Source organism: Polycladidibacter hongkongensis (assembly GCF_001561995.1).
Taxonomy (GTDB): domain Bacteria; phylum Pseudomonadota; class Alphaproteobacteria; order Rhizobiales; family Stappiaceae; genus Pseudovibrio; species Pseudovibrio hongkongensis.
This window is the reverse complement of record NZ_LLWC01000010.1, coordinates 115,344-173,014: the sequence shown is the minus strand read 5'-3', so window position 1 is coordinate 173,014 and position 57,671 is coordinate 115,344. Positions and strand designations below refer to the sequence as shown.

Here is a 57,671-nt window from a genome sequence, read left to right as displayed (position 1 = left end):
ATGCCCCTAAAAAACCTCTCTCCTGCGTCGTGCCCCAATTTATTTGCCCTAAACTGGAGATACGCCGCCAGCGCATGACTATCGGGTGGATAAGCAATCTCCGAATCATCGTCATGAGCTTCTGCGAGATTAGGGGGCACAGGCGGCTTCGTCAAAGCCCACTATGAGACAGATGCCATTGAAATCTTGGCAAAAAACCACTAAATCCGTTGGGTAAGAACTATCTTTGCAGGAAATTAACCTCTTACTGCGCTAACGATAGATTGTAAAAAGACACGCGCGGAACTGAAAGCTTATGGTCGATTGGGTCGGCAACCACCAAATGAACTTGTTTGAGGAAGAGCTCACAGCTGATTCTCAAAACTACTTGTGCCTACGTTTAATCGGCGTCGGTCGGCGGCTGGAGCGACGCGTCTCGGAGTATTTGCAAGAAGCCTATGACCTCACGTTGCCTGATTGGATGGTGCTCAGCGCCCTGTTGGAACACGCTCAGGTCTCTGTACGGGAAATCGGCCCGCTCACGGGCTACGACTCTGTGGCGGTTTCCCGTGCTGTGAAGCGCTTGTCAAATGCACAGCTAGTCGAGAAGAAAGAAAACTATCGCGATCGACGCCTGGTTGTCCTCACTCCAACTCAAGCCGGGCGCGAATTGGCTGGCCGTGTGATAGAAGACCTTGAACAACTTGAGGTATTGTTGCTACGCAAACTCGATGTGAACGAGCGCATCCGCTTTGGTCAAATGCTAGGACAAGTGGATCTTCCCGCATAATTCAACGGCCAAGGCACGTTTTATTCAGTGCATTTTTTTTCGCCTTGTGAAGCAGACTGCAATAGCTTTGTGACAAGCCGCGAGTTGCCCGCAAAACCTGCGAGGAACTCACTTTTTTTACCAAAAACACCAGTTGCCATCTTCAAAATTTCTCAGTCTGCATGTAGTGGTACGCCATGACAGACCGCATCCTCATAATCGACTTTGGTTCTCAGGTAACCCAGCTCATAGCACGGCGCGTGCGCGAATCTGGTGTCTACTCAGAGATCGTGCCGTTCCAGTCTGCAGAGGCAGCCTTCAAGGAGATGAATCCGAAGGCGGTTATTCTCTCAGGTGGTCCGGCTTCCACTACAGATATGGGGAGCCCCCGTGCCCCCCAGATCGTGTTTGAATCAGGCATTCCTGTACTCGGCATCTGCTACGGTCAGCAAACCATGTGCGCCCAGCTCGGCGGCAAAGTTGCCAGTTCCGATCATCGCGAGTTTGGCCGAGCTTTCGTGGAAGCGAAAAAGCCATCTCTTCTGTTTGACGGTATTTGGCAAACTGGCAGCAATCATCAAGTATGGATGAGCCACGGCGATCGTGTCGAGGCCTTGCCTGAAGGCTTTCAAGTCATAGCCACTTCCGATGGCGCGCCGTTTGCAGCGATCGCGGATGAAACACGCAGGTTCTATGGCGTACAGTTCCACCCAGAAGTTGTACACACCCCCGATGGTGCGCAGCTTATTTCCAATTTCACCCACAAGATTGCCGGGTGTGCGGGTGACTGGACAATGGCGGAATACCGCCAACAGGCAATCGAAGCGATCCGGAAGCAGGTCGGTTCAGGTCGTGTAATCTGTGGCCTCTCAGGAGGCGTCGACAGTTCTGTTGCTGCCGTGTTGATTCATGAGGCAATCGGTGACCAGCTCACCTGTATCTATGTTGATCACGGGTTGATGCGTTTGGGCGAAACCGAGCAAGTGGTTTCAATGTTCCAGGATCACTATAATATTCCTTTGGTGCATGTGGATGCATCGGATCTGTTTATAGGTCAGTTGGAAGGTGAGGCTGATCCAGAGAAAAAGCGCAAAACCATCGGGAAGCTGTTCATCGAGGTTTTCGAGGCCGAGGCGAGAAAACTGGGTGGTGCAGACTTCCTTGCACAAGGCACACTGTATCCAGATGTTATCGAAAGCGTCTCCTTCACAGGTGGTCCATCTGTAACGATCAAATCGCATCACAATGTAGGCGGCCTGCCAGAACGCATGAACATGCAACTGGTTGAGCCGCTACGCGAGCTCTTTAAGGACGAAGTGCGCGCCCTTGGTAAGGAACTTGGCCTCCCTGATAGTTTTATCGGGCGTCATCCGTTCCCCGGTCCTGGATTAGCAATCCGCTGTCCAGGTGGTATCACGCGCGGAAAACTGGATATCTTGCGCCAAGCGGACGCTATTTATCTAGATGAGATCCGCAAGGCGGGGCTTTACGATGCAATTTGGCAGGCATTCGCTGTTCTGCTCCCAGTACAAACTGTTGGCGTTATGGGCGATGGCCGTACTTACGAATTCGTCTGCGCCCTTCGTGCTGTCACATCGGTTGACGGCATGACAGCCGATTTTTACCACTATGACATGGAGTTTCTCTCCAAAGCGGCAACTCGAATAATAAACGAAGTACGTGGCATTAACCGCGTTGTCTACGATGTGACGTCAAAACCACCTGGCACCATCGAGTGGGAATAATAAAACAAGAAAGCCGGCCAAGTGTCGGCTTTTTTATTGCCCTGTTTGCGAAGCGAGGCAATTCCGAAATTGTAGGGGCGAAAGATCAAGGATTTACCTAGGCGCGGCATACTGCTTTTCTCACTAAAAGTGTAGTGCAATTAGTTTAGTAGAGCGTGGGTTTTGCTTATGTCACCAATAGAGACATCCTTAGAAACTACTAGAATTGAATTGCCACCAGAACGACATTTCGGTCTTCTCTTCTTTGCAATTTCGGCAGGTTTGGCCGTATATTTCTATTTGCAAAGCTTGAGTAATTACGCTCTGGCATTTTTGTTTCTGGCAGTTTTCTTTCTCGCATCTGCTTGTTGGCGGCCATCTGCCCTAAAGCCACTGAACAAAGCCTGGTACCATCTGGGAGTGGTGATCGGCATGGTTATCTCCCCAATTGTATTAGGCCTTCTGTTTTACGCCTTGATATCCCCGGTTGCCCTGATCCTACGTATGTTTGGGCGTGATGAGTTGCAGCTAAACAAAGGGGTATCCTCCAAAAGCTCTTACTGGCGTGAACCGATCAATAAAATTTATTCGGAAAACTTTTTCAAACGGCAATTTTGAGGTGCTTGATGTCCTTTATCTCAGAGTTCTATTCCTTTTTAAAAGAACGGCGGAAACTATGGTTGGCCCCGATAGTGTTCCTTCTTCTTCTGTTCGGAGGCGCGCTCGTGCTGGCGCAAGGATCTGTTGTAGCGCCTTTCGTTTATACGCTCTTCTGAGGTGTAACTATGAATATTCTTGGAATTTCAGCGTTTTACCACGATAGCGCCGCGTGTCTCTTGCAAGATGGGAGGATATGTGCGGCCGCTCAAGAAGAGCGCTTTACCCGTAAGAAGCATGACGCCACTTTTCCTAGCAATGCGGCTCGCTGGTGTTTAAGTCATGCCAATCTGGAACCAGAGCAAATTGATGCTGTTGTGTTCTATGATAAGCCATTTTTAAAGTTCGAGCGGTTGTTAGAAACTTATTTTGCTTTCGCACCTAAGGGGTTCTTGAGCTTTCGAAAGTCCCTTCCGGTGTGGGTAAAAGATAAACTGTTCCAAAAAAGGATGATCACTGCCAACCTGGAAAAAGCGTTTGCTTGTAAACACGATTGGAATGCAAAGCTACTCTTTTCTGAACACCATCTCAGCCATGCTGCGAGTGCTTTTTATCCCTCTCCCTTTGAAGATGCGTTGGTATTGACCGCCGATGGGGTCGGCGAATGGACAACCACCTCTGTTTACTCCGGTAGCAACACACAGTTACAGCCAATAAAAGAATTGCGATTTCCTCATTCGCTCGGCTTGTTGTATTCCGCTTTTACCTACTATGCGGGCTTCAAAGTTAACTCAGGAGAATACAAGCTCATGGGGCTTGCCCCGTATGGTCGCCCAGTCTACGTCGATCTCATCAAGGATAATTTGATAAGTATCGCTGACGACGGAAGTTTTCATCTTGATCTAAGCTACTTTGATTATTGTACAGGGCTAACCATGACAAACGAGCGTTTCCATCGCTTGTTTGGAGCTCCCCCACGAAGTGGCGAGGCAAAAATTCATCAACGAGACATGGATATCGCGGCATCGATACAAGCTGTCTGCGAAGAGGTATTGCTAAAACTTGCGTCCTCGCTTCAGGCCGAAACCGGAGCAAGAAACCTATGTCTAGCGGGTGGGGTTGCCCTTAACTGTGTTGCAAATGGACGCCTGATTAAGGAAACTTCATTTGAAAATGTCTGGATTCAGCCTGCCTCCGGCGATGCAGGCGGTGCTCTGGGTGCAGCATATGCAGCGTTTCACCTGTACTTTGGTCGATCAAGACATGTAGCTACAGAGAACAAGCCGCCCAATGATGCGATGAGAGGCAGCTATCTAGGCCCGGCGTACACACTGCAAGACACGAAAGCATCGCTCGATGCGCTTGGGGCATCCTATCACGAATGTAGCGATGACGAGTTACGCGATAAGGTTAGTGATGCACTTGTGTCAGGTTACGCGGTTGGCTGGATGCAAGGGGCAATGGAGTTTGGGCCGCGGGCACTGGGCGCACGTAGCATCATCGCAGATCCGCGTTCCGGCGCTATGCAAAAGCAGCTGAACCTAAAAGTAAAGTATCGTGAGTCCTTTAGGCCATTTGCTCCGGCTGTATTAAGTGACTATGCAGAAGAATGGTTCGACGTCTCTGGTGACAGCCCCTATATGCTTGTGGTCGCAAACGTATCTGATAAGCATAGAAGAGACATTAGTTTTGCTGAGAAGCAGCTCTTGGGCCTAGAAAAATTGCAAGTAGTTCGCTCAAGTATTCCAGCGGTAACTCACGTTAATTACAGCGCGCGCATTCAAACTGTACACAAAGAGACAAATCCCTTGTTTCACGATCTTCTGAGTGCCTTCCATGAAAAGACAGGTTGTCCTGTCCTTGTGAACACCTCTTTTAATGTCAGAGGCGAACCGATCGTTTGTAGTCCTGTTGACGCCTATAGATGTTTTATGGGGACCGAACTTGATTGTTTGGTGATCGGAAACTGTCTCCTCTTTAAAACTGAGCAAGATCAACAAAAGGCTACGCGCTATGAAAGAGACTTTGAGCTTGATTAACAAGCTGATGCGTTTGGCCGCATCCATGATCATTCTGGTTTGTATACTTGAGGCTGGGTCACTTATAATTCTGCAAGTGATTGGAGTAAATCTCCCATTTAAAGAGATTGTCGCGAAGAGAACTAATGTACATCTCAGCGTCACAGGCAAATGTGCGTTGCCTGAAAGCAACTTCAAGTTACACCCTTATCTTGCATTTACTTCCGGTCGGTGCTTTGAGGTAAATGAACTCGGGCTTACAGGGCGTCGTTTAGAGCGCGATAAACCTGGCATATTTCGTATAGGTATTGTTGGCGGATCCGTTGCAAAGCAGTTTGGCGGTTTGCAACTGCGAGAACCGGCTGCATTTGAGCAGCACTTGAATGAATGCTATCAGGCAAAAGGCTACGACGAAATAAGAATAATAAATTTTGCTGATGGAGCGTGGAAGCACCCTCAACAAAGCATAGCTCTTTTGCTTTGGGGGCAGGAGATTGATGCCGTGTTAGTATTGGAAGGTTTTAACGAACACTATAACCTTACAAACCTTATCGATTTTTCAGTTCCGGCAAGCACCTTTTTTTCTTTGGCAAATCGCGGTCCCCTTACCGCGATGTACATAGATGTTGTCGAAAGTGTTGCAAAAAGCAAAATTAGCTACAGCCACACTGTGAAACTAACAGCTTGGCTATTTGGAGAAACACTGAAACAGTTGCCCTCAGCCAGTGACTTACACAGCGCAAAAGACTTTGTTTATCGTGAACGTGCAGCCGTAAATAAGTCAGATGATCAACTTGCAAATGTCAAGGCATACAAACAGGCATTGGCAAACCTAAAGCAGTTATCAATAGCGCATCAGCTTCCGGTTGCTTTCGTTTTACAGCCATTTCCAAATGGTAAACATCTAACTCCCTATGAAAAACGTGTGGTCACATATATGGCCTCTGATAAGCACCTGCAACTCACAAGAGAGGTTTTCTCAAAAATAGAACCAGCTTTAGATGCGTCTGCTCTTTTCGAACACGAAGAACAAACAATATTTGGTGATCCGATTCACTTTAATAATCGGGACCAAGCATCTGGGAAAGAGGTAATGTTGGGTCATACGTACGGCGACCGGGTTTTGGCACGGCACATCGCGTCCTTCCTTGCTGAGCAACCAGATTGGCCGCTCAACGCGAAAGAGGCTTCATGTGGGGATGAGGCGGCCATATTTGCACATCATAAAAACCAAGGGAGCAAGAGCCAATAACACTTTCGAAGCCTTTAAATGGTTTTCGCGGTCGGACCGGCTCTTGGTATCATGGAGAATGCTTCGCGTCCGCCGCTGCCAAGTGCTTACCCTTTTGAGTGGCTTCGCTGGCGTGTCATAGTATGCGGGAATTTCCAGTATGTTCCAAGGGTTTGACCGCCAGCCAGCTAACCGTAGAGCAGGCTCAACAAGATTTGGTCTCGGGGGGGGGAGCTTTCAGTCGTGGCGATAGTGCCAATTGTGCTGTCTGTGGTTTGTTAAAGGCGAACAAGTCCCGAAAGCTGCTCCGGCTCGCCTATAAACTCCACACCTAGCTCATTGGCTGTGCGCCATCTGGTTTCAACTTTAACTTTTTGCCGAGTGTGAACCAAAAAAAGTTGAAACTCCTCCGGAATACCCTGAGTGCTTTCCATTTTGAGTTTAGCGCCAATAGCAGACAAGTCGCGGACAATGCAGTCATAGACAACGCTGTTATCTCCAAAAACAATGCGTCCTTCTTTCAAAGTACGTTTTCGTTGCGATTGGCGACGCTCACTATCTTCCATATCGACCTCAATCAATTTCAAACACTATGATAACGACCCTCCAAATCTTCTCCCCAAGAATCCTAGGTAAGTCGCTTTTATGTTTATTACATTCAGTGAAACGTGCTTTCAAGTTGTAGAACTCGTGTATTTGTCTTTGCTTGCGATTCTTTCATCAAGTAGATATGGTGTATTTATTATATGTAAGGGAGTGAAGTCTTGTATTTGCTGGCTTTGGGAATCCTATTATGTTTAGGTGTTCATAGCGTACCTATGTTTTCAAAACCCTACGCAGATTTGAAGGCGGCAAAAGGCGAAAAATCTATTGAGGGTGTCTTCGGCCTTTGTGCGATTGCAGGTCTCGGCCTGATTATCTACGGTTTTGGAGTGGCACGGGAGCAAGGGGGCAATGAGCTCTATTATACGCCGTTGTGGGGGCGCCATCTGGCATGGCTGTTAATGCTCGTTTCATTCGTTTTACTTGCGTCCGTCTATCTCCCAGGCAACATCAAGCGTATCGCAGTACATCCCATGATATCGGCTGTCATTTTGTGGGCGCTCGCGCATCTATTGGCAAATGCGGAAAGCTATGCGGTCCTTCTTTTCGCGTCATTCCTTGTCTGGGGCGGTGTCGACAGAGTGTCTGCCCAAATACGGCAACCGCAGGCATCGGGCATCCCCAGTGGGAAAAAAGCGCTTAGAAATGATTTCCTAGCCGTGATCACTGGCAGCCTGTTGTATCTTGCTTTTACGATGAAATTGCATGAATGGCTTTTTGGGGTGAGCCCGCTTTAGCTGATAAAAAGCGCCATATGGAGGCTTAGGCGACAACAAAATTGCAAATGCCCATGAAATGCGCCATAGCACGCCCTCAGCTTATGAGGGGGATTCGATGACTTATGTTGTGATTGGCATGCTGGCGCTCATCGCCGTACACTGCGGCCTCGCTGCGATAAAGCGCAACAACACGCTGGCTAAAAAACAAAGGGGCATGTTTACTGGCATCGCTCATTTATTGTCGACACTGGCATTTATCCTCGTGATCTACGGGGTTCACATTGCCCGTGAAGAAGATGTGATGCCACTATACACACCGATTTTCCAGCTCCGGCATCTGGCGTTTCTAATTCTGATGCTGGCGGCCATTTGCTTCTTTGCCACCTTTTTCAAAGGGAGGATATACCACTTGTTGCAACGCCCTCTCCTTGTTTCTCTTGGGCTTTGGGCTGGGGCGCACCTTTTGGTAAATGGCGAACCCTACGCAGTGGCGATCTTTGGCGGCACGCTCGTCTGGCTGATTGTTTCGCTGCTAACATATGCGCGCAGCGCTAAACAAACCTCTGTTGCAGAGAAAAGCAAGGCGGCGTTATGGCGCGCTGATGCGCTCGCGGTGGTGTGTGGCCTTGCCTTTTACGGGATAATGTTTAAGCACCTGCATCAACTGCTGATCGGTGTTCCTGTCATTTAGGCCCATTTTGGCTACCATTGTGATCAGGCAGCATAAAAAACGGCACCCAAGACAACTTGGGGGCATAAAGTGAGCAGAGCCTGATGCAAGGCTGGGGATTAGTCGTCTCTGGGTTGCATTTGTGTTGCCCTTGCCCAATTTGCGCCATTAAACCATTGGAAGGGTGGGCAGAAGCTGTTTGCCATGCTGCCACAGAGGCAGTATTGTGGCGCGCAAACCGGCTTTTGTTTACAATTAGCCATAATTTTGTACGACGCGTGCAACAGGAAGTAACATGTCCGATATTTTCCGCGAGGTCGATGAAGACGTCAGAAACGAACAATTTTCTCGTTTGTGGAAACGTCTCTCCCCGATCATTTATACAACTGCTGCACTGATCGTTGTCGGCACCGCTGGCTATAAAGGCTACTCCTCCTATGCAAAGTCACAGGCCGCCTCGTCAGGGCAGGTCTTCCTTGAAGCGGTAAAAGCATCCGATGCGGGCCAGCATGACGAGGCAATTGCCAAGCTGGAAACACTAGAGGATGCTGCAGGCGGCTATCCTATGCTGTCGAAATTCCGCATAGCAGGTGAATTGGCCGCAAAAGGCGATAAAGCCAAAGCCGTCGAGCTGCTAGACGCATTGGCAGGCGAGAGCGGCAACGCACCATTCTACCGCGCTCTGGCCTCCGTGCGCGCCGCGTATATCCTGCTGGACAGCGAAACACCGATCCAGCTTCAGGACCGCCTTAGCGCACAGCTGCAACCTGGCGCGACGATGTATTTTCCAGCTTTGGAAGTGATGGCAGTGGCCCACTACAAAGCAGGCGACTTCACCAGTGCTGCCAAATACCTCACTGACATTGAAGAGGATGCGACCGCGCCAAGCGATGTGGCTAGCCGCGCGCGCATCTATCTTGATTTGATTGGCTCGTCCAAAGAGCCTGCAACCTAAGGGAAATATGGCGTGACACGTTCCAAAGGTCTTTCCTGGCAAAAATTGCTTTGCATGACTGTGGTAGCCTCTGCATTGGCGGGCTGTTCTTCGCTTTCCGGCCTCAACCCGTTTGGGGAGAAAGAGGAATATCTGGAAGGCGAGCGAAAGCCTGTTTATCAGACATCCATAAACACCGCGGCAAATGCGGCCAAAACCGCCAAGATTGGCAAGCCATCAGGGGGCAACAGCTGGGTGCAGGCCGCCGGTCCACACTCTAACAACCCCGGCAACGTGTCCATGAATGTCACCGGTGCTGTCGTTTGGCGCAAGGCCATGGGCGGGGGCAAGCTGAATGTCTCCGGATTCGGTTCCGCGCCGCCACGGGCTGCAGCCCGGCCCGTTTCCGATGGCAACCGCATCTATGTCTACAAGCAAAACGGTGATCTGCTGGCTCTGAACACCGGTGGCGGCCGTGTCTTCTCGCGGTCACTCCGCCCCGCTGATGAAAGCGATGTGGCCGCAGGTGGCGGTGCAGCGCTTGATGGCGGCAAGGTGTTTGTTGCCACGGCTTATCGCCAGCTTTTTGCGCTGGATAGCTCCGGCAATCAGCTCTGGGCGGTCGATCTGGATGTGCCCGTTCGTGGCGCACCTGCCGCATCCAAAGGCGTTGTGATTCTGGTGAATCAGGACAATGAGGTTCAGGCCTATTCGCAGGTGGATGGTGCCTTGCAGTGGAGCTTCGCCGGCATTAGCGAATCTGCGGCGCTGCTTTCCTCGTCCAATCCCGCCATCGTCGGCAATACGGCTATTATCCCGTTCTCTTCAGGGGAGATTGCTGCCATTGATATCAAATCCGGGGAGCCAAAGTGGATTGAGACCGTGGCACGGTCCTTCCGTGTGCGCGCGCTTTCTGGCCTCTCCGATGTTTCCGGTTCTCCCGTTGTCGCGGGCAACACGGTGGTTGCCACCTCCGTTTCTGGTCGCACCATCGCTATTAACATGAAATCCGGCGAGCGCATTTGGGAGGCGGATTTGGGTTCAGTCCATACCCCGGTTGTCTCAGGCTCCAGCGTCTTCCTTGTTGGTCTTGATGACACCATGCGTGCGCTGGACCTGAAGACAGGCGCGCTGCTGTGGACGGCCGCGCTGCCAAAAGGGCAAAAGGACAAAGCCTCCACCAACTGGGCCGGTCCGGTTCTTGCCAATGGCAAATTGGTGGCTATTTCAAACAAGGGCGTTTTCGCCTCCGTCGATGCAAAAACTGGTACACTTGAGACCACCCGCAACATTAGTACAAAAGTATTTGTAACTCCTATTGTTGCAGGAGGCCGCCTAATTGTGCTAACCGGCGACGGACAAGTTGCAGCGCTGCAATAGCGCTGCAAGAATTCCCAAGGAGAATACGCGTGACTGCGACTGTCGCCATTATTGGCAGACCAAATGTTGGCAAGTCGACGCTCTTTAACCGCCTTGTAGGCAAGCGCCTTGCGCTTGTTGACGATTCCCCGGGTGTAACCCGCGACCGCAGGTCCGGCGATGCACGTCTGGGGGATCTGCGTTTCAAGATCGTTGATACGGCTGGACTAGAAGAGGCCGATGCTTCCTCTCTGGAAGGGCGCATGCGCTCGCAAACCGAAGAGGCGATCAAAGAGGCCGACGCGATCCTGTTTCTGATCGATGCACGCGCAGGCTTGATGCCACTGGACAAAACCTTCGCCAATTTGCTGCGCCGCACGGATACTCCGGTGATCCTGTGCGCCAACAAAGCTGAGGGCAAGGCCGGTGAGGGCGGGCTCTACGAAGCGTTTCAGCTTGGCCTCGGCGAGCCACTGGCTGTTTCTGCCGAGCACGGCGAAGGCATGGCCGACCTCTACCACATCCTCAAGCCGATCGTTGAGGAATTGGAAGAGGAAAGCTACAGCGAAGACGTTGCTCTAAGCGATGTGGATGTGGATGATGACGACCCGGAGGAGGACGACGAGCAGGTGGGCACCACCGAGCGTCCTTTGCGTGTTGCCATCGTCGGCCGCCCCAATGCGGGCAAATCCACGTTGATCAACACCATGCTCGGCGAAGAGCGCTTGCTGACAGGTCCGGAAGCGGGGATCACCCGCGATTCCATTTCCGTTGAGTGGACGTGGAACGATCATCATCTCAAGGTGTTTGATACCGCTGGAATCCGCAAACGCGCTCGCGTGCAGGAAAAGCTTGAAAAGCTCTCTGTCGCAGATGCTCTGCGGGCGATCAAATTTGCCGAAGTGGTCATTCTGACTTTGGATGCCACTTGCGCCTTTGAAAAACAGGACCTGCAAATCCTCGAGCTATGCGCTCGCGAAGGCCGTTCCATCGTCATCGCGGTGAACAAGTGGGATCTGGTCGAAGATCGTGATGCGGCGTGGGAGCACCTGCGCGATTGTCAGGAACGGTACCTCAACCAGTTACGCGGCGTGGAAATCGTCACGCTCTCCGGCATACACGGGCAGGGCGTTGATCGGTTGATGCAGGCCGCATTCCGGGCCTATGGCATGTGGAACCGCCGTGTGGGCACCTCGCAGCTTAACCGCTGGCTCGATGGTGTTCTGGTGCACCATCCGCCGCCTGCTGTCTCGGGCCGCCGTGTGCGCCTGCGTTACATGACGCAGGTAAAAACCCGGCCACCGCATTTTGTGGTGTTCTGTTCACGCCCCGAGCAGCTGCCGGAAAGCTACACCCGCTATCTTGTGAACGGCATCCGCGAACGCTTTGACATCAAAGGCACGCCGGTACGCCTGTCGTACCGCAAAGGGGACAACCCCTACGCTGGCAAGAAAAAGCGTTAGTTTTGTACAGTTAAAAAGGCTCCTGATCGTATATTGGTCAGGAGCCTTATTCATAGCCCGTCACACGCACGACGTATGGCCGCGCTACGTAATTTCCCGCTTGTAAAGCTTGGGGCGCTGTGCCAACCGTTTTTAGCACCACCGAAGTACATTTTACGCCGCAACCGCTGCCTATCCTCCCGATCTTATTGCAGCCGCGACGTTACTTTGGTGGTTCGCGCAAAAGAATAGGAAAAACCATGACCGATGCACGCTTTGAATTTGCCTGCGCTACCGTTAAGCAGGCCGGCGCCTACGCGCTTGAATACTTCCACAATTTCGACTGCCTGAATGTGGAAGCAAAGGGTCAACAAGACATGGTGAGTGAGGCAGATCGCAACACCGAAACCCTTATCCGTGATGCCATTGCCAAAGCGTTTCCACAGGACGGTATCGTTGGCGAAGAGCATGGCCGCGTAACAGGCACAACCGGCTATACTTGGATCATTGACCCCATTGACGGCACGCAGAATTTTATCACCGGTATTCCCCAGTGGTGCGTTATCATTGCTTGCGTCAAAGAGGACGAAATTGTCATCGGCACCATTTTTGATCCCTGCAATAACGAGTTGTTCAGCGCGCAAAAGGGCAAAGGCGCTCACTTGAATGGCAAACCGATTTCAGCCTCCAAAAGCACGAGCTTGGCCTCTGGTAGCCTTGGCACAGGCTTTTCCTCCAAGGGTATTATCGATGAATCACTGGCCGCAATGAAAAAGCTCCTTAACGCAGGCGGTATCTATTTTCGCAACGCATCAGGTGGCCTCATGCTCTCCTATGCAGCTGCCGGCCGTCTGATTGGCTACATTGAGGACCGCATGAATTGCTGGGACGCATATGCAGGCCTGCTGATTGCGACCGAGGCAGGCAATATTCTGGACAGCTTCGATATTGAAAAAGGCATGCAGCGGCCTCCGCGCATCGTTTTGGGCGCCCCCGGCGTCTATGAGGAAATCAAGAAGTTGGCCGACGCCACCCTGTCACTGCCTGAGGCATAACGAACTGGCCTCTAATGGAAAAGCACAGCCGCTAGCGGCTGTGCAAACGGCAAAAGCCCCCGCCAAGCGCTGCTTGACAGGGGCTTTTTCATTTTTCTTAGCAGCTTGCCCAAGGGCTAGCTGGAGAGTTGGGCAAAGCTGCGGATCTCGCCTGATGGATGGTCGTAGAGCTGCCCGTTGGCCTGAGAACCGGGCAAGCACAGCTTGGCAATCGCCGCTGCGATAGTGCTTGGGTGCGGCAGTGTCTCTGGATCCTCCCCCGGCATTGCCTGCGCACGCATACCGGTGCGCATGGGCCCCGGATTGACCAACATCGCCTGTACACTCGTTTTCAGCGTCTCATTGGCATAGGTGCGAACCATCGCCTCCAGCGCGGCTTTTGACATGGAGTAGGGACCCCAATACGCCTTGCACTTATGCGGCGCACCTGAGGAAAGGAACACTGCCCGCCCCGCATCCGATTGGCGCAGCAGCGGATCAAGTGAACGTAATAACCGCCAGTTCGCAGTTACGTTTACCGCCATAACCTCGTCGAACTTCTTCGGATCTATATGCGCCAGTGGGGACATTGGGCCCAAAATACCGGCATTCCCCACCAGAATATCGAGGCATTTGTGCCGCTCAAAAAGCGCCCCGCCGAGCCTGTCCAGCGCATCATAGTCTTTAAGATCCAGCGGAACCAATGTTGCTGTGCCGCCAAGGCCGCGGATCTCGTCGTCCAGCTCTTCCAGCCCGCCAACCGTGCGCGCTATCGCCACCACGTGGGCGCCACGTTCTGCCAACTCACGCGCAACGAAATATCCAATGCCGCGCGAAGCGCCTGTCACAACCGCTGTGCGGCCTTGCAAGTCTTTATCGCTCATAACTTAGCTTACTTCCACAAGACGCGGACGGCTGCGATTGTCCCCGTCATCATTCAAATCTGTAAGGGCTGTCGGGTAATCCCCGGTAAAGCAATGATCGGTGAACTGCGGATTATCCTTGTCCCGCCCATCATAGCCCATTGCTTTGTAAATGCCATCAACCGAGAGGAAGGCAAGCGTATCAGCGCCGATGTAATTGCGCATGCCCTCAAGATCGTATTTGGCGGCCAGCAGCTTTTCGCGCACCGGCGTATCAATGCCATAATAATCGGAGTAGCGGATTGGCGGCGATGCCAAGCGGAAATGCACTTCTTTTGCCCCCGCCTCGCGGATCATCTGCACGATCTTTAGCGAGGTAGTGCCGCGCACCAGACTATCATCCACAAGCACGACCCGTTTGCCCTCAATCTGCGCTCGGTTTGCCGAGTGCTTGAGCTTTACGCCAAGTGTGCGAATCTGCTGGGTTGGTTCGATAAAGGTACGCCCGACATAGTGATTGCGGATAATGCCAAGTTCGAATGGGATGCCACTTTCCTGCGAAAATCCAAGCGCTGCTGGAACACCGGAATCAGGCACCGGTACAATCACATCCGCGTCCACACCGGTCTCATGCGCCAATTGCTTCCCGAAGGCCTTGCGCACATCGTAAACAGTGCGACCGCCAAGGACAGAGTCCGGGCGCGAGAAGTAGATGTATTCAAAGATACATGGCCGCGCCGGGCGCTTGCCAAAGGGGAAGTAACTCTCGATGCCTGAAGGGGTACAGACCACCACTTCGCCATTTTCAACTTCGCGGATGAACTTGGCGCCAATGATATCAAGTGCGCAGGTCTCGGAGGCAAAAATCGGTGCGCCGTTCAAATCGCCGAGTACCAGCGGACGAATGCCCAAAGGATCACGCGCACCAATCAGCTTTTTACGCGTCAGTGCGACCAGCGAATACGCGCCTTCCATCTGCGAGATGGCCTCGATAAAGCGATCAACAATCTTCGCTTCGCGGCTCTTGGCCACCAGCTGCAACACCACCTCAGAATCAGAGGTTGACTGGCAAATCGCCCCGTCTTTGATGAGCTGTTTGCGCAAAGACATGGCATTGGTGAAGTTACCATTGTGACAGACGGCGATGCCACCACCATCGAGCTCGGCGAACAATGGCTGCACATTGCGTAGCACCGGCGCACCTGTGGTCGAGTAACGCACATGACCAATGGCGTAAGCGCCTTTCAACGCATCAATGGTATCTGCGTTGGAGAAGCTGTCTCCCACCAGCCCAAGGTGCCGCTCGGAGCGAAACTGCTCGCCATCATAGGTGACAATACCTGCCGCCTCTTGGCCGCGGTGCTGTAGCGCATGCAGCCCCAAAGCTGTAATCGCCGCCGCATCTTCATGGCCCAGTATGCCAAAAACGCCGCATTCTTCCTGCAGGGTGTCGCCATTCAAATCCGTGAGCATCTCTTCAAGCGTGGGGGTCATAGGCTTTTCGCCGCCGCTCATGGCGTACTCCTTCAGTTGTGCATGTTAGGTGGCTATTGGCCACCAGTCTCGCTCAGTTGCCCGATCCCTTGCCGCTCGGCGGCCGAGTATCCGGCTTCCTCGTCGCGTCCCTCTGTATTTTTTGGTGCGCTGCCTTGTTTGAACTGATCCATGATAGCTTTTTCCGGGTCGTCGGGCAGGGCGGACACCAGCGCGTTGCCAGTGCTCTCCAGAAGGTGCCGCGATTTGGCCTCGAAAATCCAGGTAGGTTGCTTCTCCTCTGGCACAAACCAGTTGAAGAACAACAGGGCCACCACCATCAGCAAAAAGCCGCGGGCCGCTCCAAAAACAAAGCCTAAAGACCTGTCCAGAGCGCCGATGCGGCTGTCTAACACAAGATCCGATAGGAACATAGTAATAAAACTAACCACAATGAGTGTCAGCACAAACACCGCGCCAATGGCGATGATGGTCGCCAAAGTACCCTCGCCAACATAAGGCGCAACCATAGGTTCAACCGAACCGTAGAAATAATAGGCGCTAACCGCTGCGGCCACCCAAGAGGCGATGGAAAGGACTTCCCGCACAAACCCTCGCACCATGGCAAGGAAGGCGGACAACAGCATGATAACGAGCAAAATCCCGTCAAGTAGCGTGATCGGCATGATCAGCCTCTATTCTTTTGTGTGTCGCCGCGCGGGCAAGAGCCCCTGCCTGCGCAGCCCTAATGAATCTTAAAAGATAAACCTCGCTGCCTTTTTAAGCATTTGCGAGCGTTTGTCCACTGGAGGCCACACTGGCCACCAATTCGGCAAGTTCGCCAAGTCCGCGCGCCATCTGCGGCGTGCCGTTGGCATCCTTGAGATTGGCTTCCGGTACCACCGCAGCACTAAAGCCCAGCTTCTGCGCTTCTTTTAACCGGCTTTGTGCATGCGCCACCGGCCGGATTGCGCCAGAAAGGCTGATTTCCCCAAAATAGACGTTTTCAAGCGGCAGGGGAGCCCCAGAAAGCGAGGAGATCAAAGCTGCGGCCACCGCAAGGTCCGCCGCCGGCTCATTTATGCGCAAGCCCCCCGCCACGTTCAGATACACATCATGCTGGGCAAAGCGCACCCCGCAGCGCGCCTCCAGAACGGCCAGTATCATCGACAGTCTGGCATTGTCCCAGCCAATGACCGCGCGGCGCGGCGTTCCCAGAGGTGAGGGCGCCACCAGAGCCTGAATTTCCACCAATAATGGACGGGTTCCCTCAATTCCGGCGAACACAGCGGCCCCGGGGGAGGTAGCGCTCCGCTCTCCCAGGAACAAAGCCGAGGGGTTTTTCACCTCGCGCAGCCCCGTATCGGACATTTCAAAGACGCCGATCTCGTCCGTGGGGCCAAAGCGGTTTTTTACGGCCCGCAAAATGCGATACTGGTGCGCCCCGTCCCCTTCAAAATAGAGCACGCCGTCCACCATATGCTCCACTACCCGCGGTCCGGCGATCTGTCCGTCCTTGGTCACATGGCCAACGATCACCACCGTAGTGCCGGTGCGCTTTGCAAACCGCACCAATGCCTGAGCCGAGGCGCGCACCTGTGTCACCGTTCCGGGCGGCGAATCCACCTGATCGGTCCACAAGGTCTGGATACTATCGAGAATCACCAGTGCCGGTTTTTGCCCCTCTTCCAGTGTCGCCAGAATATCCTCGACACTGGTTTCGGCAGCAAGCGCCACCGGCGCTTCGCGCAGGCCCAACCGTTCGGCGCGCAGGCGCACTTGCCCCACGGCTTCCTCACCGGAAATATAGACCGTGTGATGCCCCTGCTGCGCCAGTACGGCACTGGCCTGTGTCAACAACGTCGATTTGCCAATGCCCGGATCGCCGCCCACCAGCAGCGCGGAGCCCTTGACAAACCCGCCCCCAGTCACCCTGTCAAGTTCGCCAACACCGGTAACAATGCGCGGCGCTTCGCGGGTCTCGCCCGCAAAACTTGTCAGCGGCACCACGCGCCCGCGAGACCGTTTTGTTGAAGCGGGACCGGCGCCAACACCGCTATCTGCACGCTCTTCCTGAATGGAATTCCACTCGCCGCAGCTCTCGCAGCGCCCTTGCCATTTGGCGCTCACCGCCCCGCAAGACTGACAGACATAGGAAATCGCCCGTTTTGCCAAGATGGCACTCCTTGAGTTTCGTGTTAGACGTCGTGGGTATAGCGATAAGAACGCTGGTACCGTGCGCCAAGGCCTGTCAGAATCTCGTAGGATATGGTCTGCGCGCCATGCGCGGTGCTATCCACCGGCACTTGCGGCCCGATAACCTGTACGATGCTCCCCCGCTTGACCAAGTGCGCAGGTACATCGCTCACATCAATCATCACAGTATCCATTGAAACGCGTCCAAATACTGGCGCCTTGTGCCCTTCGATACTCACTATCGCCGGCTTTTTTCGCCCTGTAGCACCGCTTGCGGCCCGTAAATAGCCATCGGCATAGCCAAGGTTGATGGTCGCCAGCCGTGTTGCCCGCTTGGCCACTTGCGCGGCGCCGTAGCCTGCGCTTTCTCCTTTGTTCAGCTCGTTCACTTGCAAGACCTGTGCCTCAAGTTGCAAGCAATCGCGCATTGGATTGTCATGCTGCGGTGTCGGATTGCCGCCGTATAGCGCAATGCCTGGGCGCACCATGTCCATTTGATAATTCTTGCCAAGGAAAATACCGGAGGAGTTTGCCAAAGAACGCGGCACACTATCAAACCGGTCCGCTAGAGAAGTAAACTTTTCTAGCTGCTGCGCGTTGAGGGGATGGTCTGGCGTTTCTGCACAGGCCAGATGCGACATGATCAGCCGTAAATCAATGTGCTCCAGCGCTTCGCCGTGTTCATCAAGGGCGAACACTTCATCGGCGCTCATTCCAAGCCGCTTCATGCCACTATCAATATGCAATGCCGCGGGCAGGCGCTTGCCTTCCGCGTGGCAGTGGCTGGACCACTCGAGTAATTCCTCAAGCGAGTTGAGAACGGGGCGCAGCGCATGCTCATGGTAGAATGCAGCCGCCCCCGGCACCAACCCGCTCAGCACATAGAAAACCGCGTCAGGCGCCATGGGCCGCAACCGCGCCGCCTCTTCGGCAAATGCGACGAAAAACGTGTCCACGCCTTCCCCATAAAGAGCATTTACAACTCGCGCAGCGCCAAGACCGTAGGCATCGGCCTTGACGACCGCAGCGCAGATGCATGCGGGGTTCAGCTGGGTTTTAAGCTTACGCCAATTGGCGACAACAGCTGCAAGATCAACTTGCAAGCGGGCCGTGGTGCTACGGCGGGGCAGGGGGCGAGCCGCTGACATCTGGGTAGGGTACTCCAAAACAAAACCGGTAATCTGGGGAAGATTACCGGTGTTCACGCGGCACATAAAGCCGCAATTTGCCGAATTGATGCCTATTCCATAATTCGATCAGGAATATGCGCATTATCTGCAAGGTCAGAGAAACGGGTAAACTCCCCTTGGAACTGCAAATCGACAATGCCGGTAGGGCCGTGACGCTGCTTGGCAATAATCACCTCGGCGCGCCCCTTCAGCCGCTCCATATCCGCCCGCCATGTTTCATACTCTGGCGACCCTTCCGGCGGCTCCTTCTTACCCATGTAGTATTCTTCACGATAAACAAACAGAATAACGTCCGCATCCTGTTCGATCGAGCCCGATTCACGCAAATCTGACATTTGCGGCCGCTTGTCGTCGCGGTTCTCCACCTGACGCGACAGCTGCGACAAAGCGATAATCGGAACATTTAACTCTTTTGCCAAGGCTTTTAGGCCAGTGGTGATCTCGGTGATCTCTTGTACGCGGTTACCTTGGTTCTTGGAGGAGCCGGTTAGCAGCTGAATATAGTCTACAATTAGCAAATCCAGCCCTTTTTGCCGCTTCAAACGCCGCGCTTTGGACACGAGGGCGGCGATCGAGATACCACCTGTCTGGTCCACATGCAGCGGCACATGCTGCATATGCTGGGTGGCTGCGACCAGTTTCTCAAAATCGGCCTCGTTAATGTCACCACGGCGAATCTTGGAGGATGAAATCTCGGTCTGCTCGGAAATAATACGGGTTGCCAGCTGTTCAGCACTCATTTCCAGCGAGAAGAAGCCAACCACGCCACCATTCACGGTCTTCAGCGTGCCATCCGGCTGTTCTTCCGCCTGAAAAGACTGGGCAATATTATAGGCGATATTGGTGGCAAGCGAGGTCTTACCCATCGCCGGGCGCCCGGCGAGCACCACCAGATCCGATTGCTGCAAGCCACCCATGAGCCGGTCAAGGTCACGCAGACCGGAGGATATTCCCGAAAGCGCTCCGTCACGCTGATAGGCCGCCGCAGCCATTTCAATCGTTTGCGTTAGCGCACTGCCAAAATCAACAAAGGCGCCTTCACTCTTGCCGCTTTCCGCAAGTTCGTAAAGCCTGCGCTCTGCAGAATCAATTTGCTCGTCCGGCGGCATATCAATGGGCGCATCAAATGCAACATTGACCATGTCTTCGCCAATGGTGATCAGGTTGCGGCGTACCGCCAGATCGTAAATTGTACGGCCGTAATCTTCGGCATTGATAATTGTGGTCGCATCGGCGGCCAAGCGCAGCAAATACTGCGTGGCGCTGAGATCTGCGATCTTTTCGTCATTACCAAAAAACGTCTTCAGCGTAATGGGAGAGGCAATCTTGCCAGCGCGGATCAGGGCTGAACATTTCTCATAGATGTCTTTATGTGGCTCAAGGAAAAAATGCTGTGGTTCCAAAAACTCCGAAACCCGGTAGAACGTTTCGTTATTGACGAGGATCGCCCCGAGCAATTGTCGTTCTGCTTCGGCATTGTGCGGAACCACGCGTAGGTTTTCCGCTGCCGTTTCTAGTTTTTGTACCTTGCCCGTCATAATGCCCCTCTTGCCGCTAGGCAACTTGGTTACCCCGTCGCACCGGCAAGGGAAAGAGGGTACAGGGCAACAAAATACAGTTCTTTAACAACATTAGATCAGCGGGGAAAATTAACGGTTGCCAATTGACATTAACCACCCGTTAAACGCGCCAGAAATCACAGGTCCGGCGAATTTTCTCGAAATATATCATAGAGATACCAAGAGTCTCTTGCCCTTCTGATCTGCTTAGAGATTCGTTATTGGCTAGAAAAAACAATGCCTTTTAAGGGGAGCGTTGTCCCTAATAAACTGGGTACCTAGAAATCAGGGAGTATTTGCCCAAGGGGAAACCGGCGGGTGCAGGTCGGCAGTGCTTGGATCTGTCTGCAACCAGATGCAGGGGCGACAAAAAATATTTTGCCTGCGTACCATCACGCGTGGGGCGCAATCCTGCATTTCCACCCCCAACAAGAAGGGGGAGGATAGAATCAAAACAGGCGAGCCTGATAGAGGCCCGCCTGAATGATTTGATCAGCAAAAAGCTAGCAACAGTAGAATTACTCTGCTTCTTCCTCGTCAGCAGCTTCTTCTTCTGCTTCCTCGGTCGCTTCTTCGCCTTCTTCCAGCTCGTCTTCGTCTTCTTCAAACTCGAAGGCGTCTTCTTCACGGCCGGTCAGGTCTTCACCAGCTTCCTGGCGAACAGCTTCGTCTTCAGAACGTGCAACGTTCAGAACAACCTCAACCTCAACCTCTGGGTGCAGCGCGATAACAACGTCATGCAGGCCGATGGTTTTGATTGGTGCGCGCAGGGTAACCTGTGAACGAGCAACGGAGAAACCGCCATCGGTCAAAAGGCTTGCAATGTCGCGTGCAGCAACAGAACCGTACAGCTGGCCGGTTTCGCCAGCAGCGCGGATCGCTACGAACTTCTGGCCAGCCAGTTTTTCACCAACAGCAGCAGCTTCTTGCTTGCGCTCAAGGTTACGTGCTTCCAGCTGGGCGCGTTCGTTTTCGAAGCGCTCAAGGTTGGCTTTGTTCGCGCGCAGTGCTTTGCCCTGAGGCAGCAGGAAGTTACGGGCATAACCGTCACGAACGGTTACAGTGTCGCCCATCTGGCCCAGTTTGGCCACGCGCTCAAGAAGGATAACTTTCATGTCTTTGTCTCCTGGGAGTTGCTGTCCTGCATAAAGAACACCGATTAAGCGCTCACATGCAGTTAGGAGCCGCCTTTGATGAAAAGGTCCGTGGGCTCCAACCGGATTTCCACTCATTGCCATTTAACGGGCAAATATGAGGGAAGGAAAAAGGCCAGCTAAGCCGGCCTTTTTAAAGCATCACTCGTAAACTTACTTGATTACGAATGGCAGCAGGCCCAAGAAACGGGCGCGCTTGATTGCTTTTGCCAGCTCACGCTGTTTCTTTGCAGAAACGGCGGTGATACGGGAAGGAACGATCTTGCCGCGCTCGGAAATGTAGCGCTGCAGAAGACGGATGTCCTTGTAGTCAATCGCAGGAGCGTTTGCGCCAGAGAATGGGCAGGTCTTGCGACGACGGAAGAAAGGGCGACGTGCTGGAGAAGATTCAGCCATTTTCGATTACTCCGCTGCAGCTTCGGTACGACGAGGACCACGATCGCGGCCGCCCTGAGGGCGATCACCACGACGACGGTCGTCACGGTCTTTTTTCTGCATCATTGCAGATGGGTTCTCATCCAGTTCTTCAACACGGATGGTCATGAAGCGCAGAATGTCTTCGTTGAGGCGCATCTGACGTTCCATCTCAGCAACTGCAGCAGCAGGAGCGTCGATGTTGATCAGCACATAGTGTGCCTTACGGTTTTTGTTGATGCGGTAAGTCAGCGTACGCAGACCCCATGGCTCGATCTTGGAGACCTTGCCACCGTTTTCTTCCAGAACAGTTTTAAACTGTTCAACAAGAGCTTCTACCTGCTGGGTAGAAATGTCCTGACGAGCCAGAACCACGTGCTCATAGAGCGCCATGTGAAATGCCTTTCTGGTTGTGTATCCTCCGGTTTCGGCGCCAAGCCTCTTCGTGCGCTAGTGCTTCTAGGCGAGAAGTTTCTTAAACAAGAGCGGGAACACGGGAAGACGGAGACCGCATTCGATTCCTATGTGCAAGCAAAGCCACACACCTTCCTTTCAGCCCCCGGCCTGAAACCGGAAATGCGAGAGCGTTTATACTGTGAAAACCCAAAAACACAAGAGGTTCTGTTCAAAAGCGCCCTTTTTTCCCGTTTCGCCTTGACTTTTGCGCCGAACAGGGGCTCTTGTCCGCGCAAGTTGAATGGCAGTATCAAAGGCTGCGGACGCAAGGAAACCCTAGAGTCCTGCACAGTTTTTTAAGATTTTAAGGCCTTGGGTCCGGTACAAAAATCTGTTGCAACGAACGCTTGAATGCATGGCCCTTCGGGCAAGGATCAAGTGAAAAAAAGAGCACAGGACCCTTTAAACTTAGATGGGTACTGCCCATAGTTTGATGTAAGCAAAGCACGCCAGCCTCTACAAGGTCGTTCTCACTAAGGTGGCGTGTGATCGGCTCCGGCCAAGGCAGTCAAAACGCGCAAGCGCGCCGCCTACTGCTGTGGTTCGAGCAAATTTGGAGATGTGACCATGAGTTATGCATTTACTTTCCCTGGGCAAGGTTCCCAGACAGTTGGTATGGGGCAGGAGCTGGCAAGCCAGTTTCCAGAGGCTCGCGCCGTCTTTGCGGAAGTAGATGAGGCTCTGGGGCAGTCCCTGAGCAAAATTATTTGGGAAGGGTCGCAGGAAGAGCTGACCCTGACTGCGAACGCACAACCAGCGCTTATGGCAGTGTCGCTGGCAACCATAGCCGTACTGAAAGCCAAAGGGCTTGACCTTGCCACAACGGCAAAGTTTGTTGCCGGCCATTCCTTGGGTGAATACTCCGCTCTTGCAGCCGCAGGTACCTTCACCATCGCTGATACAGCCCGCCTGTTGCGTACCCGTGGTGAGGCCATGCAAGCAGCCGTACCCGTGGGCGAGGGCGCTATGGCGGCGCTGCTGGGGCTGGACTTTGATGCAGCGATGCAAGTGGCGGAAGAGGCAGCTCAAGGCGAGATCTGTCAGGCAGCCAACGACAATGGCGGCGGACAGGTAGTCGTCTCCGGCCATAAAGCCGCGGTTGAGCGCGCTTGTGAATTGGCAAAAGCCAAAGGCGCACGCCGCGCTGTCATGTTGCCTGTATCCGCGCCATTCCACTGCACACTGATGCAGCCTGCCGCCGAAAAAATGGCCGAGGCCTTGGCAAACGTACAAATGCAAGATCCTTGCGTGCCATTGGTGGCCAACGTTCTTGCCGCGCCAATCACCAGCGCCGACGACATCCGCACACGCCTTGTTGAGCAAGTCACCGGCACCGTGCGCTGGCGTGAAAGCGTTTCTTATATGGTAGGCGCAGGCGCGAGCACATTGGTTGAAGTCGGTGCTGGCAAGGTGTTGTCCGGCATGGTGCGCCGCATTGAAAAATCTGCAGCCACAGCAGCGCTGAATTCTGCTGAAGACATTGACGCCTTCGTTGAGGCCGTTAACGCTGCCAGCTAAGCTGGCGCTCACATCGTTTACTGAGTTTAAGGAAGCCGAGGAGATAAGCGGCATGTTTAATCTGGAAGGCAAGAAAGCCTTGGTAACCGGCGCAACCGGTGGCATTGGTGCTGAAATTGCAAAAAGCCTGCACGCGCAAGGCGCTGTTATTACTCTTTCCGGCACCCGCACCGAAAAGCTGGAGGCACTGGCAACCGAGCTTGGCGAGCGCGCCCACATTAAGGCGGCCAATCTGTCAGACCGTGCCAGCGTGGACGAGCTGATCCCGGCAGCGGAAGAGGCCATGGGCGGCCTTGATATTCTGGTCAATAATGCCGGTATTACCCGCGACAACATCTTCATGCGTATGAAAGATGAAGAGTGGGATCAGGTGCTGGAAGTCAACCTGTCCGCCACTTTCCGCATTTGCCGTGCGGCCATTAAAGGCATGATGAAGCGCCGTACCGGCCGCATCATCGGCATTACTTCCGTCGTCGGCGTCACCGGCAACCCAGGCCAGGTAAACTACTCCGCCGCAAAAGCGGGCATGATCGGCATGTCCAAATCTTTGGCGCGCGAAGTTGCCAGCCGTGGCATCACCGTCAACACCATCGCACCGGGCTTCATCTCCACCGCGATGACCGACGAGTTGAATGACAAACAGCGCGAATCGATCCTGACTTCTGTTCCGGCAGGTCGTCTGGGCGAAGCAGCAGAAATTGCCTCTGCTGCTGTGTATCTGGCATCTGATGAAGCTGCTTATGTGACAGGCCAAACCTTGCACGTAAACGGCGGCATGGCCATGATTTAACAAGGTTTGGCACTGCGGCAACAGTGCAAAGGAAGCCCGCTGGCGGGTGGCTAGTCAACGCAGATAAAGTGTGCTACCAACCCGCCAACTGCAGTTTTTTCAGAATTACGCCAAACGGCGCTGCTCTGGCGGACTGCAACCGTGGTTTCCTTTGGACGGGGTCAGGGAAGAGCGAAGTTTCGGCTTCCCAAACAGCCCCAAGTGTGCCAAACGGTGCCGAACCTAAGAATTCTGGACATAAATTGTCCGTTGAATAAACTAGCTTGAAAACCACTTGAGGACTAAAAATGAGCAACGTTGCAGAGCAGGTAAAGAAAATCGTCGTTGAGCATCTGGGTGTTGATGCCGATAAAGTTACCGAAGCTGCAAGCTTCATCGACGATCTGGGCGCAGACAGCCTGGACACCGTTGAGCTGGTTATGGCTTTCGAAGAAGCATTCGGCGTAGAAATCCCTGACGATGCAGCAGAATCCATCCAGACTGTTGGTGACGCTGTTAAGTTCATCAGTTCCAAGCAGGGCTAATCCCCCCTTGTGACGAATACGGTGAGCCGAGTGCGGCTCACCGTCTATTTCAGCTGCAAGCGGGCGCTTGCGGCCTTTTCTTTTTCTAAATGAGTGCAGAATATGCGGCGAGTCGTTATCACGGGTATTGGCATGGTGAGCCCTTTGGGAGCCACCGCGGAAATCTCTTGGAATAAGATTCTTGAAGGCAAAAGCGGTGCGGGGCGCATCGAAGGCTTCGAGATTGACGATCTTCAAACCAAAATCGCCTGTCAGGTTCCACGCGGTGACGGCACCGATGGCACCTTCAATCCCGACGACTGGCTTCCAGTCAAAGAGCAGCGTAAGGTTGATGACTTTATCATCTTCGCCATAGCTGCTGCTGACATGGCGATCGCGGATTCTGGCTTTGCTACAGAAACAGAAGAGCAAAAGTGCCGTGCTGGCGTGCTCATCGGTTCCGGTATTGGTGGCCTGCAAGGCATTGCCGACACTGCCATTACGATGGAGCAAAAAGGCCCGCGCCGCGTCAGCCCGTTCTTTATTCCCGGCCGCTTGATCAACTTGGCTGGTGGTCAGGTTTCAATCCGTCATGGCCTTAAGGGCCCGAACCATGCTGTGGTCACCGCCTGTTCCACTGGTGCGCACGCCATTGGCGATGCTGCCCGCCTAATCGCGCTTGACGATGCAGATGTGATGGTCGCAGGTGGGACTGAAAGCTCTTGCTGCCGCATTGGTATTGCCGGTTTTAACGCCTGTAAAGCCCTGTCCACTGGCTACAATGACGAACCGGAAAAAGCCTCCCGTCCCTACGATAAAGACCGTGATGGCTTTGTTATGGGTGAAGGCTCTGGTGTGGTTGTTCTGGAAGAATATGAACACGCCAAAGCCCGCGGCGCGAAGATCTACGCCGAAGTCGTTGGCTACGGCCTGTCCGGCGATGCTTACCACATCACCGCTCCAGCATCTGATGGCGATGGCGGCTACCGCTGCATGCAAGCCGCGCTGAAGCGCGCTGGCATAACCATGGACGATGTGGACTACATCAACGCTCATGGCACCTCCACCCCGCTTGGCGACGAGATCGAGCTCGGCGCGGTTGAGCGTCTGGCCGGCGACGCTGCGAAAAACCTCACCATGTCCTCAACCAAATCATCGGTCGGGCACTTGCTGGGGGCAGCTGGCGCCATTGAGGCGATTTTCTCCGCGCTTGCCATTCGCGATCAGGTCGCCCCGCCGACCATCAACTTGGACAATCCATCCATGGAAACCGCCATTGATTTGGTGCCGAACAAGTCCAAACCAATGCAGATCGACTATGCCCTATCCAACAGCTTCGGCTTTGGTGGGACCAACGCGTCTCTGGTATTGAAAAAAGTCGACGCCTAATACCTTTGTAATTGACGATTGCAACACATGGGTTGGAAGTCGCAAACTGCGGTTTCTGACCCTTTTTTTTGAGGATGAGCCGGTGAGTGACAACCACACCAATGACAGCAGTGCCGCGCCGCAGCAAAAGCGTAAGGCCGTGCCCTTGCCAAAAAAGCCGCGCCGCGCCAATCCGCTGCTCGCCTTTATCAATTTTTTATTCACCATGGCAGTTATTGCCGTGCTTGCGCTTGGCGGACTGGTTTACTGGGGCAAACAGGAATTTGACGCCGCCAGCGTAAAATCAGGCGAAACGGTTTTTGAGGTAAAAAAAGGCGCAAGACTGCGCGATATCGCCCGTAAACTGGAAGATGATGGCCTTATCAGCAATGCTTGGGTGTTCGAGCTGGGCGCAAGAGCCTACAAGAAACATAACCGCATCCGCGCAGGTGAATTTGAGCTGGCGGCCAACGCCTCCATGCGTCAAATCCTCGACACCTTTGTCAGTGGCAAGGCGGTGCATTACATGGTCACGCTGCCTGAGGGCTGGACGTCAGAGCAGATCGTCGCTCGTCTTAACGCCAACAAGGTTTTGACAGGCGAGCTCGATGCAGTTCCGGCAGAAGGTACGCTGCTGCCGGAAACATACTCGTTCTCCCGCGGTCAAAGCCGGGCCGATATCATTGGCAAAATGGAACAGGGCATGCAAACGGCGCTTGCAGAGGCTTGGGCCGCCCGCCAGCCGGACTTGCCGCTCAAGTCCCCCCTTGAAATGCTGATCCTCGCCTCGGTGGTAGAAAAAGAAACCGCCAAAGCCGACGAGCGCCCGCAAGTGGCAGCGGTTTTTGTCAATCGCCTGCGTAAGGGAATGAAACTGCAATCCGACCCAACGATCCTTTATGGACTTTACGGCGGTAAGGCATGGACCACTGATCGCTCGGGGATAAAACGCTCGGAGCTGAAGAAGAAAAACCCCTACAACACCTATCAGATCGCCGCTCTGCCCCCCGGGCCCATCGGCAATCCCGGCCGCGCAGCTTTGATGGCCGTTGCCAATCCCGCTGACACGGATGACTTGTTCTTTGTCGCCGATGGCACTGGAGGGCACATCTTCGCCAAAACCTACAAGCAACACCAAAAAAACGTTGCTGAGTGGCGCAAGGTAGAAAAAGCGCGCCGCAAACGTCAGGCAGAAGCCAAACGCGCGGCCGAGGCCGAAAAAGACAACAAGCAATAACAGGAGCTCCTATGCCTCTTGCCAGCATGACCGGCTTTGCCCGCACCGAGGGCACACACGGTCTTTATACTTGGGTCTGGGAGATCCGCTCGGTGAACGGCAAGGGGCTGGATTTGCGCCTGCGCCTGCCCCAAAGCGTCGACGCGCTTGAGGCCGATTTCAGAAAAGAAGTGGCAACACGGTTGAAGCGCGGCAATGTCTCCTTGAATTTGCAAATGCAAAAGGATCAGGGCGAGGTCAATCTCGTTGTCAACGAGAAGGCCCTTGCCCAGATTATGGAAGCTGCTGCTAAAATCCGCGCCTATCTGCCAGACGCGCCGCAGCCAACCATAGACGCCATCCTTGCGCAAAAGGGTATTTTGGAACCAGCCGAGGTGGAAGAAAGCGAAGTGGAGAAACAAGCACTTCACGCAGCAATCAAAGACACTTTCAGCACAGCTCTGGAGGGGCTCATTAGCATGCGTCGCTCCGAAGGGGCGGCCATCACCACCGTTCTGGAGGGGCAGCTGGACACCATCGAGCGTCTTGCAAAGGCTGCTGAGGCAGCGCCGTCTCGTCAACCCGAAGCCATAAAGGCTCGCTTGCAAAACCAGCTGGATGCGCTCTTGGAGGCAGGGGGCAGCAAACTGGACCCACACCGCCTGCACCAAGAGTTGGCACTGCTGGCCACCAAGGCCGATATCCGCGAAGAGCTGGACCGCCTGTTTGCCCATGTGGCCGCCGCACGCGAGATGCTCGCCAGCAACAGAGCAATTGGCCGCCGCCTGGATTTCCTGTCGCAGGAATTTAACCGTGAAGCCAATACCCTGTGCTCTAAATCTAACAGTGTTGAACTCACCGCCATTGGCCTTGAGTTGAAAACTGTTATCGATCAACTGCGCGAGCAGATCCAGAATATCGAGTAGATCAAACACCGGCCCATCACGCCGCAGCCAATGGAATACCAAGCATGTCAACCACACTGACCGCACAACAGCTGCAAGACAACCGCCGCGGGCTCATGCTCGTGCTCTCCGCCCCCTCTGGCGCTGGCAAATCCACCATTGCCTCCCGTCTACTGGCCGAGGATGATCAGGTGGAGCTGTCGGTCTCTGCCACCACGCGGGCACGCCGTTCCACCGAGGAAGACGGTGTGCACTACCACTTCCGCGAAAAAACGCAGTTTGAGCAAATGATCCAAGCTGGTGAACTGCTGGAATGGGCGCAGGTCCACGACAATTACTATGGTACCCCGCGCAAGAACGTGGAAGCGCGTCTGGAGGAAGGCAAGGACGTGCTGTTTGATATTGACGTCAAAGGCACCTTCCAGCTCTATGCGAAAATGCGCTCAGATGTGGTCTCTGTGTTCATTCTGCCGCCATCCATTGCAGAAATGTACGAGCGCTTGAAAAAACGCGCCGAAGACAGCGACGAGGTCATCAAGCGGCGCATGCAGACCGCAATCGAAGAGATGCGCGTCTGGCAGGATTTTGACTATATCATCGTCAATGAAGATCTGGAGCGCGCCTATGCGCAGCTAAACGCCATCCTCGTTGCCGAGCGGCAGAAGCGCGCTCGCTTTGCAGATCGTATCGCCCCGCAAATGCAGGGCATGATCGACGATCTCACCGCGCTTATTTCCTAGCGCTGCACAAATACAACATTAGAAGAAAGGCGCGGCTCCTGCTTGCAAGGCGGCGCCTTTCTTTGTTTCATCGTAAGACCCCTGTACCCTTACCCTAATAGGGGCGGTGCTTATCCTTCTGTTCTGCTTCCTTTTTCCGCTCAGCCTCGGCCTCTTCTTTAGACTGGCGAATCCATGCGGGAATATTGAAGGGGATTGGGATTGCCATAACCACAATTGCCAGCAGCCAAGACCAGCCCCACACATCATGAGCGCCCAAAACACCAAGGATTTGGCTGGCTATCGGGGCAGGTGACAGCACCACAGCGAAGACAATACTCCACAAATCGCTAAACTCGAGTATGACGCTAAAATAGTCTTTGATCAGGAAAAACTTGAAGATCGTCATGCCAATCGTGACAATCATCGGGATATATTTCATTTGTGCGCTCCGTAAAACAACAGCGCGCAAGCCTACCAGATCTTCGCAAGGCCATTGTTTCTTACGGCACAAACTCCCGCCAATTGAGATGGGAGGGGGCGTTACGCGCGCCCGTCGGTAAATTCCACAAGATCCCACCGCGTGCCATAAAGATCAAGAAACACAGCAACAAGGCCATATTCGGCCTGTTTTGGCTCTCGCACAAAGCGCACCCCTTTTGCCCGCAAGTCGTCGTAGTCCCGCCAGAAATCATCGCTGCGTAAAAACAAAAATACCCTGCCGCCCGCTTGATCGCCGATAAAGGCTTCCTGCTGAGCATTGCTGGCGCGGGCGAGCAGAAGGGACGTCTCCTGAGCCCCTCTAGGGCGCACCACCACCCAGCGCTTGTCCTGCTCGGCTTGGTAACTGTCCTCAAGCAGCTCAAAACCCAAGACACCAACGTAAAAGGCCAGTGCTTCGTCGTAGTCGCGCACCACCAGCGAGATGTGAACAATACTTTGCTGCATGCCTCTGGCCCCCATCGCTTATTAAGGACTATGCGCCCGCATTGGCTCGCTCAAACACCTTGGCAAGCTCCACAAAGCCAGCAACGTCAATCTCTTCCGCCCGCGCTGTCGGCTGCAAGCCCGCCTCAACGATCAGCGCCTCGGCGTCTTTGCTAAGAGCCTTCAGGCTGGCGCGCAGCATCTTCCGGCGCTGGCCAAAGGCCGCAGCAGTTACCCGCTCCAGAGCTTTAAGCGGGCACGGGAGCGGCGTTTCACGCGGGGTTAAATGCACCACCGCAGAGGTAACCTTGGGCGGCGGTGTAAACGCTTTGGGATTAAGGTCAAAGAGGATTTCTGTGTGACAGCGCCAGTTGGCAAGCACCCCAAGCCGTCCATAGGCTTTGTCGCCGGGCTGTGCCACGATGCGCTGTGCCACCTCCTTTTGAAACATCAAAGTCAGCGACGTCCAATAGGGCGGCCAATCTGGCACAGTGAGCCAGCCAAGCAACAGCTGCGTGCCCACATTATAAGGCAGATTGGCGACGATCTTCAGCGGCCCGTTCACCAGTTCCTGCGGATTGAATTTCAGGGCATCGCCTTCATGTACGATCAGGCGCTCGGCATAATGTGCGCTGATCTGCGCCAGTGCAGGCAGGCAGCGTTGGTCCTTCTCGATCGCAACTACTTTGTCAGCTCCCTCCGCCAACAAGGCACGGGTCAGCCCGCCTGGGCCCGGTCCGACTTCCAACACGCTGTAACCGCTAAGTGGCCCGGCATTGCGGGCAATGCGGGCGGTCAGGTTCAGATCAAGGAGAAAATTCTGTCCCAGCGATTTGCGGGCATCCAGCCCGTGCTCGGCAATAACCTCCCGCAATGGCGGCAGATCGTCAATTTGAGCCATCAAACACTCTCGGTTTTGGCCATGGTCGCAGCCAATCGCAGCGCAGCACTCAAACTGTCCGGATTGCCCTTGCCACTCCCGGCAAGATCAAAAGCGGTTCCATGGTCGGGGCTTACCCGAATAAACGGTAGTCCCAGTGTTACATTGACACTCTCGTCAAAGCCAATGGTTTTTACAGGGATCAACGCCTGATCGTGATAGGCAGCCAACGCAACGTCATAGCCCGCCCGCGCCCGCCCGTGGAACATGGTGTCCGCCGGATAGGGGCCAAGCGCGTTGATCCCCTCGCTTTGCAGCTGGGCAAGGGCAGGGGCCATCACCGTGATTTCCTCTTCTCCCATTGCACCGCTTTCGCCTGCATGTGGATTGAGACCGGCAAAGGCAAGCCGCGGTCTGGCAATGCCAAATCGGCTTTGCAGATCCCGGTGCGCCACCCGCGCTACTCGGACTATCCTTTGTTGCGTGAGCGCTGATGGAACATCGGCAAGCGGTATATGCACAGTAAGCGGAATAGTCATCAGCTCAGGTCCTGCCAACAACATCACAGGCTCGGCCTCAACCCCGAATACAGAAGCGCTCAGATCCCCAAGATACTCGGTGTGACCCGGTTGCTTAAAGCCGCAATCGTAAAGCACCTTCTTGGAAATCGGATTGGTCACCATCGCCCCGCAGCGCCCTTCATGCAGATGCTCCACGGCCATATCGATCGATTTGACCACCAAATGCCCGTAGGCAGGGTCAGGTTTGCCGCAGGTGGCAGCAACAGAGCCGCCAAGTGGCACCACATTAAAGCGATCCACCTGCGCCTGCGATAGATCTCCATCCTCGATAATCTGGAAGTCGACAGGCAATTCAAGTTGCGCTGCCAGCGCCTGCATATGCAGCGGATCAGCCAGACAGTAAAATGCAGGCAGGTTGCGCTTGTAGCGTTCACACCATGCCTGCATCAGCAGTTCCGGCCCAATCCCTGCCGGATCCCCCATGGTAACAACAACCAGTTCGGCAGGATTCAGCATGTTAGGGCCTCAGTCTTTAAAGCGGGTTGGAAAAAGAGCGCCCTAGCGCTCTTCAATGACTGCGTTGCGACGCAGATCGCGCAGGTAACGACGGGACATCATTTGTCCCTCTTTGTTGCGCAGCTCGCCTTCCGCCGCCTCACGCGCCACCGCATCAGAGCTGACTTTTTCTTTGCCACACAAGGCAACCATCTCAAAGCCCACATCGGTTTTTTGCGGCGCGGTCAAACGACCAACAGACATCTTCTCCAGCTTCTCGCGGTTACCAGGAGAAATCTCGTTGGCCAAACGCTTGCCAATCGGCTTTACAATCACTTCTTTCAAGCCATTTGCAAGGCGAAGCCCTTCAGAACAGGAGGTAAAACGCTCACGAAGCTTACGCATTTCAGTCTGGCGGCTTTTCTTTTTCTTGGCACTGGCAGATTTTGGCACCACAAACACGATGCGTTGCAAATCATATTCGAGTACTTCGCCAGTCTTCTCGCCCTTGTCCTTAAGTGCGGCAATTACATCCGCTTCTTCGATACGCACGGTGGCGCGGAAACGGCGCATAATTGCCTCTTGCCAAGAGATCTGCACGCGCAAACGCTTCTTCAGGGTGCTCGGATTAACTCCGTTCTGCCGCAGTGCTTGTGAAAACTGGCTTGGCGACAGCTTCAGACGGCCTGCAATTGACGCGTAGGCCTGATCTACCTGCTTGTCGGATACAGTAATACCGACGCGGTTCGCTTCTTGCGTCTTGAGCGCTTCGTCAACCAGCTCTTCTTTGGCCCGGCGCTTCGCAACCGACGATGATGCGCGTGTGGTCAACGCAATCAAACGGGAGCGTTGCTGCAGATCATAGCTGGTTATAGGCTTGTCATTGACAACCACCACAATACGTGTGGCTGCTTGTGCATTAGGCATATTGCCAATGCAAACGCCTAGTCCAACGGCAATGGCACAGGCCAGCGCCACTCCTCGCAGCTGATGAAACATGAAAAGCCTCCTGACAAACGACGGGTCTTGTTGCCGCTAAATATGTGTCCCAAAACACCTTTATCTATGCTTTGCCATAAATTTGCAGAGAATTGAACCCAAATTTAAATTTGTATTATCCATAGCCCTAGAGCGAGGCAAATAAAAGGCATTAAAAAGATACAACCAATAAATGCGAAGGGTGGCTGAGCGCCACCCTGAATAAATGCCTACTTGCTAGATGTCGAGGTGGACAGCGAAGTGTCCCCAAGCGTGCGCAAGCCAAGGCGGAAGTAGAAAATCTGGTCCACTGTCTCGCCGTTGTTGCGGCTACGGTCTTCAGAGTAGGACACTGAAAGCGACAAGCCCTCGTCGTCATAACCAAGACCGAATGTATCTTGCACCACATTCGCGTTAATAAGATCGTAGCGGGCAGAGCCGAAGGCGCGCCAATTCTCCGAGAGTTTCAGGTTCAACGCACCTAGCAATTCTTCGCGATCATCCGGCACACCGGCATCAGGGCGTGCGCGCAGATAGGCATAGCCCAGCATTCCGGTTAGTGGCCCTGTGCGGCCACTCATATTCACCTCGGCGCGCTGGAATTTCAGATCGCGCCCGTCTAGCCGTGTGTTAGCGCCTAGGCGGAAACCGGTGTTGGTGTCCACGTATAAGCTGGCGACATAGTCGGAGCCACTGGTTTCCAAACCGGAATCACCAGTCGCATCGAGAATATCCGGCACAGCATACGAGTTTTTGCCAATGAGCTGGAATGAGCGTCCGGCCATGGCGCTGATAAACGAGCCTTGGTCAAACTGCAATTTGTAACGCAGGCCCAAATTGGCACGAACGCCGCCCTCATTGCGGTCAAACCCGGAAAATTTGTCCCAGCGGAACAAGGTGGAGGCGTCAAACACAATGCTCTGCGCGTCTTCGTTTGGCAATTCGCCAATTTTTTGTTCATCTGGGCGAGCAATAATCTGCGCAATTGGCTCGATAATCTGATTACCGCCGTTAAACCGCGCCAACCAAGGATACTTATACTCAATACCCACTGCAGGCATGGCCCGCGCCGCCACAGCATCATCGGTCAACGTTTCCACGTTTTTGTCTGCAGACCCGAGAAAATAAACACTGCCTTTTGCATAGGCAAAGGGTGTGATTACTTGTCCAAACTGGTCGATAAACGTGCGCCGCCAGTTCAAATCACCACTGATACGGGTAAATGTCCCCTCCACACCGCGGAACCGGTCAGTGCCATTTACGCTAAAGGCATCAGTGGTGTTGCGCGTCAAGCTGGTGATATTGCCGTTATAGTTCAGCTCGCCCCCAGCAAAGCTCTGACCAAATACAATGGAGTGATCCAGCACTGGATGCACAACAGGCTGCTTGCTTTGTAGGTCAGCGCCTACCTCAGAAAAATCGGCGGACGGGTTGTTTGGGTTTGCAGGACTTGCATAGTTTTCCTGCGAAATCTGATAGGTAAGTACCCGCGCATCAAAGCGGTTCCGCTCGCTGATGCCCGTAAGGTAGATATCGGAGGTCTCGGAGGCGGAGCCAACCTGTGCAAAACCATAGTCTGGCAACACCGCCTTATCAGAGCCATAAGTGGCATTCCAGCCGGTTGACCAGTTCGGCGACAGCTGGAATTGGCCCGTCGTGTTTAACAGAAAACGCCCGCGCACATCACCCGACGAGCCTTCAAATTGGCTCTTATCGGATTGGCTGATAGCCGCAGTAGAGAATGTATAAAACCCGTTTTCAAGCCGATGGCGCCATTCCAGTTGCCCCAAAACACCCTGCTTGGAAAGGGGGGTGAGCGTTGCAGTCAGGTCCATATTCGGTTCAATCGCCCAAAAATAGGGAATTGCCGCGCCATACCCCATACGGCTCTTGTAAACAAACGAGGGTGTGAGAAAGCCAGAGGCGCGCTTGACTGAAGGATCGGCGATAGTGAACTTGGGCAGGTTCATCAAGGAATAACCAAAGAATTCCACGGCTGCCCCGTCAAAGTCGATTTCCTTGTCATTAGCGCGGTGGACAATTTCGGTTGCCTTGATCCGCCAGACAGTCGGCTTCGCCGGGTTGGTGTAAACCGAATAAACCCCATTGGTCAGAACAGTGGTTTTATCAGCTTTTCTCTCGGCTTTTTCCGCAAGGAACTTGGTAAATTCCGGCGTATTCAATTCCAGGTGAGCAATAAAACCGGCGCTCATATCATCGCTGAGATCCATATCCTCAGCGGTAAGCACATTGCCGCCCGGTTCGGTTAGCCGTACAGCGCCATGGGCTGATACACGTGCAGTCTTTCTGTTGTAGACAACACGGTTGGCCTCCAGCGTGTAAGAATCAAAGTAGATCTCAACATTACCGCGCGCGGTAATAATGTCCTGATCAATGTTGTAGCTGAGTTTGTCCGCTTCAAGCAGCATCGGCTGCGAGCTATCAATCTTGCCAGACAGGCCATTAGTTATTGCATCGGGGCTTGGCATTTGCGCATGGGCACCGCTCAAGCCGCCGGTTATCAAACCGGAGGCCAATAGCAATGCCAGCGGTGAGACATGCGCTCGCAATCCGGCAAGAGCTGGCCACACACGTTTTCGCTGTCGAGAGGTGGACGTAAACAACACTAGCCGTCCTCCTGATTCAACAGAAATGAAAAACCCATAAGTACCCCAAAAACACCGGGAGCCCACGCCGCTATTGTGGTCGGGACAAGGCCCGCCCCCCCTAAATCCTTTGATAACTCGGATACAACGTAAAGCACGAACCCGGCAACAATACCACCCACAATCAGCCCGCCAATACCACCAAACCGCGAAATCCTCAGAGAAACCGCCGCTGCAATTAATATCATTGCTAATAAAAGCAGTGGTTTGGCGAGCAAACTTTGATAATGCAGGTCATATCGATAGGCTGGAAGGCCCGCGCGCTGCGATAATTCGATAAATGTCGGGAGTTTCCAGAAGCTTATTGATTCGGGTGAGCCAATGCTTTCACGGATCTCGGTTGCGCTTAGATAGGTCGAAAGCGTGTAGGTGCCATAGTATTGTGGTTCGGCGTCCTGCTGAAAAACAGCGACATTGCTCAGCTGCCACATCCCGTCTGAAAGCTGCGCGTTGTGCGCCTCGATACGCTCGGTGAATTCACCGCTTCTATTAAAAGCGAAAATCGTCACACCGTTTAGGCGCGCCCCGGATGACATGATTTGCCGACCATAAACCACAGACTCGCCATCTGGTCCGTCTTGCCGCAACCACACCTCGCCAGAGGAGTTCATTAAATAGTCCTGTTGCACATCGAAGATGCCAGCAGAAAATGCATCAGAGACTGACTTGAGATAGACCACAGCCGGGTTATAGGCGGCAACACTCAGCATCCCGATGAGTAAGCCGGTAGATAGGGGAGGGGTTAAAAACTGCCAGACCGAAATCCCCGCCGCGCGCGCAACAACCAATTCAAGTGACCGGCTCAGGCTCACAAAGGCCCACATGGAGCCGAACAACACCGTGAACGGGATCACTTGCTCCATCAATAGCGGCACGCGGAATAATGAAATCAAGGTGATACGCCAAAGAGAAAACCCCTCGCGATCACCACCGCGCCGTACCAGCTCCAGTACGTCGAATAGAAAGATCAGTACCGCTGCAAACAAAAACAACAGCAAAATTGACCGTAAAAACCGTAGGGCAATGTAACTAGAAAGGGTGCGGCCACATCCAAGCTTCATGACAGATCTCCTGTCTTGCGCTTGGGCAGCACCTTGCGCAACCGCTCCGAGAGAGATATGCCAAGAGTTTCCAAAGCGTATATCCAGGATGGTCGCTTGTTAAGCGCAATCATCCACCCGCACAGCAAAATCGCAGCACTAGGCAGCGCATAGACTAGCGGATAGGCCTCTGGCAATGTGCTGACAACCAAAGTCGAGGCAAAGCCAAGCGTGCGCAACAAAATCGCACTTGCCATTGCGCCAAATATCGCCATGCCCGCGTCTTGGCGGGTGGTGCGTGCTGTACCCAAAAACAAAAAGATAATGAGCCCGAAAGCCAAAGGATAGAGCGGCAGGCTAAGTCGGTCATGAAACTCAACAAACAACCTGTCACGGTTCTTTTGCCCATAAGCATCATCCTCGGCAATGTCGAGCAGTTCAAATGTCGGCCGCTCGCTAGATTTAAACACGGGCTCCTGCGCCTCGGGGATCATGCTGGAAAGATCAAAACCATAGCTTTCAAAGCTTACAATAGAAATATTGTCATCATCCAGCGTCCGGCGTTGTATGGTGCCATTGAACATCACCAGCAAGGTTCTGTTTGACACCTCGATAATGCGTCCGGTATCCGCAGTATAGATAAACCAGGTGTTTTCTTCCCGCTGGTCAGAAAGTAACAGCCCCTCAAGCACGCCGTCGCCGGAACGATTGCGGATGTGGAAGGTCAGCTCATCCTCAATGCTGATAAAACGCCCCGGCTTCACAATATTCGCCACCAGATCAACACGCACACGGGTAATTTCTTCGCGCAGTTGCGCCAGCGAAGAGGGCGACAGCGAAATTGCCAGATAGCCGGTAAGCAAGCTCATCAGTAAGCTAAATACCATGATTGGCCGCAGGATCAGCCCCCGGGAGGCACCTGCGGCATTCACCACGATAAGCTCGCTATCCCGTGACATGCCATTCATCACGATAATGAGCGCGATCACCATGGCAAACGGCGCTATGATAAGCACCAGAAACGGCAGCGCCAACGAGGTGATATAGGCAAACTGAAGCAGGGTTTGCCCCTTGGATGTGACCAGATCAAGCTGCCGCAGGGCCTGCGTCGCCCACACCACGCCGGTCATTGCAGCAATTGTAATTACAAATGCTGCAAAGCTCCGTCGTAAAATGTAGCGCTCGATCGTTTTTAGCACGCCGCGGAACTCTCCGTTAATTTGCATAATAAGAAATAAATGAAAGGATCCGGTGCATCCTCTTGATTCCTCTATCTATTACCATGGAACGGCCCGGCAAACTGCGACAAGGCTGGGATTTTTCAGATAACTCGCAAGTTTCTTGGGGTTGGCGGGGGACATTTTCCCCTCTCTCTTGCCAGTTTGCTGTTCTCGCGTCATTGTCAGGCCTCTCGAAACAGCGCGCCGCTGCAAAGGCAGAGAAGCCAGCTGCAATTCGAAAACGATTTCATTTTATGTGCTTGCGTCGCAGAAAATGTCGCGCGCAGGCCAGACCCCAAAAGAAAGATAGTAGGATCATGGCAAAACTTCCCGAAATTGCCCTCGTCGCCGCTGGCGAACAAACCGCAAAAACCCTTGTCGTTCTTTTGTCAAAGGATATGGACTTGTCGCAACTGGCAGGCGCTATGGACAAAGCCCAGCTGGAGAAGGCGATCGCGACTGCTAAGTTCAAGGGAAAGAAAGAGAGCTTCTTACACATTCTTGCGCCTGCTGGCTCTGAATATGCCCGCGTATTACTTGCCGGTTTCGGCGCAGCTGCCGATATGTCCAGCCAAGACTGGGTTGAGCTGGGCGGCGCGATCTGTGGCAAGTTGCAGAGCCTGAAAGTTGAGGCTGCGGCTGTTCTTGGTAGCACAGACGATGCCGTGAGCGTCGCTTTGGCCGAAGGTGCGCTGCTGCGTGGCTACAAGTTCGATGCCTATAAAACTAAGAGGGACGACGAAGAGGGCGACGACGCCGCTGTGTCGCTCCAGATCGTGTGCGCCGACAAAGCGGCAGCACGGGCCCTGTGGCAAGCGCGCAAAGGTGTTGCTGAAGGTGTTCTCTTGGCCCGTGAGGTGGTCAACTTGCCACCAAACGACCTCGGCCCGGTTGAGTTTGCGCAAAGAGCAGCGGACCTTGCCAAGCTTGGTGTTGAAGTGGAAATCCTCGACGAAGAGCAAATGCAGAAACTGGGCATGCAGGCGCTGCTCGGCGTGGGCCAAGGTTCGGTTCGTCCTTCCCGCCTTGCCATCATGAAATGGGCTGGTGGCAAAGCTGAGGACGCGCCAATTGCCTTCGTTGGTAAAGGAGTGGTCTTCGACAGTGGCGGTATTTCCATCAAGCCAGGTGCAGGTATGGATGAAATGAAAGGCGATATGGGCGGTGCAGGGGCCGTGATCGGCCTGATGCATGCGCTGGCCGCCCGCAAAGCGCCGGTTCATGTGGTAGGTATTCTGGGTCTGGTGGAAAACATGCCAGATGGCAACGCACAGCGTCCAGGTGATATTGTTACAACCATGTCCGGCCAAACCATTGAAATTCTCAACACCGATGCAGAAGGCCGTTTGGTGCTCGCCGATGCCCTCTGGTACACCAACGAACGTTTCAAACCAAAATTCATTATCGATCTGGCGACCCTGACCGGTGCCTGCATGATTGCCTTGGGGAACCATCACGCTGGTTTGTTCTCGAACGACGATGAATTGGCCGCGCAAATCGATAAGGCTGGGGCGGATACTAGCGAGAAAGTCTGGCGTCTGCCATTGGGTAAAGAATACGACAAAATGATCGATACACCAAATGCGGACATGCGCAACACCGGCGGATCCCGCCTTGCCGGGGCCACCACCGCGGCGCAGCTACTGCAGCGCTTTATCGGCGAAACCCCTTGGGCACATATCGACATCGCGGGCACGGCAATGGGTTCGCCTAAAACGGCCATTTCACAAGGGTGGGCCTCCGGCTTTGGCGTACGCTTGCTTGACAAGCTGGTCAAAGACAACTTTGAAAGCTAAGCCCTGCACGAAATGAAAGCTCAAAGCTCCCCACCCTACCGGAGGTGGGGAGCTGAACGGCAACAGGCCGACAAACCTCAACGGTTTGTCGGCCTGTTTCTTTTAAAGGGCGCAAGCCGACCGGCTTGCGCAAAGGCGCGCTATGGCAGTTGGGTCGAGAAACCGCAGCCTTGCATTACCTTATTGTAAGCCTTGGTAAATCCGAGCAAGGAGAAGCGCCGCATAAGCGTCCCATCCGCATACACCTTCAGATTATATCCCGCTTGCATTTGCGCTAAAATACCTGAAGTCTGCGGTGTGTTGGAAGGCAGCGTAACCGCCGGATTTTCTTTGTTGCCCACAGCCAAGAAGGGCATGTTTGCATCTATCTTGAGTGTGTAGGAGGCCCCTTGCTGAGCTTTCCTTAGGATCTTATTGCCGCTAACTTTCAGTTGCGGATACACATGGGGAGGGCCGACATCGCCATTGCTCATTGAGATGGATAGGCGTGGTTCGCCTTTTTTGCCGGTCCACGCAGTGCAAGTACGCCGTATATCTTCGCCGGTGTCCTCATCCAAAAGGGCAACTCGCCAACGGCGATATTGGAAGGAGTAGGAAGTGTATCCATCCCCCCGGTAAATCTCGGCTTCGTCTGCGGCAGCGCCGCCAGAGATAGCAAACAAGCTAGCGCCTGCAATAAGTGCTATCGCACCCAAACTATTCAAAAGACTAAGGGATTTCAAACAGCAACGTTTCTTTTTGATATGCATAGCAAACTCCTTTGTTTGTAAAAAGAGATTACCTCAATGCAACAGGGTGGCTTGTGCTCTACAAAACTGGTCGCGAATATCACCAGAAAAACAGCAGATCGCGACTGGAACCGGTTATTAAGAGCCCGGTTACTACAACTCAGCTCATCACTCGGAGTTGCTCGTTCAGTGCGACGGCAAGCCAGCAATCTGGCCGGACAATACCAAATGGCACGCGTGGCTACAAACCAGTATCACTCCTGCCCCAACCGCCCTAAAAACTAGCAGGTCTTGTAGTGGGTACAGGCGCTTTCCTGTTTTGGTAGCATTGCCCCAACAGCCGCTGTAACTCCGATCAGCCCGCAGACCAAAACCACAAACAAAACACTACGCTTTACCATAGAACGCTGAACTCCGCCCAAATTCTCAGCCAACAGGCAATCACCGATAATCCGAAGTCATCCGCAAAAACCAATAGGTCTCTAAAAATAATGCCACACAGGTTGTTTGCTTTGCACTAAACAGGTTTTGCCATAAAACCGGTAAAACAGCGAGCACGATAACCTTGCAAATACTCTTGTTCCCTTAGCATCTAGAGGTAGATTCTTCATTGCCAAAATCCCGCGGTTTTAAAGTATCTACAGCTAAATCTGCGCAGGGCCTCCCTAACTCTTGTTATTAGGGGACAAGCAGGCTTCAGTGAACCCGTTGATTCCAGCGTGGCAGAGTTGCGCCAAGCACTGGGCCCAATTGCGCCCCGTCAAGCCAATTGCGCCCCCGTCAAGAAGGTGTGTTTCGCTATGCAGGTGGCAAAAGGTAACACACAATGACTGACAGAAGCTGCAGTAACGATAAGGAACCCGGCAGGCATGAGTGACGTTTTCTTCTACCAGCTCTCGCTGTTTCCCCTCGACAAAGTTCTGCCCAAACTTCTGGAAAAATGCTTGGAGCGGGATTGGCAGGTCGCGGTTCAGTTTGGCTCGAAGGAGCGTTGCGACGCCATGAACAGCTATTTGTGGACCTATGCAGAAGATGGTTTTCTCCCCCATGGCACCAAGGAAGATGGGCATCCAGAGTTTCAGCCCATCTATCTCACCCATGAGAGTGATAACCCCAATGATGCCATGGTTAGATTTGTCGTGGATCGTGCTCCGATGCCAGACCCTGCAAGCTATCAAAGAGTTGTCTATATTTTTGATGGCTCCGACCAAGAGGCGCTGGTTGAAGCCAGAGCGCAATGGAAAGCGCTAAAAGACACAGAACACGAGCTGACCTACTGGGCACAAACCCAAAACGGTGGCTGGGATCGGAAGGCTTAACGGACAAATGGCCAAGAACACGCTAGAGGAACGTGCAGCGTTGCAAAATCGCCTCGACCAACTGAAGGGCGCACGCGGCGGCGACGCTGATGCCCGCAAGGCGTGGTTTGAGGCGGTCTATCAGCAAGCGAATGGCGATGCTGCGCAAATCCCTTGGGCAGAACAGCGTCCAAAATCAGAATTCCTAGACTGGCTGCAAAACCATAAACCGGCAAAATCTTGCATGCGGGCGCTTGATGTGGGCTGCGGGCTTGGCGACAATACGAAGGCGTTGCAGGACGCAGGCTATCAGGCCACCGGCTTCGATCTAGCGAAAACCGCAGTGGGGTGGGCCCGCCAGCGCTTTTCAGGTAGCGGCGCCGAGTTTCTAGAAGCGGATTTGTTTGCCTTGCCGGCGCGTTGGCAGGGGGCCTTTGCCCTTGTCTATGAGTGCTATACCCTTCAAGCGCTGGAGCGTGCGCAGCGGCCGCAAATTATTGCTCATCTTGCCGATTTGCTGACGCCAGCCGGAACGCTGCTGGTGCTTTCGCGTTATTGTGAGGAGCCGGCTGCGGATGAAGCGCAGCAACGCCCGCCTTGGTACTTAAGCGAAAAAGAAACACAGCTTTTCAAACAGGCTGGGCTGGTGGAGCAAAACCGCCAGATGACGATGGTCGAGCGGCCGGATGGGCGCAGCTATCAGCACATTTTGCTAGAGCTGAAGAAGTGAAAAATCCATCCAAAACAAGGGTCTATGGAAAACAAGTGAATCAAAACCTCACCCAGAACCAACTAAGCAAGAATTCACAACAGCAAACCAGCATAAGCCATTGCAAAACCAACATCGGTTCACTTGAAATAACCCCCACCCAAGACCCGTCTGAGAATAATTAAGCAAAAACAGCAGGTTATCGGCTTTAGTTGAATCACATCAAGAACTTTTCAAGCGGCACCGCTGCTATAGCGGCCATACGCTTGCTTAATCTCTAGCGGCGCAAATCGGACAGGCGCACGGCCCTAGCGCGTTGATATGGTGAATTGTTGCTAGTTTCTAAGCAATATTTACAACCGCAAAGCTGTTTTTATTGCTTAAATTTGCCCATAAAAAGCAAAATATATGGCTTATGTTAAAATGCCTCTAATAAACGTTTCTATCTATTGGCGGTGTTATGCCGCCAAGATTAAAATTATGAGTGCATCAAACCAGTATAACTTGATAATTGCTTTAATTTGCGTAGTGAAACGAATTTTGCGCTCCATGTTGCTTCGCGATGATAGCCCCCAGCTAGCATAACACTGGGGGCGTATTCCCATGCGAATACTAAAAAAACTTTGCCAATCAAACTCTATTTGGGCTGTTGCACTGATTGCCACCATCGGCGTGTCATTCGGCGTACTTGGGCTTGGCACATACAATGTCGTGATGGACTACACCAACAACACCGAATTCTGCATCATGTGTCACGAGATGAAGCAGAAGGTCTATCCGGAGTACAAACAAAGCGTTCACTACAAGAACGCATCTGGCGTGCGCGCAGGCTGCGCCGATTGCCATGTTTCAAAAGAGTTTTTTCCAAAGCTCATCCGCAAAGTGCAAGCCTCCAAGGAGGTCTATCATATGTTGAAGGGCAGCATTGATAGTCCGGAGAAGTTTGAGGCAAAGCGTTTGGAGCTTGCAAAACGCGTATGGGCCTACATGGAAGAAACAGACTCGCGCGAATGCCGGACGTGTCACTCTTTCGATGCCATGCACTTTGATAAACAACGGCCAGCTTCGGCAAAGAAAATGCGTGTAGCGCAGCAACAAGGCGATACATGCATCTCGTGTCATAAAGGCATCGCCCACCAATTGCCCGATATGAGCGCTGGGTACAAAAGCATGTACAGCGATTTGCAGCAGCAGGCGCTTGCCGAAGATGCGCAGAACGAGCAGCTCATTACCATCGCAGCCAAAGGCATGTATCTAGAAGAGGAAGAGGCCAGCAGTGGAGGCCGGGCAGTGGGCCGCATTCTGGCTGGCACTCCGGTTCGCATGCTGGAAATCGCAGGGGATCTGCGCAAGGTTCGGCTTGAGGGCTGGCAACAAGAAGGCGTAAAACAGGTTATCTACGCCCAAAAAGGCAAGCGCATCTTCTCCGCGACCATCTCCAAAAAAAAGGCAGACGCCATCAAACAGTTGGCAACGGACTATGACGAGGAAACCAACCTCAGCTGGCATCAGGTCGAGCTGGATGTGTGGGTGATGAAATCCGACCTCATCAGTGACGAGAAAGCCCTTTGGTCGTACGGCGCGGAAATGTACACCGCTTCCTGTAGCACCTGCCACTCGGCACCCGCACCTGACCACTATTTGGCCAACCAATGGATAGGCAACATCAAGGCGATGGCGAGCTTTATTTCGCTTGATAAGTCCGAGCGCCGCTTCTTGCAAAAATACCTGCAAATGAATGCCAAGGATATGGTTGGTGGTCACTCCTAGATAGCTAAAAAGCGAGACAGGCCAGCCACTAAAAAGCCCCCGCACATAACGGGGGCTTTTCTATTTGTCTTGTTGTTCTAGCTTGCCTTATGAGGCGCTGGGCTGTTCAAACACATCAGGTTTTGGTGCCTCTCCGGCATATTTTTCTATATCAACCATGCAGCTCAAAGCGGTGGTTGCCATCGCCAGTTTGGATGAGGGGCGATCAGCGGTCAGCGCATTCGGACTGCCATAGGCGCAAGGGGTTTTCTCATCCAGAACATTAACCGGATTGTACCAAGCCCCTTCAGAAAGCACCACGACACCTGCCGAGAGCTTGTCAGTAACCACAGCACCGGCAAAGACTTCGCCCCGCCCATTGAACAAGCGCACAACATCACCATCAACAATGCCGCGCGCCGCAGCCTCAACCTTACCGATATAACAAGGTTCGCGCCCGCCAACAGTGTAGACCTCCCGCAAGGACGTGCCGTTCAGCTGGCTGTGCAACCGGTTTGCCGGGTGTGTGGACAAAAGGTTCAGCGGATAAGCGGCTTCTTTGCCACCAAGACGCTCGCGCGGGTCCATCCATGTAGGATGTGCCGGGCAATCGTCATAGCCCATCTTTTCGATGTTGCGCGAATATATCTCGATCTTGCCAGAAGGTGTGCCCAATGGCTCAAGCAGCGGATCTTCGCGGTAATCTGCAAAGGTGACGTAGTTCTTGGAAGCCTCAGTCGGTTCAAACCGTACAAACCCGGTTTCCCAGAATGTATCGAAGTCCGGCATCGGGATCTTTTTCGCATCAGCTTGCTTTTTAGCCGCTTCGTAGAACGAACGGATCCACGCCATTTCGTCCTTGCCCTCGGTAAACTCCTCTTTCTTGCCAAACCGCTCGGCAATACCGGCAAAGGCGTCAAAGTCACTGCGTGCCTCGAACAATGGTTCAACCACTTTCTTCATCGCTAGAATGGCTTTTTTGGAGTAATCGCCCACATGGTCGATGTCATTGCGCTCTGCTGTGGTGGTGATCGGTAGCACGATGTCGGCAAAGCGTGCGGTCGCCGTCCAGAACTGCTCGTGTACAATCACCGTATCAAGCTTCTGCCACGCCTTGCGCAAACGGTTGAGGTCCTGATGCTGGTTAAACATGTTCACGCCCACCAGATACATCAGTTTCACATCCGGGTAGGTGCCCTGCGTGCCGTTAAAGTCATAGGTACCCCCAGGGGTTTCAAGCATATCGGCCAGTCGCGCAATTGGTATTGCACGCGTGCCAGCCGCTTTCAGCGCAGCGGCAGCATCCTCCGAAACACGTCCCGGTGACATGCCCGGCAGGCCCGGACTGTTTGCGGCAGGCGATCCCTGGTTAGAATAGTGATAGCTGAGGCCGAAACCGCCCCCCGGCAAGCCAATCTGGCCGATCATCGCGGCAAGGGTCACCAGCATCCAGTGCACCTGCTCGCCAAACTCCTGACGCTGCATCGCCCAGCTACCGGCAAGCATGGTGGTGCCACTGGTGAAGATATCGGCAAGCTCGACGATTTTCGCTGCGTCAACACCGCAGATTTCCGCTGCCCATGCCGGTGTTTTCGCCGTGCCGTCACGCTCACCTGTCAGGTAAGGCAGAAACTTGTCAAAACCTTCAGTATAGTCCTCAAGAAACGCCTCGTCATGCTTGCCCTTGCTGTAAATCTCGTGGGCAATACCAAGCATCAACGCCACATCGGTTCCCGGGCGAATGGGGATCCACTCCGCATTGAAGAAGTCGGCGCTCTCTGTCATCCGCGGATCAATACTGATCACCCGTTTTCCGGCTTTTTTAAACGCCTCGTAGTAAGGATAGGCATTGTGATCGGCAATGCCGGAGGCCACTTGGCTGTTCTTTAGCGGATCAGAGCCGAACAACACCAACGTATCGGTGTTTTCAATCAAGGTTGGCCAAGCAGAGTGCGCGGAGTAAACTTCAAGCCCGCCTGTCACATGCGGCATAATCACTTGCGAACAGCCGGTAGAATAGTCCCCATGGCTTTTAACAAAGGCGCCATCAATACACAGGTTCAGGCAGCGCGCCAGCAAGCTCCGGCCATTGTTCACGCGTCCGGCGCTTTTCCACCCCATAGAGTTGGCATAGATCGCACTCAAGCCATGCTGTTCTTTGGTTTGCTGGAGTTGCTTGGCAATCAAGTCAAGCGCTTCATCCCAGCTTACCCGCACAAAGTCGCCATTGCCGCGGGTCTCGGTTGCCGCGCCCGGGCCGTTTTCTAAGTAAGAGCGTCGCACCATCGGGTACTGAACGCGGCTGGTAGAGCGCGCTGCATCTTTGACACCGGCCAGCTGACCGCTTGGGCGTGGATCATGCTCCCAAGGGGTAATTTGTGTCCACTCGCCATCAACCACAGTGGCCCGAAATGCACCCCAGTGCGAACCACTCACGATACCTTTGGCGCTCGTGGAAGCTTTTGCCGTGCCAGCTTTTAGCAGGGCAGGAGCAAAGGCCCCAAACGCGCCAGCTGTTGTTGCCCCCTTTAAAAAACTGCGGCGTGAACTGTAAAAACTGTTCTTCAGTCCCATGATTATTTCCCTTTATGAAACGGAGAAACACCTTCACTCATGCAAGGGTGTGTTCTTTCCCCCCTCGCTCTTTGCGGGCTCCAAAAAACCGTCCAAGGAACCACTAGGTCTTGCGCCACTCGCCGCAAGAAATTCAATATCTTCCGCAATCCACGCGTGTGTAGCCTGCGCCAAAACGCTGTAGAACCCATGCGCATCAAATCGCTGAACATCCTGCGCAAAATGCGTCACCCACGCCAGAAGATGCTCACGGAGAAACGCAGCTTGCATATCAAGCAACACCTGGCGCGCTGGGCATGCATCTTCATCCTGCAATTGCTGGGCAAACTCGGCCATAACAGCAAGTTCAATAGAAAGGTGATCGGCGGGCACGTGCAGATCAGCGTGCGGGCAAAGGCCAAGCGCTTGTAATATCTTGTTCATTTGCGCCATTGGTCGCTGCGCAAGGCTTTTGTTTTCAAAGGAGTAATAGGCGGACTGTACCGGCATCGCGTGACTGGCAGCGTCGACCCCGAGGAACAGTTTGGAATAGGCAACAGACAGATCCAGAGCTGTGGCCTGAGTGTCCTCGGCTGAGGAGAGGTCTCTTAGCTGCGTAGCAAGGGGGCGCAGGCACGGGACGACCGCTACATCCGCAAGAAAAGTTCGCCCATCCGTTTGATAGTATGAGAGCAAAAGCCCTGTTTTGATCGGTGCTGAGAACAAAGAGGCAAGCCATCTGTATACATAAATACGTAATTTTGATAAGTATAAATGATTATAAAAATTAGAATTATTACTACTCATCGTATTTTCTTATGTATTGTTGCTTGTTATGTTTGGTATATACTTTGAAATGCTATGTTGATTTAAAATAAGTGTCAATGAGTGAGCTTATTAGTCACGCAATGTCGCCTTTAAGTGGTGATATTTAATGTTTCAACACGTAAAAAGCGTAGAATTCACTGGAAATTTGTTTTCTTTCTGTTCATCGAGCGAACGAAAAACCAAAGCCGTGGTGCTTTCGTAAGTCAGCCGCGTCACCCACGTGATGCAGCAGGTACCAAAGCCCAGGAAAAGCGGAAATTTTCTCCACCCCTCAAGGAAAATACCGCATCAATCCAAGGCCTTAGCCAAAATTTGTGATTCAGCATATTAAGCCGCGAGATCCAGCCTCAACACCTACCAATAAGCGATTGGTTTTCCATGCTCGATTCAATTGAAATAACTCCAGACCCGCCAAGAAATTCCAGTCTTTTTAGATAAAACTATAAATTACAGCTAGTTATAGTGAGTTTTAGAATCAGACTATAAACATTAGTCGCGCCGCTAAGTGAATCGGGAGGGAACATGGCAAAACAATCAAGCAAGGAGCGTGTGAAGGCAGCTGCCGAAGCCGCTGGGCTTGCCATCGAGATCGTACAAATGCAGGAAAGCACACGCACCGCCGAAGAAGCGGCTGCTGCTTGCGGGTGTCAGATCGGGCAGATCGTTAAATCGCTTATCTTCGCCAAAGGAGAAGGTGAGGCATTTGTGCTGTTGTTGATTGCTGGAGATCGACAGGCGGATCTTGTAGCGGCACAGCAGCAAATTGGCAGCCAATTGCAGCGCGCTGATCCAAAAGCGGTGCGCGCCAAAACCGGTTTTGCTATCGGTGGTGTCGCGCCACTTGGCCATAACTGCCCTGTAGAGGTGTTTATGGACCCCGCGCTCTTGCAGTATCCGGTTGTATGGGCAGCTGCTGGTGCGCCAAACGCGGTGTTTTCTGTAGCGCCCCAAGCGTTGCAAGACGCAGTGGGCGCTCAATTGTTGCACGCAAGCCCGGTGGCTGCCACCGGCGATTAAGGCGGATCTCTGACTTTGGCAGGAGCTAAGCGGCAAGCCTGCTTTGGACAGCGAAGCGCTATCGCGCCTGCTGCCAGAGGCAGGCTTACATCTAAAGGTCGTGCGGCTAGGCCGCGCTATATTGTCTGTTAAGCCTCGGCCGAAGCCTCTTCCACAGCACTGGAAAGCTCAAGCCAGCTTTCCTCCAGCTCTGCCAACTGCTTCACATAGCCCGCACGGCGAATGGCGTGCTCGCTGGCTTTATCCGGTGCCTTGACGTAAATATCGGGATCTGCCAGCAGGGCATCCAGCTTGCCGATGTAGCGGTTGAGTTTTTCCATCTCTTTTTCGGTGCGTGCCAGCTCTTTTTTCAAAGGTGCCAGCTTTGCCCGCATCTCGGCAGCTTCCCGCCGGCGATCTTGCTGCGATGGACTCTTGCGCGCTTCATCAGCCCCTGATTTTTTTCCCTCATTATCCTTTGCGCAGGCATTGCCCTGCAAGATCAGGCGGCGGTAATCCTCCATATCGCCTTCAAAGGGCGCCACCGTGCCATCTCGCACCAACCACAGACGATCGGCGCAGGCCTCCACCAATTGCCGGTCGTGGGCGATGAGAATAACAGCTCCCTCATAATCGTTAATTGCTTCGATCAGGGCCTGACGGCTGTCAATGTCCAGATGGTTTGTTGGTTCATCAAGGATAATCAGGTTTGGCCCGGCAATGGTAGCAAGCCCAAGCAGCAACCTTGCTTTTTCGCCCCCCGACAAATCTTGCGCCGCCGTTTGCATGCGATCTGTCGGCAGACCAAAACGATCAACCGCCGCCCTTAATTTTGCCTCTGGCGCCTCCGGCATCAACCGGCGCACGTGGTCCACTGCATTGGCCTGGGGAATGAGATCATCCAGCTGATGCTGGGCAAAAAAGGCGGTGGCGAGCTTGGAGGAAACAGTCTTCTCCCCATCCATCAAAGGCAAACGTCCGGCAAGTAGCTTGGCAAACGTGGACTTGCCGTTGCCATTGGCCCCAAGCAGGGCGATGCGGTCATCCTGATCGATATTCAGGTTGAGCCGAGAGAGGATTTTCGTGTCCCCATAGCCAACACTGGCGCTCTCCAGCTTGATAATCGGCGGCGACAATTTCACCGCCGGTTGCGGGAAGGAGAGGGGCAGGCCGGAGCTTTCATCCAGCACCATTACCGGCTGCATGCGCTCGATCATCTTCAGGCGGGACTGCGCCTGCTTGGCCTTGCTGGCCTTGTAGCGGAACCGGTCCACATACGCCATCATATGTTTGCGCTGCTTCTCCTGCTTTTCAGCCGCTTTTTTCTGCAGTGTCAGAGTTTCGCGCCGCTGCCGGTCAAAGCTGTCGTAGCCGCCGCGGTAATAGGTGAGTTTGCCACCATCCAGATGCACGATGGAATCAACCGCCTTGTTCAACAGATCACGGTCGTGACTGATGATCACCACCTGATGCGGATAGCGGGCAATATACTGCTCAAGCCACAGCGTGCCCTCCAGATCAAGATAGTTGGTTGGTTCATCCAGCAGCAGCAAATCTGGCTGCGAGAACAGCAGCGCTGCCAACGCCACCCGCATGCGCCAGCCACCGGAAAAGTCTTTGCACGGCCGCTGCTGCGCCTCGCTATCAAAGCCAAGACCGTGCAAAATAGTTGCCGCGCGCGCCTCGGCGGAATGGGCGTCAATATCGGCCAACCTTGCGTGGATTTCGGCAATGCGGTGCGGGTCTGTGGCGGTGTCCGCCTCGCTAAGCAGCGCTGTGCGTTCGGTATCGGCTGCAAGCACCACCGCAATCAGACTGTCATCGGTTCCCGGCGCTTCCTGCGCCACCTGTCCGATCTTTGCGCCGCGCGGAATGCTAACGTCGCCGCTTTCTGCGGAAATATCGCCGGTTAACAGGCGAAACAGGGTGGACTTGCCAACACCATTGCGGCCAACAAGGCCGGTTTTGGCGCCCGCAGGCAGGGTGACTGTGGCGTTATCGATGAGCAAACGCCCGGCGATGCGATAGGTCAGGCTGGAAATCTGTAACATGGCTCATGTGTTTGACCAAAAATCAGCGAATTGGCAAGGGGGCGCGTGAAACAAGGGCTGTGTTTGCAACTATAGCCAAAAGTTTTCTCTAAATTCATCGAGACTTATCTGATCGGCGACGCCGTTATTGTAATTCTCTTGAATCCCAAGATCTCTAAGCTGATCCGCTGTAAGCGGGTTACGGATAAACGGATTCTTGTTGTAATTTGGCGTCGAGTCAGAGTCTAAAAATGCCTCCACGAAAGAAAAATCGCAGTTGGTAAATTGAATTGGCCACTCTGGATTTAAAATAACTGTTCCAAATAAAGTACACCTTTCAAAACTGCAGTCGGTCATAGGTTCAAAAAGGTAGCCACCGATTAGGCACTCTACAAAATCGACAGGAGGTTGATGTTGTTCTTCAAGAAAGCAAAAACGTGTTCGATCAAACTTGCATTTTTTAAACACGACCTTATTTTTTGCAGAAATTTGCAAATTGTTTATCCCAGAGAAATCAGAGTACTCAACTTCTGATCCGGTGAAGTCAAAGTGCAGGTGATGCTTGGAAGCATTCACATATATATTGCGTAATTTTGTATTTTGTAAATTTAAGACAAAGTCTCCCTCTGGAAAATACTGGAGGCAAACCAACCGTGAGAGGGCGTTTGTTAACACGGAACCGTATGCTTCCTCTTCAGGTTCGCGCTGTGATAATTTGGTTATATCGGCATTCTTTCTTAAAGCTGCGCAAATCACATTAAGCGTCAACTCTAGGTACTCTTCAGGGTGAAGACTTGAGAGCTTTTCCAAAATGTATATGCCCGAAATTCTTTTTGAAGTACTAGCGCTGTCAATCAATTCAAGGGCGTTGGAAAACTGGTTAAAAACCTTTTCGTCGCGGCCCTGCTGTATTTGTTCTTCAAGTCCGGCAATTTGCTTGTCAGTTCGCTCTAAGCCTTCCCTTGTTAGTTCAAGTTGCTGATTTGTCTGGTCTAGCCGTTTGAACAACGCGTAGATGGTTGCGATTGCAATTATGCCACCCCCAAAAACCTTAAGCACATCAAGTATGGTGGGAGCGGACTGAGCAGCGCTGCCATCTACCGTCCAAGCCAGCACTGCAAAGAGGGAGTGGCCCAGAACGAGTGCCAGCGTAAAATGGATGGTCAAATAGACCAGCAGCAGTGCAATGAAAACACAGCAGATTCTAGGAAAACTGTTCGTTTTAAGCATAATTAAGCCTGTAATAATGTTAGGCTTTAATATCACTCTTGAAGAATATATTCACGTTAAAGTTGTTACAAACTAAATTACTCTCTCGTCATCACTTCCTGTATTGCAGCGCGAGGGAGAAGAAATGCTCAACCGGATCTTGCACAAACGACCCTTGCAGCGGCAGCCAAAGCGCACGATTGCCCTCAAGCTCCAAAAGCTCGCCGTAAAGCTCCCGCATCTGTACAATCACAGTGCTTTGGCAAGGAACGAACAAGCCAAATTTATCGCCATAATTGGGCTTCCAATGCAGGCGCACCGTGGTGCCCTTCTGCCGCGTGCCGCCCTGCGTGCGGGGGCGATAGGCGGGCTCCCCCCATTTGAGCGTCTCGTCAAGCGCAACGGGATCCGGCAGCCGCTCTGCAACAGCAAACAGCAGTGCGCGCATCTCTAAAAACCGGCTCTGCGCCTGTGCCGGGTAAGCGTGAACCACCGCAGCCACGTCCTCTGCCATCGGCGGCCGAACCAATTCCGCTTGAAGTTGGGCCAAACGGTCCATCATGCCCTCAAAAGTTAAAACATCAACAACTGCAGGCAATCATAGTCCGGCGGCGGCGCAACAAGCAAGCCGCGCGGCAAAACCAAGCACGCCGCGCGAATTTTAGGGATCGCTTAACCCGTATGCTCTGAGGATCCGTCCCCTAGGCTTTGGTAAGGTCCTCTTCGCGCGCCATGCCATGCCCGCTTTCCCGTTGGAAATAGATCATATCTAGGGCAGGGGGCGTTTGTCCCAGCTGGGTGAGGAAGCTATGCACTTGGCCGCGATGGTGCGTCTGGTGATTAAAGAAATGAAACAGCGCTGCCCCGAGCGGTTGCTGCATCACCAAAGGCTTGCGAATGGTGCGGTAAATCAGCGTGCGCAGCAAATCAGCCTCGCGCATCTGCTCCACCACTGAAATGATACGCTCATCCAGCCGCTCGCGGCGCCCGCGTAGCTCCTCAAACTCACCGCAAATGCTCTCGTCCAGCGAGGTGATCGGATCTCCTTCGCCGGTGAAGCGCTGCAACCACGCCATATCCGCAATAACCTGATGTTCCATCGTCCCGTGGATCGATTGGAAGTGCGCCCCAAGATCCTTGTGGTAATCATCACGCGGCAGTGCAGCACAAGCGTCTAGCAACAAACCGTTCGCCCATTTGTTATAGGCAGCAAACATGGTGAAGGCAGCTTTCATGGCAAAGTCTCTCTTCTGATGCAGGTGTCGACAAAGTCTTTCCTATGAACCTAGAGCATTTCTAGAAATCTGCACTATGACACCGGTCAAATACCGTGAAAACCGAGGAAGACAAATGCGCGCGCTCCTCGCTTTAATCTTGGAGGGCAAACTGCGTTGGCATGGCAGTAAAAACCAAACAGAGCCGTACATGCAGCTTGTTTTGGCAAGATAGCGGGAAAAACTTGTCGTTAGCGGCTTTGGTCCCTTGCATTTTTTCAGGGTCTGTACGTATATCGGCGCGCAAAACGGGGCCAAGTGAGGACCCGCTCACAAGTTTCGATTCGTAAATGTGTAAGCTCGGCAAAAAACTGATGGACTACATCAGTTTCAACACGAGCAACCAACCTGAAGGCAGGAAGAATTATGGCGATTGAACGCACCTTTTCCATGATCAAGCCAGACGCTACCAAGCGTAACCTCACTGGCGCTATCACCGCCAAGCTCGAAGAAGCTGGCCTGCGCGTCGTCGCATCCAAGCGTGTATGGATGTCTCTGCGCGAAGCAGAGGGTTTCTACGCAGTGCACAAAGAGCGTCCGTTCTTTGGTGAACTGACCGAGTTCATGTCCTCTGGTCCAACCATCGTTCAGGTTCTGGAAGGCGAAAACGCCATTGCCAAAAACCGTGAAGTCATGGGCGCTACCAACCCAGCAGATGCAGCCGAAGGCACCATCCGTAAAGAGTTTGCCCTGTCCATCGGCGAAAACTCCGTTCACGGCTCAGATGCACCAGAAACAGCTGCTGAAGAGATTGCCTACTGGTTCTCCGGCACCGAAATCGTTGGCTAATTGATTTTTGCAGGTTTTGCGAGAAGCAAGCGGGCCAGCCGGATAGTTCCGGCTGGTCTTTTTTATGTCGCGCTGGCAGGCTGTCGCCCTTGCGCTCCTGCGGGTGTTCGCTGCGCGGACCAACAGATCGGCACTTGTCCTCTTGCTGCCGCCTCCGCTCCGGTGATATGCCAACGAACGGCCGTGCATGCGGCTTTGAGCCATCCTCGCTCAGCTATTGAAATCGGTTAGATAAAAGGGGCGTACCATGCCAGCTCATCCCGCCAGCAGCCAGAAAGGGACCCGCCGTGCCACAGTCTGCCCGCATGATTGCCCCTCCACCTGTGCACTGGAAGTCGAAATCACCCCAAAAGGTGAATTGGGCCGTGTCTACGGGCGTAAGGATAACGCCTATACCGCGGGCGTTATCTGCGCAAAGGTGGCCCGCTATGCAGAGCGCCTTCACCATCCGGACAGGCTGACCCATCCCTTGAGGCGTAACGGGTCCAAGGGGAGCGGCGCCTTTACGCGCATCTCCTGGGAAGAAGCCCTTGCTGAAATCTCCGAGCGTTTCCTCGCTGCCGAGCAGCGTTATGGTGCGCAAACTGTTTGGCCCTACTATTTCGCCGGTACCATGGGGCTGGTGCAACGCGACAGCATCAACCGTTTGCGCCATGCCAAAGGTTACTCCGGCATGTACCAGACATTCTGTACCAATATGGCATGGACGGGGTATATCGCAGGCACCGGCAGACTGGCCGGACCGGACCCAAAGGAAATGGCGCTTTCCGATTGCGTGGTGATCTGGGGTACCAACCCGGTGGCGACACAGGTCAATGTCATGCCCCACGCCATCAAGGCGCGCAAAACCCGCGGCGCCAAAATTGTGGTCATCGATGTCTACGACACACCGACGGCACAGCAGGCGGATATGAAGCTAATTCTGCGCCCCGGAACCGATGGCGCATTGGCCTGCGCAGTGATGCATATCCTGTTTCGCGATGGCAATGCCGATCGCTCTTACATGGACAAATATGCCGATTGCCCACAAGAGCTGGAGGCGCATCTTAGCAGCAAAACACCTGAATGGGCGGCGCAAATCACAGATTTGAGCGTCGAGCAAATTGAAGAGTTCGCCGCTCTGGTGGGTACAACCCAACGCACTTTCTTTCGCCTCGGCTATGGCTTTACCCGTCAGCGTAATGGTGTCATCAATATGCACGCCGCTTCATGCATCGCGGTGGTTGGCGGCCATTATCAATATAAAGGCGGCGGCGCGTTTCACAACAACGGTGCGATCTACGGCCTTAACACTGCGCGGGTAGAAGCGCGAGAACTAGCAGACCGCAGCATCCGCCAGCTGGATATGTCGCAGATCGGCCGTGTGCTGACAGGTGACCCTGCGGCGCTACATAATGGCCCGCCAGTAACTGCGCTGCTGGTGCAAAACAGCAATCCGGCCTCGGTGGCGCCAGAGCAGACGCTGGTGCAGCAAGGGCTAGCGCGCGAGGACCTCTTTACCGTGGTGCATGAGCACTTCCTCACCGAAACCGCGCGTTTTGCCGATATCGTGCTGCCAGCCACAATGTTTACCGAGCACGATGACATCTACAAGACCGGCGGCGCTGCTTCGCTGCATTTCGGCCCGAAGCTTATGCAAGCACCGGGGGAAGCACGGGAGAACCTCTGGCTGCTGAACGAGTTGATCCGGCGCCTTGGCGGTACAGACCACAAGGGCCACCATATGAGTGCCCGTGAGCATGTGGAATGGATGCTAGAAAACTCTGGCTATGGCCCGCTGACAGAGTTGGAAAAGAACGGATTTGTAGACTGTCAGCCCGAATTTGACCGCGCACACTATCTGGATGGCTTTGGATACCGGGACAAGAAGTTCCGCTTTGCCCCGGATTGGAGCAAAGTACCGGCCCCCAACGCCGGCCCCATGGGCCCTTGGCAGCATATGCCGCGCTTGCCAGATCACTGGCCGGTCAATGAAGCGACAAGCGGCGACACTCCGTTTAAACTGGTCACTGCACCTGCACGCTCCTTCCTCAATTCCTCATTCAATGAAACGCAAGGCTCTCGGAAAAAGGAAGGGCGACCCTGCGTGCTTATACCCGCCCGTGATGCGCAGAGGCTTGGTATTGAAGAGGGTGACCCTGTGGCCCTCAGCAACCACCGCGGCCGGGTGGAGTTGCACGCCAGAATTGCCGATACTGAACAACAGCCCGGTATCCTTGTCAGCGAAGGGCTCTGGCCCAACGCAGACTTTATCAATGGGCGCGGCATCAACACCCTGACAGGTGCGGATCAAACAGCGCCCTATGGCGGCGCTGCCTTTCATGATATCGCTGTGCGTCTTGAACCGCTGCTAAACAGAACGGGCACAAGGACAGACTAAGGGGCAAGCACCAGAGCAAGCGTAGGCAGCAAGGCGCACGAGCAGTCCAACCAAGCTCCAATCACCACCGCTTAAGCCAGCTTGAGCCCAATCACGCCGGTTATAATCAGCAGTACCGACACCATGCGCATCGCGTTCAGCGTATCGCCAAACAGCACCACGCCGAGCATAAACGTGCCCGCCGCGCCAATGCCGGTCCACACCGCATATGCGGTGCCCATTGGAATGGTCTTTTGCGCGTAGAACAGCAGGGCCCCTGACAAGCCCATGGAAACCACAGAGAACGCGATCCAGCCCCAGTTCATGCCAGCTTCTGTGTAGCCGTTCTTTAGCCCCAGCGGCCAGCCAATTTCAAACAAACCGCCAAGTAACAACGCTACCCATGCCAAGCTCATCAAGACCCTCTCTAGGCTGTAGAAAAAGAAAGGCACCACTCATCTGAGCAATGCACCACCTCTGGCTGACCACTTGGGCCATGTAAATATACGGATGAATACCGCGCTTACCATAGGCAAAAAACGGAACACAAAGGTAACGCCGCCTGCTTAAGAACCGCTTGCCAGCACCCGCATGCCATCGATCTTATAGGCACCGCTGGCAATGAGCCTGAGCGCTTGCGGGTATATCTGATGCTCCACCTGAAGCACCCGCGCCCCAAGGGTTTGTGCATCATCATCATCGCGAACCGCAACTGAGCCTTGAGCGATAATCGGCCCCACATCCATTTCCGCGGTGACAAAATGCACGGTGGCGCCGTGCAGCTTTACCCCAGCTTCCAAAGCACGGGCATGAGTATCAAGACCGGGAAAGGCGGGTAATAATGCCGGATGAATGTTAATCAGCCTGTTGTGCCAGCGATTGACAAACCACGGGGTGAGTAAGCGCATAAAACCCGCCAACACCACCAATTCGGCACCGGCAGCTTCCAGCTCTTCGTGCAATTCGCGCTCGAACGCCTCTCTGTCCTTGCCGTAACGCTTGTGATCAAGGCTGAACGTGGCAATGCCTGCATCTCGTGCCCGTTGCAGACCGGCCGCATCGGGCCGATTGCTACCCACACAGACAATTTGCGCGGGGAAATCTTCGGCCTTCGCAGCTTCCAACAGCGAAACCATATTGCTGCCGCGTCCGGATATCAGCACAGCAACTTTCTTTCGGCTTTGGTTCAAACTCATGCATTTTGCCCCAAATCCAAAGTGCCT

General features: G+C 53.6%; 54 protein-coding genes (1 of these 54 only partly in view). 26 read left to right on the top strand and 28 right to left on the bottom strand.

Features of this window, described 5'->3' with window-relative positions; translation table 11 throughout:
• The first annotated feature begins 295 nt into the window (after window positions 1–295).
• The 6 genes from AYK82_RS05670 (at window position 296) to AYK82_RS05650 (ending at window position 6,339) form a co-directional block, all read left to right on the top strand.
• Window positions 296–769, top strand: coding sequence for a MarR family winged helix-turn-helix transcriptional regulator (locus tag AYK82_RS05670; protein ID WP_068312444.1), 474 nt, complete (start codon window positions 296–298; stop codon window positions 767–769).
• A gap of 176 nt (window positions 770–945) precedes the next feature.
• A complete protein-coding gene (gene guaA, locus AYK82_RS05665) occupies window positions 946–2,493 on the top strand; it encodes a glutamine-hydrolyzing GMP synthase (protein WP_068312441.1) in 1,548 nt (515 codons plus the stop codon).
• 168 nt (window positions 2,494–2,661) lie between these two features.
• Window positions 2,662–3,090: an SxtJ family membrane protein gene (locus AYK82_RS05660; RefSeq protein WP_156453265.1), complete on the top strand. Its 429-nt coding sequence runs from the start codon at window positions 2,662–2,664 to the stop codon at window positions 3,088–3,090.
• Window positions 3,091–3,098: 8 nt separating this feature from the next.
• Window positions 3,099–3,248: a DUF5989 family protein gene (locus AYK82_RS18295; RefSeq protein ID WP_244265715.1), complete on the top strand. Its 150-nt coding sequence runs from the start codon at window positions 3,099–3,101 to the stop codon at window positions 3,246–3,248.
• 9 nt (window positions 3,249–3,257) lie between these two features.
• Complete coding sequence (locus AYK82_RS05655) at window positions 3,258–5,108, top strand: carbamoyltransferase family protein (protein ID WP_068312435.1); 1,851 nt, start codon at window positions 3,258–3,260, stop codon at window positions 5,106–5,108.
• On the top strand, window positions 5,083–6,339 hold the full coding sequence (locus tag AYK82_RS05650; protein WP_068312432.1) for a hypothetical protein: 1,257 nt from the start codon (window positions 5,083–5,085) through the stop codon (window positions 6,337–6,339). Before AYK82_RS05655 ends, AYK82_RS05650 begins: the two co-directional genes overlap by 26 nt.
• Window positions 6,340–6,596: 257 nt before the next feature.
• On the opposite strand, the gene AYK82_RS05645 is transcribed toward AYK82_RS05650, so the two are convergent.
• Window positions 6,597–6,884: a PilZ domain-containing protein gene (locus AYK82_RS05645; RefSeq protein ID WP_068312429.1), complete on the bottom strand. Its 288-nt coding sequence runs from the start codon at window positions 6,882–6,884 to the stop codon at window positions 6,597–6,599.
• A gap of 198 nt (window positions 6,885–7,082) precedes the next feature.
• Here AYK82_RS05645 and AYK82_RS05640 point away from each other — a divergent pair, with 198 nt between their 5' ends.
• The 6 genes from AYK82_RS05640 (at window position 7,083) to AYK82_RS05615 (ending at window position 13,100) form a co-directional block, all read left to right on the top strand.
• Entirely contained in the window at window positions 7,083–7,658 is a 576-nt protein-coding gene (locus AYK82_RS05640; protein WP_082733771.1) for an NnrU family protein, read from the top strand.
• 97 nt (window positions 7,659–7,755) lie between these two features.
• Window positions 7,756–8,331: an NnrU family protein gene (locus tag AYK82_RS05635; protein WP_068312423.1), complete on the top strand. Its 576-nt coding sequence runs from the start codon at window positions 7,756–7,758 to the stop codon at window positions 8,329–8,331.
• A gap of 274 nt (window positions 8,332–8,605) precedes the next feature.
• Window positions 8,606–9,265, top strand: a complete 660-nt coding sequence (locus tag AYK82_RS05630; RefSeq protein WP_068312420.1) for a tetratricopeptide repeat protein — start codon at window positions 8,606–8,608, stop codon at window positions 9,263–9,265.
• A gap of 12 nt (window positions 9,266–9,277) precedes the next feature.
• Window positions 9,278–10,624 (top strand): PQQ-like beta-propeller repeat protein, encoded by a 1,347-nt coding sequence (locus AYK82_RS05625; protein ID WP_068312417.1) that lies wholly within the window; start codon window positions 9,278–9,280, stop codon window positions 10,622–10,624.
• A 29-nt stretch (window positions 10,625–10,653) separates the two neighbouring features.
• Window positions 10,654–12,066, top strand: a complete 1,413-nt coding sequence (gene der / locus AYK82_RS05620; RefSeq protein ID WP_068312415.1) for a ribosome biogenesis GTPase Der — start codon at window positions 10,654–10,656, stop codon at window positions 12,064–12,066.
• A gap of 239 nt (window positions 12,067–12,305) precedes the next feature.
• Window positions 12,306–13,100: an inositol monophosphatase family protein gene (locus tag AYK82_RS05615; RefSeq protein WP_068312412.1), complete on the top strand. Its 795-nt coding sequence runs from the start codon at window positions 12,306–12,308 to the stop codon at window positions 13,098–13,100.
• 116 nt (window positions 13,101–13,216) lie between these two features.
• On the opposite strand, the gene AYK82_RS05610 is transcribed toward AYK82_RS05615, so the two are convergent.
• The 9 genes from AYK82_RS05610 to rpsF form a co-directional block, all read right to left on the bottom strand.
• Window positions 13,217–13,963 carry an SDR family NAD(P)-dependent oxidoreductase gene (locus AYK82_RS05610; protein ID WP_068312409.1) on the bottom strand — a complete coding sequence of 249 codons (747 nt, stop codon included), beginning with the start codon at window positions 13,961–13,963 and terminating at the stop codon, window positions 13,217–13,219.
• A 3-nt stretch (window positions 13,964–13,966) separates the two neighbouring features.
• Window positions 13,967–15,457: an amidophosphoribosyltransferase gene (gene purF / locus AYK82_RS05605; protein ID WP_068312406.1), complete on the bottom strand. Its 1,491-nt coding sequence runs from the start codon at window positions 15,455–15,457 to the stop codon at window positions 13,967–13,969.
• Between the two features lie 32 nt (window positions 15,458–15,489).
• The gene (locus tag AYK82_RS05600; RefSeq protein WP_068312403.1) at window positions 15,490–16,101 is read right to left on the bottom strand and encodes a CvpA family protein; all 612 of its coding nucleotides are present in this window, start codon (window positions 16,099–16,101) and stop codon (window positions 15,490–15,492) included.
• A gap of 94 nt (window positions 16,102–16,195) precedes the next feature.
• Window positions 16,196–17,590, bottom strand: coding sequence for a DNA repair protein RadA (gene radA / locus AYK82_RS05595; protein ID WP_068312400.1), 1,395 nt, complete (start codon window positions 17,588–17,590; stop codon window positions 16,196–16,198).
• A gap of 23 nt (window positions 17,591–17,613) precedes the next feature.
• Complete coding sequence (gene alr, locus AYK82_RS05590) at window positions 17,614–18,759, bottom strand: alanine racemase (protein ID WP_172795192.1); 1,146 nt, start codon at window positions 18,757–18,759, stop codon at window positions 17,614–17,616.
• Window positions 18,760–18,851: 92 nt separating this feature from the next.
• Window positions 18,852–20,339 (bottom strand): replicative DNA helicase, encoded by a 1,488-nt coding sequence (locus AYK82_RS05585; protein WP_068312396.1) that lies wholly within the window; start codon window positions 20,337–20,339, stop codon window positions 18,852–18,854.
• 539 nt (window positions 20,340–20,878) lie between these two features.
• Entirely contained in the window at window positions 20,879–21,475 is a 597-nt protein-coding gene (gene rplI / locus AYK82_RS05580; RefSeq protein ID WP_068312393.1) for a 50S ribosomal protein L9, read from the bottom strand.
• A 192-nt stretch (window positions 21,476–21,667) separates the two neighbouring features.
• A complete protein-coding gene (gene rpsR, locus AYK82_RS05575) occupies window positions 21,668–21,910 on the bottom strand; it encodes a 30S ribosomal protein S18 (protein ID WP_068312390.1) in 243 nt (80 codons plus the stop codon).
• Window positions 21,911–21,916: 6 nt separating this feature from the next.
• Window positions 21,917–22,321 (bottom strand): 30S ribosomal protein S6, encoded by a 405-nt coding sequence (rpsF, locus tag AYK82_RS05570; protein ID WP_068312387.1) that lies wholly within the window; start codon window positions 22,319–22,321, stop codon window positions 21,917–21,919.
• Window positions 22,322–22,951: 630 nt separating this feature from the next.
• On the opposite strand from rpsF, the gene fabD reads away from it, so the two are divergent.
• From fabD to gmk, 7 genes are all read left to right on the top strand, one after another.
• Window positions 22,952–23,902, top strand: coding sequence for an ACP S-malonyltransferase (gene fabD / locus AYK82_RS05560; protein WP_068312380.1), 951 nt, complete (start codon window positions 22,952–22,954; stop codon window positions 23,900–23,902).
• 52 nt (window positions 23,903–23,954) lie between these two features.
• On the top strand, window positions 23,955–24,692 hold the full coding sequence (gene fabG / locus AYK82_RS05555) for a 3-oxoacyl-[acyl-carrier-protein] reductase (protein ID WP_068312378.1): 738 nt from the start codon (window positions 23,955–23,957) through the stop codon (window positions 24,690–24,692).
• Between the two features lie 287 nt (window positions 24,693–24,979).
• Window positions 24,980–25,216, top strand: coding sequence for an acyl carrier protein (locus AYK82_RS05550; protein ID WP_068312376.1), 237 nt, complete (start codon window positions 24,980–24,982; stop codon window positions 25,214–25,216).
• A 102-nt stretch (window positions 25,217–25,318) separates the two neighbouring features.
• Complete coding sequence (gene fabF, locus AYK82_RS05545; protein WP_068312373.1) at window positions 25,319–26,584, top strand: beta-ketoacyl-ACP synthase II; 1,266 nt, start codon at window positions 25,319–25,321, stop codon at window positions 26,582–26,584.
• 82 nt (window positions 26,585–26,666) lie between these two features.
• Window positions 26,667–27,800 (top strand): endolytic transglycosylase MltG, encoded by a 1,134-nt coding sequence (gene mltG / locus AYK82_RS05540; RefSeq protein ID WP_068312370.1) that lies wholly within the window; start codon window positions 26,667–26,669, stop codon window positions 27,798–27,800.
• Window positions 27,801–27,811: 11 nt separating this feature from the next.
• Window positions 27,812–28,705 carry a YicC/YloC family endoribonuclease gene (locus AYK82_RS05535; protein ID WP_068312367.1) on the top strand — a complete coding sequence of 298 codons (894 nt, stop codon included), beginning with the start codon at window positions 27,812–27,814 and terminating at the stop codon, window positions 28,703–28,705.
• 44 nt (window positions 28,706–28,749) lie between these two features.
• Complete coding sequence (gmk, locus tag AYK82_RS05530; protein WP_068312364.1) at window positions 28,750–29,424, top strand: guanylate kinase; 675 nt, start codon at window positions 28,750–28,752, stop codon at window positions 29,422–29,424.
• Window positions 29,425–29,518: 94 nt separating this feature from the next.
• Here the strand turns inward: gmk and AYK82_RS05525 are convergent, their stop codons facing one another.
• The 8 genes from AYK82_RS05525 to AYK82_RS05490 form a co-directional block, all read right to left on the bottom strand.
• Window positions 29,519–29,845 (bottom strand): hypothetical protein, encoded by a 327-nt coding sequence (locus AYK82_RS05525; RefSeq protein WP_156453264.1) that lies wholly within the window; start codon window positions 29,843–29,845, stop codon window positions 29,519–29,521.
• 101 nt (window positions 29,846–29,946) lie between these two features.
• Window positions 29,947–30,351 (bottom strand): VOC family protein, encoded by a 405-nt coding sequence (locus AYK82_RS05520; protein WP_068312358.1) that lies wholly within the window; start codon window positions 30,349–30,351, stop codon window positions 29,947–29,949.
• A gap of 28 nt (window positions 30,352–30,379) precedes the next feature.
• A complete protein-coding gene (gene rsmA, locus AYK82_RS05515) occupies window positions 30,380–31,231 on the bottom strand; it encodes a 16S rRNA (adenine(1518)-N(6)/adenine(1519)-N(6))-dimethyltransferase RsmA (protein ID WP_068312355.1) in 852 nt (283 codons plus the stop codon).
• A complete protein-coding gene (gene pdxA, locus AYK82_RS05510; RefSeq protein WP_068312352.1) occupies window positions 31,231–32,247 on the bottom strand; it encodes a 4-hydroxythreonine-4-phosphate dehydrogenase PdxA in 1,017 nt (338 codons plus the stop codon). The genes rsmA and pdxA overlap by 1 nt, the downstream gene beginning before the upstream one ends.
• 42 nt (window positions 32,248–32,289) lie before the next feature.
• Window positions 32,290–33,225: a SurA N-terminal domain-containing protein gene (locus tag AYK82_RS05505; protein WP_068312349.1), complete on the bottom strand. Its 936-nt coding sequence runs from the start codon at window positions 33,223–33,225 to the stop codon at window positions 32,290–32,292.
• 209 nt (window positions 33,226–33,434) lie between these two features.
• On the bottom strand, window positions 33,435–35,831 hold the full coding sequence (locus tag AYK82_RS05500; protein WP_068312346.1) for an LPS-assembly protein LptD: 2,397 nt from the start codon (window positions 35,829–35,831) through the stop codon (window positions 33,435–33,437).
• Window positions 35,831–36,931, bottom strand: coding sequence for an LPS export ABC transporter permease LptG (lptG, locus tag AYK82_RS05495; RefSeq protein WP_068312344.1), 1,101 nt, complete (start codon window positions 36,929–36,931; stop codon window positions 35,831–35,833). The genes AYK82_RS05500 and lptG overlap by 1 nt, the downstream gene beginning before the upstream one ends.
• A complete protein-coding gene (locus AYK82_RS05490) occupies window positions 36,928–38,109 on the bottom strand; it encodes an LptF/LptG family permease (protein WP_208976406.1) in 1,182 nt (393 codons plus the stop codon). The genes lptG and AYK82_RS05490 overlap by 4 nt, the downstream gene beginning before the upstream one ends.
• Window positions 38,110–38,447: 338 nt before the next feature.
• On the opposite strand from AYK82_RS05490, the gene AYK82_RS05485 reads away from it, so the two are divergent.
• Window positions 38,448–39,926, top strand: a complete 1,479-nt coding sequence (locus AYK82_RS05485) for a leucyl aminopeptidase (RefSeq protein ID WP_068312338.1) — start codon at window positions 38,448–38,450, stop codon at window positions 39,924–39,926.
• Window positions 39,927–40,066: 140 nt separating this feature from the next.
• Here AYK82_RS05485 and AYK82_RS05480 read toward each other — a convergent pair whose 3' ends face one another.
• Entirely contained in the window at window positions 40,067–40,675 is a 609-nt protein-coding gene (locus AYK82_RS05480; RefSeq protein WP_068312335.1) for a hypothetical protein, read from the bottom strand.
• 848 nt (window positions 40,676–41,523) lie between these two features.
• Between AYK82_RS05480 and AYK82_RS05475 the strand changes: the two genes are divergently transcribed.
• The 3 genes from AYK82_RS05475 to AYK82_RS05465 all read left to right on the top strand — a co-directional run bounded on the left by AYK82_RS05475 (window position 41,524) and on the right by AYK82_RS05465 (window position 44,431).
• Entirely contained in the window at window positions 41,524–41,973 is a 450-nt protein-coding gene (locus AYK82_RS05475; protein ID WP_068312332.1) for a DNA polymerase III subunit chi, read from the top strand.
• Window positions 41,974–41,980: 7 nt separating this feature from the next.
• Complete coding sequence (locus AYK82_RS05470; protein ID WP_068312329.1) at window positions 41,981–42,682, top strand: class I SAM-dependent methyltransferase; 702 nt, start codon at window positions 41,981–41,983, stop codon at window positions 42,680–42,682.
• A gap of 582 nt (window positions 42,683–43,264) precedes the next feature.
• Entirely contained in the window at window positions 43,265–44,431 is a 1,167-nt protein-coding gene (locus AYK82_RS05465; RefSeq protein WP_068312326.1) for a NapC/NirT family cytochrome c, read from the top strand.
• 87 nt (window positions 44,432–44,518) lie between these two features.
• On the opposite strand, the gene torA is transcribed toward AYK82_RS05465, so the two are convergent.
• Together torA and AYK82_RS05455 are read right to left on the bottom strand one after the other, a co-directional pair.
• Window positions 44,519–46,984, bottom strand: a complete 2,466-nt coding sequence (gene torA / locus AYK82_RS05460) for a trimethylamine-N-oxide reductase TorA (protein ID WP_068312323.1) — start codon at window positions 46,982–46,984, stop codon at window positions 44,519–44,521.
• 33 nt (window positions 46,985–47,017) lie between these two features.
• On the bottom strand, window positions 47,018–47,659 hold the full coding sequence (locus AYK82_RS05455; protein WP_172795191.1) for a TorD/DmsD family molecular chaperone: 642 nt from the start codon (window positions 47,657–47,659) through the stop codon (window positions 47,018–47,020).
• Between the two features lie 654 nt (window positions 47,660–48,313).
• On the opposite strand from AYK82_RS05455, the gene AYK82_RS05450 reads away from it, so the two are divergent.
• A complete protein-coding gene (locus tag AYK82_RS05450) occupies window positions 48,314–48,808 on the top strand; it encodes a YbaK/EbsC family protein (protein ID WP_068312318.1) in 495 nt (164 codons plus the stop codon).
• A 128-nt stretch (window positions 48,809–48,936) separates the two neighbouring features.
• Here AYK82_RS05450 and AYK82_RS05445 read toward each other — a convergent pair whose 3' ends face one another.
• The 4 genes from AYK82_RS05445 to AYK82_RS05430 all read right to left on the bottom strand — a co-directional run bounded on the left by AYK82_RS05445 (window position 48,937) and on the right by AYK82_RS05430 (window position 53,261).
• Complete coding sequence (locus AYK82_RS05445) at window positions 48,937–50,838, bottom strand: ABC-F family ATP-binding cassette domain-containing protein (RefSeq protein ID WP_068312312.1); 1,902 nt, start codon at window positions 50,836–50,838, stop codon at window positions 48,937–48,939.
• A gap of 69 nt (window positions 50,839–50,907) precedes the next feature.
• On the bottom strand, window positions 50,908–52,047 hold the full coding sequence (locus AYK82_RS05440; protein ID WP_068312309.1) for a hypothetical protein: 1,140 nt from the start codon (window positions 52,045–52,047) through the stop codon (window positions 50,908–50,910).
• Between the two features lie 91 nt (window positions 52,048–52,138).
• Window positions 52,139–52,624 carry a DUF1801 domain-containing protein gene (locus tag AYK82_RS05435; RefSeq protein ID WP_208976405.1) on the bottom strand — a complete coding sequence of 162 codons (486 nt, stop codon included), beginning with the start codon at window positions 52,622–52,624 and terminating at the stop codon, window positions 52,139–52,141.
• A gap of 103 nt (window positions 52,625–52,727) precedes the next feature.
• The gene (locus AYK82_RS05430; RefSeq protein WP_068312302.1) at window positions 52,728–53,261 is read right to left on the bottom strand and encodes a DinB family protein; all 534 of its coding nucleotides are present in this window, start codon (window positions 53,259–53,261) and stop codon (window positions 52,728–52,730) included.
• A 405-nt stretch (window positions 53,262–53,666) separates the two neighbouring features.
• On the opposite strand from AYK82_RS05430, the gene ndk reads away from it, so the two are divergent.
• On the top strand, window positions 53,667–54,089 hold the full coding sequence (gene ndk, locus AYK82_RS05425) for a nucleoside-diphosphate kinase (protein WP_008551976.1): 423 nt from the start codon (window positions 53,667–53,669) through the stop codon (window positions 54,087–54,089).
• Between the two features lie 247 nt (window positions 54,090–54,336).
• Complete coding sequence (locus AYK82_RS05420) at window positions 54,337–56,469, top strand: molybdopterin-containing oxidoreductase family protein (protein WP_068312299.1); 2,133 nt, start codon at window positions 54,337–54,339, stop codon at window positions 56,467–56,469.
• A gap of 71 nt (window positions 56,470–56,540) precedes the next feature.
• Here AYK82_RS05420 and AYK82_RS05415 read toward each other — a convergent pair whose 3' ends face one another.
• The 3 genes from AYK82_RS05415 to purM form a co-directional block, all read right to left on the bottom strand.
• Window positions 56,541–56,858 carry a DMT family transporter gene (locus AYK82_RS05415; RefSeq protein ID WP_068312535.1) on the bottom strand — a complete coding sequence of 106 codons (318 nt, stop codon included), beginning with the start codon at window positions 56,856–56,858 and terminating at the stop codon, window positions 56,541–56,543.
• A gap of 156 nt (window positions 56,859–57,014) precedes the next feature.
• A complete protein-coding gene (gene purN, locus AYK82_RS05410) occupies window positions 57,015–57,644 on the bottom strand; it encodes a phosphoribosylglycinamide formyltransferase (protein ID WP_068312296.1) in 630 nt (209 codons plus the stop codon).
• Window positions 57,641–57,671, bottom strand: the 3' end of a protein-coding gene (gene purM, locus AYK82_RS05405) for a phosphoribosylformylglycinamidine cyclo-ligase (protein WP_068312532.1). Its footprint extends 1,058 nt past the window's final position; only the last 31 of its 1,089 coding nucleotides appear in the window; the start codon falls outside the window, past its right edge; its stop codon occupies window positions 57,641–57,643. Before purM ends, purN begins: the two co-directional genes overlap by 4 nt.

Bases quoted from the DNA above. Each gene is read 5' to 3' on its own strand.
- AYK82_RS05485 (WP_068312338.1), top strand. From the start codon at position 38,448: ATGGCAAAACTTCCCGAAATTGCCCTCGTCGCCGCTGGCGAACAAACC.
- AYK82_RS05465 (WP_068312326.1), top strand. From the start codon at position 43,265: ATGCGAATACTAAAAAAACTTTGCCAATCAAACTCTATTTGGGCTGTT.
- fabF (WP_068312373.1), top strand. From the start codon at position 25,319: ATGCGGCGAGTCGTTATCACGGGTATTGGCATGGTGAGCCCTTTGGGA.
- AYK82_RS05585 (WP_068312396.1), bottom strand. From the start codon at position 20,339: ATGACGGGCAAGGTACAAAAACTAGAAACGGCAGCGGAAAACCTACGC.
- lptG (WP_068312344.1), bottom strand. From the start codon at position 36,931: ATGAAGCTTGGATGTGGCCGCACCCTTTCTAGTTACATTGCCCTACGG.
- AYK82_RS18295 (WP_244265715.1), top strand. From the start codon at position 3,099: ATGTCCTTTATCTCAGAGTTCTATTCCTTTTTAAAAGAACGGCGGAAA.
- AYK82_RS05440 (WP_068312309.1), bottom strand. From the start codon at position 52,047: ATGCTTAAAACGAACAGTTTTCCTAGAATCTGCTGTGTTTTCATTGCA.
- AYK82_RS05615 (WP_068312412.1), top strand. From the start codon at position 12,306: ATGACCGATGCACGCTTTGAATTTGCCTGCGCTACCGTTAAGCAGGCC.
- AYK82_RS05655 (WP_068312435.1), top strand. From the start codon at position 3,258: ATGAATATTCTTGGAATTTCAGCGTTTTACCACGATAGCGCCGCGTGT.
- fabG (WP_068312378.1), top strand. From the start codon at position 23,955: ATGTTTAATCTGGAAGGCAAGAAAGCCTTGGTAACCGGCGCAACCGGT.
- purN (WP_068312296.1), bottom strand. From the start codon at position 57,644: ATGAGTTTGAACCAAAGCCGAAAGAAAGTTGCTGTGCTGATATCCGGA.
- guaA (WP_068312441.1), top strand. From the start codon at position 946: ATGACAGACCGCATCCTCATAATCGACTTTGGTTCTCAGGTAACCCAG.
- AYK82_RS05430 (WP_068312302.1), bottom strand. From the start codon at position 53,261: ATGAAAGCTGCCTTCACCATGTTTGCTGCCTATAACAAATGGGCGAAC.
- AYK82_RS05470 (WP_068312329.1), top strand. From the start codon at position 41,981: ATGGCCAAGAACACGCTAGAGGAACGTGCAGCGTTGCAAAATCGCCTC.
- AYK82_RS05645 (WP_068312429.1), bottom strand. From the start codon at position 6,884: ATGGAAGATAGTGAGCGTCGCCAATCGCAACGAAAACGTACTTTGAAA.
- AYK82_RS05600 (WP_068312403.1), bottom strand. From the start codon at position 16,101: ATGCCGATCACGCTACTTGACGGGATTTTGCTCGTTATCATGCTGTTG.
- rsmA (WP_068312355.1), bottom strand. From the start codon at position 31,231: ATGGCTCAAATTGACGATCTGCCGCCATTGCGGGAGGTTATTGCCGAG.
- rpsF (WP_068312387.1), bottom strand. From the start codon at position 22,321: ATGGCGCTCTATGAGCACGTGGTTCTGGCTCGTCAGGACATTTCTACC.
- AYK82_RS05450 (WP_068312318.1), top strand. From the start codon at position 48,314: ATGGCAAAACAATCAAGCAAGGAGCGTGTGAAGGCAGCTGCCGAAGCC.
- AYK82_RS05650 (WP_068312432.1), top strand. From the start codon at position 5,083: ATGAAAGAGACTTTGAGCTTGATTAACAAGCTGATGCGTTTGGCCGCA.
- AYK82_RS05670 (WP_068312444.1), top strand. From the start codon at position 296: ATGGTCGATTGGGTCGGCAACCACCAAATGAACTTGTTTGAGGAAGAG.
- AYK82_RS05525 (WP_156453264.1), bottom strand. From the start codon at position 29,845: ATGAAATATATCCCGATGATTGTCACGATTGGCATGACGATCTTCAAG.
- torA (WP_068312323.1), bottom strand. From the start codon at position 46,984: ATGGGACTGAAGAACAGTTTTTACAGTTCACGCCGCAGTTTTTTAAAG.
- AYK82_RS05420 (WP_068312299.1), top strand. From the start codon at position 54,337: ATGCCAGCTCATCCCGCCAGCAGCCAGAAAGGGACCCGCCGTGCCACA.
- ndk (WP_008551976.1), top strand. From the start codon at position 53,667: ATGGCGATTGAACGCACCTTTTCCATGATCAAGCCAGACGCTACCAAG.
- alr (WP_172795192.1), bottom strand. From the start codon at position 18,759: ATGTCAGCGGCTCGCCCCCTGCCCCGCCGTAGCACCACGGCCCGCTTG.
- AYK82_RS05610 (WP_068312409.1), bottom strand. From the start codon at position 13,963: ATGAGCGATAAAGACTTGCAAGGCCGCACAGCGGTTGTGACAGGCGCT.
- AYK82_RS05535 (WP_068312367.1), top strand. From the start codon at position 27,812: ATGCCTCTTGCCAGCATGACCGGCTTTGCCCGCACCGAGGGCACACAC.
- AYK82_RS05630 (WP_068312420.1), top strand. From the start codon at position 8,606: ATGTCCGATATTTTCCGCGAGGTCGATGAAGACGTCAGAAACGAACAA.
- fabD (WP_068312380.1), top strand. From the start codon at position 22,952: ATGAGTTATGCATTTACTTTCCCTGGGCAAGGTTCCCAGACAGTTGGT.
- gmk (WP_068312364.1), top strand. From the start codon at position 28,750: ATGTCAACCACACTGACCGCACAACAGCTGCAAGACAACCGCCGCGGG.
- AYK82_RS05520 (WP_068312358.1), bottom strand. From the start codon at position 30,351: ATGCAGCAAAGTATTGTTCACATCTCGCTGGTGGTGCGCGACTACGAC.
- AYK82_RS05480 (WP_068312335.1), bottom strand. From the start codon at position 40,675: ATGCATATCAAAAAGAAACGTTGCTGTTTGAAATCCCTTAGTCTTTTG.
- AYK82_RS05550 (WP_068312376.1), top strand. From the start codon at position 24,980: ATGAGCAACGTTGCAGAGCAGGTAAAGAAAATCGTCGTTGAGCATCTG.
- AYK82_RS05475 (WP_068312332.1), top strand. From the start codon at position 41,524: ATGAGTGACGTTTTCTTCTACCAGCTCTCGCTGTTTCCCCTCGACAAA.
- AYK82_RS05660 (WP_156453265.1), top strand. From the start codon at position 2,662: ATGTCACCAATAGAGACATCCTTAGAAACTACTAGAATTGAATTGCCA.
- AYK82_RS05445 (WP_068312312.1), bottom strand. From the start codon at position 50,838: ATGTTACAGATTTCCAGCCTGACCTATCGCATCGCCGGGCGTTTGCTC.
- pdxA (WP_068312352.1), bottom strand. From the start codon at position 32,247: ATGCTGAATCCTGCCGAACTGGTTGTTGTTACCATGGGGGATCCGGCA.
- rpsR (WP_068312390.1), bottom strand. From the start codon at position 21,910: ATGGCTGAATCTTCTCCAGCACGTCGCCCTTTCTTCCGTCGTCGCAAG.
- AYK82_RS05505 (WP_068312349.1), bottom strand. From the start codon at position 33,225: ATGTTTCATCAGCTGCGAGGAGTGGCGCTGGCCTGTGCCATTGCCGTT.
- rplI (WP_068312393.1), bottom strand. From the start codon at position 21,475: ATGAAAGTTATCCTTCTTGAGCGCGTGGCCAAACTGGGCCAGATGGGC.
- purF (WP_068312406.1), bottom strand. From the start codon at position 15,457: ATGAGCGGCGGCGAAAAGCCTATGACCCCCACGCTTGAAGAGATGCTC.
- AYK82_RS05635 (WP_068312423.1), top strand. From the start codon at position 7,756: ATGACTTATGTTGTGATTGGCATGCTGGCGCTCATCGCCGTACACTGC.